At 61.0% G+C, this 56,653-nt stretch carries 52 protein-coding genes (1 of these 52 cut by a window edge); 19 read left to right on the forward strand and 33 right to left on the reverse strand.

Going from position 1 to position 56,653, the window contains the following annotated elements:
* Positions 1–284: 284 nt before the first annotated feature.
* The 9 genes from AC0Z5Z_RS23125 to AC0Z5Z_RS23165 all read right to left on the reverse strand — a co-directional run bounded on the left by AC0Z5Z_RS23125 (position 285) and on the right by AC0Z5Z_RS23165 (position 8,471).
* Positions 285–1,325, reverse strand: coding sequence for an AI-2E family transporter (locus tag AC0Z5Z_RS23125; protein ID WP_041479597.1), 1,041 nt, complete (start codon positions 1,323–1,325; stop codon positions 285–287).
* Between the two features lie 69 nt (positions 1,326–1,394).
* Complete coding sequence (locus AC0Z5Z_RS23130; protein ID WP_056788158.1) at positions 1,395–2,201, reverse strand: DUF4892 domain-containing protein; 807 nt, start codon at positions 2,199–2,201, stop codon at positions 1,395–1,397.
* A 115-nt stretch (positions 2,202–2,316) separates the two neighbouring features.
* Positions 2,317–3,171, reverse strand: coding sequence for an alpha/beta hydrolase (locus tag AC0Z5Z_RS23135; RefSeq protein ID WP_460138321.1), 855 nt, complete (start codon positions 3,169–3,171; stop codon positions 2,317–2,319).
* Positions 3,168–3,974, reverse strand: coding sequence for an alpha/beta fold hydrolase (locus AC0Z5Z_RS23140; RefSeq protein ID WP_056788154.1), 807 nt, complete (start codon positions 3,972–3,974; stop codon positions 3,168–3,170). Before AC0Z5Z_RS23140 ends, AC0Z5Z_RS23135 begins: the two co-directional genes overlap by 4 nt.
* Positions 3,975–4,287: 313 nt before the next feature.
* Complete coding sequence (locus AC0Z5Z_RS23145; protein WP_016773655.1) at positions 4,288–4,731, reverse strand: hotdog fold thioesterase; 444 nt, start codon at positions 4,729–4,731, stop codon at positions 4,288–4,290.
* 31 nt (positions 4,732–4,762) lie between these two features.
* Positions 4,763–6,418, reverse strand: coding sequence for an AMP-binding protein (locus tag AC0Z5Z_RS23150; RefSeq protein WP_252876738.1), 1,656 nt, complete (start codon positions 6,416–6,418; stop codon positions 4,763–4,765).
* A gap of 203 nt (positions 6,419–6,621) precedes the next feature.
* A complete protein-coding gene (gene sixA / locus AC0Z5Z_RS23155; RefSeq protein ID WP_150637596.1) occupies positions 6,622–7,071 on the reverse strand; it encodes a phosphohistidine phosphatase SixA in 450 nt (149 codons plus the stop codon).
* The gene (locus AC0Z5Z_RS23160) at positions 7,068–7,415 is read right to left on the reverse strand and encodes a DUF4389 domain-containing protein (RefSeq protein WP_016773653.1); all 348 of its coding nucleotides are present in this window, start codon (positions 7,413–7,415) and stop codon (positions 7,068–7,070) included. Before AC0Z5Z_RS23160 ends, sixA begins: the two co-directional genes overlap by 4 nt.
* Positions 7,416–7,445: 30 nt before the next feature.
* Positions 7,446–8,471: an NAD(P)H-dependent glycerol-3-phosphate dehydrogenase gene (locus tag AC0Z5Z_RS23165; protein WP_041479589.1), complete on the reverse strand. Its 1,026-nt coding sequence runs from the start codon at positions 8,469–8,471 to the stop codon at positions 7,446–7,448.
* 245 nt (positions 8,472–8,716) lie between these two features.
* On the opposite strand from AC0Z5Z_RS23165, the gene AC0Z5Z_RS23170 reads away from it, so the two are divergent.
* From AC0Z5Z_RS23170 to AC0Z5Z_RS23195, 6 genes are all read left to right on the forward strand, one after another.
* Complete coding sequence (locus AC0Z5Z_RS23170) at positions 8,717–10,792, forward strand: TonB-dependent receptor plug domain-containing protein (RefSeq protein ID WP_150743513.1); 2,076 nt, start codon at positions 8,717–8,719, stop codon at positions 10,790–10,792.
* Between the two features lies 1 nt (position 10,793).
* On the forward strand, positions 10,794–11,726 hold the full coding sequence (locus AC0Z5Z_RS23175; protein WP_150637594.1) for an ABC transporter substrate-binding protein: 933 nt from the start codon (positions 10,794–10,796) through the stop codon (positions 11,724–11,726).
* The gene (locus tag AC0Z5Z_RS23180) at positions 11,723–13,627 is read left to right on the forward strand and encodes an ATP-binding protein (protein WP_056788141.1); all 1,905 of its coding nucleotides are present in this window, start codon (positions 11,723–11,725) and stop codon (positions 13,625–13,627) included. The genes AC0Z5Z_RS23175 and AC0Z5Z_RS23180 overlap by 4 nt, the downstream gene beginning before the upstream one ends.
* A 247-nt stretch (positions 13,628–13,874) precedes the next feature.
* Positions 13,875–14,390 carry a 3-hydroxyacyl-[acyl-carrier-protein] dehydratase FabA gene (fabA, locus tag AC0Z5Z_RS23185; RefSeq protein WP_024013962.1) on the forward strand — a complete coding sequence of 172 codons (516 nt, stop codon included), beginning with the start codon at positions 13,875–13,877 and terminating at the stop codon, positions 14,388–14,390.
* Between the two features lie 11 nt (positions 14,391–14,401).
* Positions 14,402–15,622, forward strand: coding sequence for a beta-ketoacyl-ACP synthase I (gene fabB, locus AC0Z5Z_RS23190; protein WP_016773647.1), 1,221 nt, complete (start codon positions 14,402–14,404; stop codon positions 15,620–15,622).
* Between the two features lie 390 nt (positions 15,623–16,012).
* Positions 16,013–16,201 carry a hypothetical protein gene (locus tag AC0Z5Z_RS23195; RefSeq protein ID WP_042607160.1) on the forward strand — a complete coding sequence of 63 codons (189 nt, stop codon included), beginning with the start codon at positions 16,013–16,015 and terminating at the stop codon, positions 16,199–16,201.
* A gap of 68 nt (positions 16,202–16,269) precedes the next feature.
* On the opposite strand, the gene AC0Z5Z_RS23200 is transcribed toward AC0Z5Z_RS23195, so the two are convergent.
* From AC0Z5Z_RS23200 to AC0Z5Z_RS23230, 7 genes are all read right to left on the reverse strand, one after another.
* A complete protein-coding gene (locus AC0Z5Z_RS23200) occupies positions 16,270–16,812 on the reverse strand; it encodes a DUF2058 domain-containing protein (RefSeq protein ID WP_016773645.1) in 543 nt (180 codons plus the stop codon).
* A 26-nt stretch (positions 16,813–16,838) separates the two neighbouring features.
* Complete coding sequence (mazG, locus tag AC0Z5Z_RS23205) at positions 16,839–17,672, reverse strand: nucleoside triphosphate pyrophosphohydrolase (RefSeq protein ID WP_024013963.1); 834 nt, start codon at positions 17,670–17,672, stop codon at positions 16,839–16,841.
* 133 nt (positions 17,673–17,805) lie between these two features.
* Entirely contained in the window at positions 17,806–20,049 is a 2,244-nt protein-coding gene (relA, locus tag AC0Z5Z_RS23210; protein WP_041479585.1) for a GTP diphosphokinase, read from the reverse strand.
* 101 nt (positions 20,050–20,150) lie between these two features.
* On the reverse strand, positions 20,151–21,527 hold the full coding sequence (gene rlmD, locus AC0Z5Z_RS23215; protein WP_485611692.1) for a 23S rRNA (uracil(1939)-C(5))-methyltransferase RlmD: 1,377 nt from the start codon (positions 21,525–21,527) through the stop codon (positions 20,151–20,153).
* The gene (cysM, locus tag AC0Z5Z_RS23220; RefSeq protein ID WP_041479583.1) at positions 21,527–22,429 is read right to left on the reverse strand and encodes a cysteine synthase CysM; all 903 of its coding nucleotides are present in this window, start codon (positions 22,427–22,429) and stop codon (positions 21,527–21,529) included. Before cysM ends, rlmD begins: the two co-directional genes overlap by 1 nt.
* Before the next feature lie 209 nt (positions 22,430–22,638).
* Positions 22,639–24,063, reverse strand: coding sequence for a histidine kinase sensor domain-containing protein (locus AC0Z5Z_RS23225; protein WP_485611693.1), 1,425 nt, complete (start codon positions 24,061–24,063; stop codon positions 22,639–22,641).
* Entirely contained in the window at positions 24,050–24,772 is a 723-nt protein-coding gene (locus tag AC0Z5Z_RS23230; RefSeq protein ID WP_056788132.1) for a response regulator transcription factor, read from the reverse strand. Before AC0Z5Z_RS23230 ends, AC0Z5Z_RS23225 begins: the two co-directional genes overlap by 14 nt.
* A gap of 206 nt (positions 24,773–24,978) precedes the next feature.
* On the opposite strand from AC0Z5Z_RS23230, the gene AC0Z5Z_RS23235 reads away from it, so the two are divergent.
* Both AC0Z5Z_RS23235 and AC0Z5Z_RS23240 read left to right on the forward strand, forming a co-directional pair.
* Complete coding sequence (locus AC0Z5Z_RS23235) at positions 24,979–27,732, forward strand: response regulator (RefSeq protein WP_071173267.1); 2,754 nt, start codon at positions 24,979–24,981, stop codon at positions 27,730–27,732.
* A gap of 81 nt (positions 27,733–27,813) precedes the next feature.
* A complete protein-coding gene (locus AC0Z5Z_RS23240; protein WP_150637580.1) occupies positions 27,814–28,803 on the forward strand; it encodes a 2-hydroxyacid dehydrogenase in 990 nt (329 codons plus the stop codon).
* 6 nt (positions 28,804–28,809) lie between these two features.
* On the opposite strand, the gene AC0Z5Z_RS23245 is transcribed toward AC0Z5Z_RS23240, so the two are convergent.
* The gene (locus AC0Z5Z_RS23245; protein ID WP_217851845.1) at positions 28,810–29,268 is read right to left on the reverse strand and encodes a hypothetical protein; all 459 of its coding nucleotides are present in this window, start codon (positions 29,266–29,268) and stop codon (positions 28,810–28,812) included.
* 134 nt (positions 29,269–29,402) lie between these two features.
* On the opposite strand from AC0Z5Z_RS23245, the gene AC0Z5Z_RS23250 reads away from it, so the two are divergent.
* Positions 29,403–29,837, forward strand: a complete 435-nt coding sequence (locus AC0Z5Z_RS23250) for a hypothetical protein (RefSeq protein ID WP_039757838.1) — start codon at positions 29,403–29,405, stop codon at positions 29,835–29,837.
* Positions 29,837–30,241 carry an META domain-containing protein gene (locus tag AC0Z5Z_RS23255; protein WP_041479578.1) on the forward strand — a complete coding sequence of 135 codons (405 nt, stop codon included), beginning with the start codon at positions 29,837–29,839 and terminating at the stop codon, positions 30,239–30,241. The genes AC0Z5Z_RS23250 and AC0Z5Z_RS23255 overlap by 1 nt, the downstream gene beginning before the upstream one ends.
* A 238-nt stretch (positions 30,242–30,479) precedes the next feature.
* Here AC0Z5Z_RS23255 and AC0Z5Z_RS23260 read toward each other — a convergent pair whose 3' ends face one another.
* Positions 30,480–30,947, reverse strand: a complete 468-nt coding sequence (locus tag AC0Z5Z_RS23260; protein ID WP_056788124.1) for a TlpA disulfide reductase family protein — start codon at positions 30,945–30,947, stop codon at positions 30,480–30,482.
* A gap of 113 nt (positions 30,948–31,060) precedes the next feature.
* Here AC0Z5Z_RS23260 and arsC point away from each other — a divergent pair, with 113 nt between their 5' ends.
* From arsC to AC0Z5Z_RS23275, 3 genes are read left to right on the forward strand one after another with little or no spacing between them, the layout of a single operon-like run.
* Complete coding sequence (gene arsC, locus AC0Z5Z_RS23265) at positions 31,061–31,414, forward strand: arsenate reductase (glutaredoxin) (RefSeq protein WP_485611694.1); 354 nt, start codon at positions 31,061–31,063, stop codon at positions 31,412–31,414.
* Entirely contained in the window at positions 31,411–32,007 is a 597-nt protein-coding gene (gene wrbA, locus AC0Z5Z_RS23270; RefSeq protein WP_041479575.1) for an NAD(P)H:quinone oxidoreductase, read from the forward strand. Before arsC ends, wrbA begins: the two co-directional genes overlap by 4 nt.
* Complete coding sequence (locus tag AC0Z5Z_RS23275; protein ID WP_073472188.1) at positions 32,007–32,432, forward strand: DUF2069 domain-containing protein; 426 nt, start codon at positions 32,007–32,009, stop codon at positions 32,430–32,432. Before wrbA ends, AC0Z5Z_RS23275 begins: the two co-directional genes overlap by 1 nt.
* An 88-nt stretch (positions 32,433–32,520) precedes the next feature.
* On the opposite strand, the gene AC0Z5Z_RS23280 is transcribed toward AC0Z5Z_RS23275, so the two are convergent.
* Together AC0Z5Z_RS23280 and ttcA are read right to left on the reverse strand one after the other, a co-directional pair.
* The gene (locus tag AC0Z5Z_RS23280) at positions 32,521–33,195 is read right to left on the reverse strand and encodes a DNA-3-methyladenine glycosylase I (protein WP_016773632.1); all 675 of its coding nucleotides are present in this window, start codon (positions 33,193–33,195) and stop codon (positions 32,521–32,523) included.
* Between the two features lie 81 nt (positions 33,196–33,276).
* Entirely contained in the window at positions 33,277–34,101 is an 825-nt protein-coding gene (gene ttcA / locus AC0Z5Z_RS23285; RefSeq protein WP_024013975.1) for a tRNA 2-thiocytidine(32) synthetase TtcA, read from the reverse strand.
* A gap of 425 nt (positions 34,102–34,526) precedes the next feature.
* On the opposite strand from ttcA, the gene AC0Z5Z_RS23290 reads away from it, so the two are divergent.
* The gene (locus AC0Z5Z_RS23290) at positions 34,527–35,129 is read left to right on the forward strand and encodes a Yip1 family protein (RefSeq protein WP_016773629.1); all 603 of its coding nucleotides are present in this window, start codon (positions 34,527–34,529) and stop codon (positions 35,127–35,129) included.
* Positions 35,130–35,277: 148 nt separating this feature from the next.
* Positions 35,278–35,772, forward strand: a complete 495-nt coding sequence (locus AC0Z5Z_RS23295; RefSeq protein ID WP_024013976.1) for a SprT family zinc-dependent metalloprotease — start codon at positions 35,278–35,280, stop codon at positions 35,770–35,772.
* 107 nt (positions 35,773–35,879) lie between these two features.
* Here the strand turns inward: AC0Z5Z_RS23295 and AC0Z5Z_RS23300 are convergent, their stop codons facing one another.
* Entirely contained in the window at positions 35,880–37,061 is a 1,182-nt protein-coding gene (locus tag AC0Z5Z_RS23300; protein WP_485611695.1) for a CaiB/BaiF CoA transferase family protein, read from the reverse strand.
* Positions 37,062–37,206: 145 nt separating this feature from the next.
* A complete protein-coding gene (locus AC0Z5Z_RS23305; RefSeq protein WP_122707473.1) occupies positions 37,207–38,541 on the reverse strand; it encodes a dicarboxylate/amino acid:cation symporter in 1,335 nt (444 codons plus the stop codon).
* Positions 38,542–38,887: 346 nt separating this feature from the next.
* Here AC0Z5Z_RS23305 and AC0Z5Z_RS23310 point away from each other — a divergent pair, with 346 nt between their 5' ends.
* Complete coding sequence (locus AC0Z5Z_RS23310) at positions 38,888–39,886, forward strand: AraC family transcriptional regulator (protein ID WP_252878727.1); 999 nt, start codon at positions 38,888–38,890, stop codon at positions 39,884–39,886.
* Positions 39,887–40,090: 204 nt separating this feature from the next.
* On the opposite strand, the gene AC0Z5Z_RS23315 is transcribed toward AC0Z5Z_RS23310, so the two are convergent.
* From AC0Z5Z_RS23315 to AC0Z5Z_RS23325, 3 genes are all read right to left on the reverse strand, one after another.
* Positions 40,091–41,437 (reverse strand): ATP-binding protein, encoded by a 1,347-nt coding sequence (locus AC0Z5Z_RS23315; protein WP_252876744.1) that lies wholly within the window; start codon positions 41,435–41,437, stop codon positions 40,091–40,093.
* A complete protein-coding gene (locus AC0Z5Z_RS23320) occupies positions 41,434–42,111 on the reverse strand; it encodes a response regulator transcription factor (RefSeq protein WP_016773623.1) in 678 nt (225 codons plus the stop codon). Before AC0Z5Z_RS23320 ends, AC0Z5Z_RS23315 begins: the two co-directional genes overlap by 4 nt.
* Positions 42,112–42,259: 148 nt before the next feature.
* Positions 42,260–42,865 carry a hypothetical protein gene (locus AC0Z5Z_RS23325; RefSeq protein WP_485611696.1) on the reverse strand — a complete coding sequence of 202 codons (606 nt, stop codon included), beginning with the start codon at positions 42,863–42,865 and terminating at the stop codon, positions 42,260–42,262.
* 143 nt (positions 42,866–43,008) lie between these two features.
* Between AC0Z5Z_RS23325 and AC0Z5Z_RS23330 the strand changes: the two genes are divergently transcribed.
* Positions 43,009–43,800 carry a dienelactone hydrolase family protein gene (locus tag AC0Z5Z_RS23330; protein ID WP_485611697.1) on the forward strand — a complete coding sequence of 264 codons (792 nt, stop codon included), beginning with the start codon at positions 43,009–43,011 and terminating at the stop codon, positions 43,798–43,800.
* A gap of 151 nt (positions 43,801–43,951) precedes the next feature.
* A complete protein-coding gene (locus AC0Z5Z_RS23335; protein ID WP_485611698.1) occupies positions 43,952–44,677 on the forward strand; it encodes a 4'-phosphopantetheinyl transferase family protein in 726 nt (241 codons plus the stop codon).
* 107 nt (positions 44,678–44,784) lie between these two features.
* Here AC0Z5Z_RS23335 and AC0Z5Z_RS23340 read toward each other — a convergent pair whose 3' ends face one another.
* Together AC0Z5Z_RS23340 and AC0Z5Z_RS23345 are read right to left on the reverse strand one after the other, a co-directional pair.
* Positions 44,785–46,395 carry an ATP-binding protein gene (locus AC0Z5Z_RS23340; protein ID WP_041479566.1) on the reverse strand — a complete coding sequence of 537 codons (1,611 nt, stop codon included), beginning with the start codon at positions 46,393–46,395 and terminating at the stop codon, positions 44,785–44,787.
* Positions 46,392–47,114 carry a response regulator gene (locus tag AC0Z5Z_RS23345; protein ID WP_056788095.1) on the reverse strand — a complete coding sequence of 241 codons (723 nt, stop codon included), beginning with the start codon at positions 47,112–47,114 and terminating at the stop codon, positions 46,392–46,394. The genes AC0Z5Z_RS23340 and AC0Z5Z_RS23345 overlap by 4 nt, the downstream gene beginning before the upstream one ends.
* A gap of 859 nt (positions 47,115–47,973) precedes the next feature.
* Here AC0Z5Z_RS23345 and AC0Z5Z_RS23350 point away from each other — a divergent pair.
* Positions 47,974–50,868: a ribonucleoside-diphosphate reductase subunit alpha gene (locus AC0Z5Z_RS23350; RefSeq protein ID WP_150637564.1), complete on the forward strand. Its 2,895-nt coding sequence runs from the start codon at positions 47,974–47,976 to the stop codon at positions 50,866–50,868.
* A 1,029-nt stretch (positions 50,869–51,897) separates the two neighbouring features.
* Here the strand turns inward: AC0Z5Z_RS23350 and flgE are convergent.
* The 6 genes from flgE to AC0Z5Z_RS23380 all read right to left on the reverse strand — a co-directional run.
* The gene (flgE, locus tag AC0Z5Z_RS23355) at positions 51,898–53,232 is read right to left on the reverse strand and encodes a flagellar hook protein FlgE (RefSeq protein WP_041479563.1); all 1,335 of its coding nucleotides are present in this window, start codon (positions 53,230–53,232) and stop codon (positions 51,898–51,900) included.
* Positions 53,233–53,263: 31 nt separating this feature from the next.
* The gene (flgD, locus tag AC0Z5Z_RS23360) at positions 53,264–53,992 is read right to left on the reverse strand and encodes a flagellar hook assembly protein FlgD (protein WP_016773615.1); all 729 of its coding nucleotides are present in this window, start codon (positions 53,990–53,992) and stop codon (positions 53,264–53,266) included.
* 15 nt (positions 53,993–54,007) lie between these two features.
* Complete coding sequence (flgC, locus tag AC0Z5Z_RS23365) at positions 54,008–54,451, reverse strand: flagellar basal body rod protein FlgC (RefSeq protein ID WP_016773614.1); 444 nt, start codon at positions 54,449–54,451, stop codon at positions 54,008–54,010.
* Positions 54,452–54,454: 3 nt separating this feature from the next.
* A complete protein-coding gene (gene flgB, locus AC0Z5Z_RS23370) occupies positions 54,455–54,865 on the reverse strand; it encodes a flagellar basal body rod protein FlgB (protein WP_485611699.1) in 411 nt (136 codons plus the stop codon).
* 359 nt (positions 54,866–55,224) lie between these two features.
* Positions 55,225–56,052: a protein-glutamate O-methyltransferase CheR gene (cheR, locus tag AC0Z5Z_RS23375; protein WP_485611700.1), complete on the reverse strand. Its 828-nt coding sequence runs from the start codon at positions 56,050–56,052 to the stop codon at positions 55,225–55,227.
* Positions 56,053–56,098: 46 nt separating this feature from the next.
* Positions 56,099–56,653, reverse strand: partial view of a chemotaxis protein CheV gene (locus AC0Z5Z_RS23380; RefSeq protein ID WP_016773611.1) — the 3' portion only. It continues 378 nt past the right edge of the window; the window shows 555 of its 933 coding nt (coding positions 379–933); the start codon falls outside the window, past its right edge; it ends in the stop codon at positions 56,099–56,101.

Below are 56,653 nucleotides of genomic sequence, written 5' to 3' on the forward strand. Positions count from 1 at the left end.
TTGATCCGGGCGTGGGAGCGCAGCGACCGTACGACGCAGTCGTACACAGCGAGTGTAGGTGCAGCGAAGCAAACCGGAGCCGCTGCGCCCGGATCGATCCCGCAGCGAAGGAAGCCGAGCCTGCGAGGGCCGAACGCAGGAGCAAGCCTTTTGGGTTACCTTTTTGGCGTTTGAAAAAGGTGACCCGCCGTAAGGGCGGAACCGCCAGCCGCCGCAGCGAAACATTCGGATATTCACACCAAACAAACCCAAGCATGGTCGGCCCAAAGGCCGCCAAGCCCCCCCTAGACCCGAGCCTGACTCTTACTCCAATCCGTCAAAAGACTATAAGCCACAGCCAACAACGTAGGCCCAATAAACAACCCGATAAAGCCAAACGCAATCAACCCGCCAAACACCCCGAGCAACACAATCACCAACGGCAGATTACCGCCACGGCTGATCAGATACGGCTTGAGCACGTTGTCCACGCCACTGATGATGAACGTCCCCCAGATCCCGAGAAACACCGCCATCCCGTACTCGCCCTTCCACGCCAACCAAGCCGTGGCCGGCACCCACACCAGCGGTGGCCCCATCGGAATCAGACTCAGCAGAAACGTGACGATTCCCAGCACCAGCGCCCCGGGAACCCCGGCAATGAAAAAGCCGATCAACGCCAGCACTGCCTGCGCCGCCGCTGTACCAATCACACCGTTGACCACCCGCTGCACCGTACCGGCGACAAGTTCGATGTAATAGCCAGCACGATCACCAATCAAGCGCTGCAGCAGACTGTGCACAAACGCCGCCAGTCGCGGCCCGTCACGGTAGAAAAAGAACACGAACACCAGACTCAGCGTCAGCTCGAGAATCCCCCCGCCGATCTGCGCGCTGCGTGCCAGCAACCAGTTGCCGACCTGCCCCAGATACGGCTTGATCGAGACCATCAACGCCGCGCCCTGTTGATCGATGCTATCCCACATCGACACCAGCCGCTCACCAACCAAAGGCACGCTGCCAAGCCAGGTCGGTGCTTCCGGCAAACCGTCGACCTGCACATCCTTGATGAATGCCGTGGCATCGCGCACATGATCGGCGAGGTTGAAACCCAGCCACACCAGTGGCGCCGCCACCAGCAACATCCAGCCCAGTGTCAGGATCAACGCGGCCAGCGATTCGCGGCCATTGAGCCAGCGCGTGAGCAAACGCATCAGCGGCCAACTGGCAAACGCCAGCACCGCGCCCCAGAACAGCGCCGACCAGAACGGCGCCATCACCCAAAGGCTGGCACCAAACAACACCAGCAGCAGAATCTGCACCAGCAGGCGATCGTTATTGAGCATGGGAAGTCCCGGCAAAGTCAGTCAGCGAAAGAGTAGGCGAACACTGTGTGCGTGCTCGCCCGGCACAGCTTATCGCAACAAGTCGATGCGCAGGCCCGAGCCTTCGAGATTGCCGGCTTCCAGACGTGCCGCCCGTACGCCCTGATTGATCAGCGCCTGGCGCCAGGCTTCGGCCTTGGGCCCGGAAACCGTGACCCGCAAGGTCGTGTCGAGATTCAGACCACGGGAAATCAGGCGCAACCAGGTGGCATCCGGTTCATCGACCAGTTTCGGAAAATCCAGCTCGCCGGTGCTTTTCAACTGACGCAGCAGGGTCGCCGAGGTCGGCAGCAATTCGCCCAACGGCGCCGCAGCCTCGAATTGCTCGACATGCAGATAGGCTTTGCGATTGCCGCGAGTGATGCTGTAAAGCGCCACCAGCGTGTTGTCCTTTGGCGCCGCCAGCCTCAACAACAGATAAGCCTGTTGCTCGTCAGAGCCATACAGCTTGGCGTTGCCGAACACCTCGTTGGCCCACAGGCTGCTTTCGCCGCAATCGCGGGCCTGGCACCAGAACAGCAATTCGGCATCCTGCTGTTGCAGGGCTTCGCGGGCGGCAGTAAAGGCTTCGGTGGCGGAATGTTCCGGCGGCAACTCGTAGGTCACCGAGGTAGTCTGGCCGCGGGCGGTGACCTGACCGTCGAACCGCAACTGGCCGCTGATCTTGCGGATCGAGCCCAGCGGGTAGATGCGCTCCAGCTCGGCCGCCGGGCGATAGTCGACGATCTGAGCATCGGCCAGACGCGGCACGATTTGCAGATCCTGGCTGCCCGGCACATCGGCAGCGAAGGACAAGGAGCTGAAGCAGCACAGCGCGAAGAGACTGAGTGACCGCATAGTCAGCCTCACCGGACGGTCATGGCTGGGCGGGTCGGGGTCGCAGCGGTATAGAAATCCATCGAGTTTGTCTCCCATTTCAACCCGCCCAGCCTCGACAGTTGCCCGCTGCAAGTCAAGGCATGGCGAAGAAGCGATTGAAACAGTCTGCTACAAGACCTGCGCCAGCCTCGTCATTCAGGTGCAAATGATGCCCGCCCGGCAACTCTTCGTGGCTGAAGGGTAGACGCTCCAGCAACTCAGGATGCCTGGCCAGCATGCCATCCGCCGCGACCACCAGACGCGCCGGGCAACTGACGCGCGAGGCAAACGCCATCGCCTGTTCTTCAGTAAGGCGCAGCGGCGATGGCAGAGTCAGGCGATTGTCGGTGCGCCAGGTGTAACCGCCGGGCACCGGCATCAACCCGCGCTGGGCCAACAGTTCAGCGGCTTCGCGACTGACCGCCACCAGGCCTTTCATCCGCGCCTCGATGGCACGCTCGAGGGTGGTGTAGACCGGTTTGCGCTTTTCCCGCAGATCAAGTTGCGCCTGCAGGGCCATGCCCATGCGTTCGGCAGCGTTTTCGCCCTTGTCTGTCGGAGGAATCACGCCGTCGATCAGCGCGAGATGGCTGATGCGCTCGGGCAGCGAACCGGCCAGCACCATCGAGACAATCGCGCCCATCGAATGCCCGAGCAGGCCGAAACGCTTCCAGCCCAGCTGCTCGGCGACTTGCAGTACATCATGGGCGTAGTCCCACAGCGCATAACCGGCGCCGCTTGGTCGATGAGCGGAATGACCGTGGCCGGCCATGTCCAGCGCGACGATGCGCAAGCCATCAAGCTTGGGCGCCAGCCGGGCGAAGCTATTGGCGTTGTCGAGCCAGCCGTGCAACGCGATCACCGGCAGGCCGTCCTCGGGGCCGAACATATGCGCGGCCAATTCGATGTGCGGCAGGTTCAGGCGCACTTCTTCGCAGGTCGGGCTCATGCGCAATCCTTGTTCTGCCGCTGTTCCCAACGCATGAACAGGCTCTTGAGCAATCGCGCCGTGTCCTGCGGGCGCTCCAGCGGAAACATGTGCCCGCCGGGCATGCTCAGCGCCTCGCCCTGGGGCAGGCGCGAGACGAAACGTGTGTGATGGCGCATGACCACCCGGCTCTTGTGCCCGCGCACGATGGCCAGCGGCACCTGCAACTGGCGGGTGCGCCCGGGACTGGTGTGCGGCACGCCGCGATAAATGCTGATTTCGGTGGCCGGGTCAAAACGCAGACGCAGCTTGTCGTCGACCTGATGCAAACCGTGTTGCAGGTAGGCATCGAAGCATTCCGGATCGAAGCCGCGAAACAGGGTTTTGCCGGAAAAGTAACTGCGTGCACTGTCGAGATCGGCGAATTCTTCACGCCGCCCGAGGGTGCGCCCGGCGGGTGTCAGCCGGTCGATGAAACCAAAGCGCTTGGCCGCGCGAATCACCCACTGATCAGTGCGGGTCAGTACTGGCGAGTCGAGCATGACCACGCCGCGATACAGCTCGGGACAACGCAACGCCGCGTGCAAATGCAGCAGACCGCCAAAAGAATGGCCGACGCCCCACACCGGCTGCTCCTGCTGCTCGAGGTGATGGATCAGTTCATCGACCAGGTTGTACCAGTTGTCGTCCGCCGGAAAACGCGGGTCATGGGCATGCTGCTCCAGATGCGCGACCCGATACTCCGGCGCCAGCGCCGCGAACAACTTGCCATAGGTCCCCGAGGGGAAACCGTTGGCGTGGGCGAAAAAGATCGGTTGCGACATGCGGGCAAATCCATGAGCGGGAATCGTGGCGTTGATTGTCCGCAAGAGCCGGCGTCGCAGCAATGACTGTAAGTGCCAGGAATGATGACAGTCCGGTCAGGGTGATGTGCATCAGCGAGACCGCTGCCCCCTCACCCCAGCCCTCTCCCCCAAGGGGGCGAGGGGGAAAGGGAGCAGATCGGGGGAGTGTCCGGGACCTGAGCTCGACTCGAATTATCAGGTCGACGAGGATCGCGAAAACCACACGGTAGGCTCCCTCTCCCTCTGGGAGAGGGCTGGGGTGAGGGCTCGACCTGACGGAACCCGATAGATGTCAACGCAGCGGCGGCTGTTCCCCCAGCGGCACCACCGCCATGGTCAGGCGCGACACGCAACTGGCCTTGCCTTCGTCGCTGGTCAAACGGATGTCCCAGACATGCGTGGTGCGGCCGATATGAATTGGCGTGGCCACCGCCGTCACCCTTCCGCTACGCAAGCCGCGCAAGTGGTTGGCGTTGATCTCCAGGCCGACGCAATAGAACTTGCTGGCATCGATGCACAGATAACTGGCCATCGAACCCACGGTTTCCGCCAGCACCACCGATGCACCGCCATGCAGCAGACCGTAAGGCTGGTGGGTGCGATGGTCGATGACCATGCTCGCGGTCAGCGACTGTTCGTCGAAGGCTTCGAAGCGAATATCCAGCACTTCGCCAATGGTGTTCTTCTGGATCGCATTCAGCTGTTCGATGTCGGGAGTAGTACGCCACAAGCTCATCGCAGACTTCCTTTGTTGTTGTAATCGACGCTCAATCCTGCCACAGCACTGCCTCGCTGCGCGCGCTCCATTCTTCGAAACGCGCGCCGTAGCGGTCTTCGATGACGTTGCGTTTGATTTTCAGGGTCGGCGTGAGGAAGCCGTTGTCCACCGCCCAGTTGTCCTTGACCACTACCAGTCGGTGCAGGCGTTCGTGCTTGTCGAGGGCGGCGTTGACCTCCTCCAGCAGCTTTTCCAGGCTGGCGTGCAGACTGGCACGAGGCTCTTGCTGATTGACCGTCGACAGCACGCACAACCCCAGCGGTGCACTCAGGCCATCGCCCACCACGCATACTTGCTCGATGCGTGAATGCACGGCCAGACGGTTTTCGATCGGCGCCGGCGCGACGTATTTGCCCTTGCTGGTCTTGAAGATTTCCTTGAGCCGGCCGGTCAGGCGCAGGCGCCCTTCGCTGTCCTGCTCGCCCTTGTCGCCGGTGCGCAGAAAGCCGTCGGCGGTCAGCGTCTCGGCAGTTTTCTGCGGTTCCTTGAAATAGCCGAGCATGTTGGCCTGGCTGCGCACCTGCACCTCGCCGGACTCATCAATGCGCACCTCGACTTCCGGGCACGGCTGGCCGATCCAGCCCTGTTTGTATCGCCCCGGCAGACAGATATGCGAATAGCCGCAGCCCTCGGTCATGCCGTACACCTCGAGCACATCGAGGCCGAGTTTCTGATACCAGGCGAGCAAGGTCTGCGGTACCGGCGCGGCACCGGACAACGCCACGCGCAAGGCATCCAGGCCGAGCCCGGCCAGCACTTTGTGCCCGACCCGCTTGCCGATGAAGGGCAACCCGAGAAGGAAATCCAGACGCTGCGCCGGGATCTTGCTGTACACACCCATCTGGAATTTGGTCCAGATACGCGGCACGCCGAACATTGCCGTCGGCCGCGCGCGCTGCAGATCGGTGATGAAAGTCTCGAGACTTTCGGCGAAGAAAACGGTCTGGCCGGTATAGATCGAGGCCAATTCGACAAACATGCGCTCGGCGACGTGGCACAGCGGCAGATACGACAGCAGCCGATCGTTCTCGTTGAGCCCGAACAACTGCGTGCCGCGACTGGTAGCGAAACCGAGATTGGCGAAACTGTGCATCACGCCTTTGGGCAGGCCGGTGGTGCCGGAGGTGTAAATGATCGTCGCCAATTGCTCGGCGGCGGGACGTGGATCGTCCTGGATTGGCGCACAGCTCTGCAGATCCGCCCAGCTGTAATCGAACTCGCCCGGCGGATGCAGTGGCAGGCTGATGGTCGGTAAACCCGTCGGCACGCCTTGCGCCATGCCTGCCCAGTCATCGAGCTTACCGATGAACGCCAGCGCACTTTCCGAGTGAGTCAGCACCTGCGCAACGGATTCAGCGGTGAGATTGGGGTACAGCGGCACCGACACATGCCCGGCCATCCAGATCGCCAGGTCGGCGATGATCCAGTGCGCGCAATTTTTCGAGATCAGGGCGATATGGCTGCCGGGCGGCAACTCCCGCGCCCGCAACCAGTGCGCGGCGCAGCGGGCCTGATGGCCGACATCGGCCCACGTCAGCGTCTCGACCTGACCGCCGCCGATGGGCTGCACAAGAAAGCGCTGGCGCGGGTGCCGGGCTTCCCGTTCGTAGAACACGTCCAGCGGCAAACGGAAGGCGGCAGACATGCGACTCGCTCCTGTTTTTTTGGTCTGGAGCAAGCGTAGTCAACCAAGCAAGTGCTTGGTTGGAATTTTCAAACAAATAATTTCATGGGTTGGCAGAAATCAATGTGGGAGCGAGCCTGCTCGCGAATGCAGTATGTCAGCCCCAAAAAGGGTGAATGACACGCCGCCTTCGCGAGCAGGCTCGCTCCCACAGGGATATGGCGTTAAGGGTGCTTGAGGCTGTTGAGCTTCATCGAGCCAATCAGCAGCTCGCTGTGCTCAAGCTCCGCCAGCCCCGCCGTACTCACCCGCTCCGGCGGATGTCCGGCGCCGTGCTGCAGATAGCTGAGCAGGTTGCCCACCAACGGGTTGTGGCTGACCAGCAAAACATTACTGACGGACACCAATTGCTCGGCGACCTTGTCCGGATCGCTATCCGGCGTCAGCCACTCGACCGTGCGAATCTCCGGCTCGAAACCCAATGCGTCGCGCACGATCTGCGCGGTTTGCTGCGCGCGCAGATAAGGGCTGGCGTAAATCGCCGTCAGCGGCTGGCCCATGAGATGCGCGGCGCTGCTCAGGACTTCTTTACGACCATGCTCGGTCAACTCGCGCTCGGAATCGATCTTCGAGTGAGGCACCGCCTCACCATGACGCAATACCCACAGTTTCATAGTTTGGGCTCCTCATCGCGCACCGGATGCGCGGCCGGGGCGACAGTGTGCGGCGCTTCACCTTCCGGGGTGCGCGGCGCCGGCCAGTCGGCGAACGGCCAGGGCTTCTGGTCACTGTGAAACGTGCCGAAGCGGCCAATCTGCGCGAGGAACTGGCTGAGGCTGTCGCCGAAATTCATCAGGCTGGCGCTCGGTGCGCCGTAGATCAGGCGGTAGATCAGTTGCACCAATACCACCGCGCCGAGGATGAACTGCGCGACTTGCCAGACCAGCAGATAAACGATCATCCACAACACCCGCAGGAGGATGGATTCGTACTGGGTTTCGCTTTTCGGATCGTTCATGGCTTGCTTCCTGTCCGTGTAACAGCTGAATCAGTTGAAACCGCTGGTGGAAATAAAGTCGACGTCGGTTTTCGGCTCGGCACGCATCAGTAGACCGATCACCTGCTCCAGCGTGCGTCCTTCGAACAGGATCGCGTGCAGCCCGGCGACCAGCGGCATGTACACGCCGACTTCCTGGGACTTGGCCTTGAGCACCTTGAGGGTGTTGACCCCTTCGGCGACCTCGCCAAGACGCGACACGGCTTCGTCAAGGCTCAAGCCCTGACCGAGGGCGAAGCCGACCTGGTAGTTGCGGCTCTTGGGTGACGAACAGGTGACGATCAGATCGCCAACCCCGGCCAGACCAAGGAAGGTCATCGGGTTGGCGCCCTGATTCACCGCAAAGCGGGTCATCTCCGCCAAGGCGCGAGTGATCAGCATGCTCTTGGTGTTCTCGCCCATCTCCAGCGCCACCGCCATGCCGGCGATGATCGCGTAAACGTTTTTCAACGCACCGCCCAGCTCGACACCGAAACGGTCGGCGCTGGCGTAAACGCGGAAGGTACGACCGTGCAGGGCGGCTTGCACCGCTTTGCACAGTTCTTCGTCTTCGCTGGCGACCACCGTGGCGGTCAGCGCGTGCTCGGCGATTTCCCGCGCCAGGTTCGGCCCGGACAACACGCCGATCCGCGCCTGCGGGGCGATCTCTTCGAGAATCTGGCTCATCAGCTTGAAGGTCTGCGCTTCGATGCCTTTGGTCAGGCTGACCAGCATCTTGCCGCTCAGGCGCTCGGCGTGGGCGGCGAGTACGCTGCGCAAGGCGCTGGACGGCAGCGCGACAAAGCACAGATCACAAGCGTCGAGAGTGGCTTGCAGGTCGGTGACAGCGGTCACCCCTGGCAAAATCTTGATGCCTTTGAGGTAACGCGGGTTTTCGCGGTTGACCCGGATGGCCTCGGCCTGCTCGGGGTCACGCATCCACTGAAGGACTTGATGGCCGTTCTCGGCCAGCAGATTGGCCACGGCGGTACCAAAACTTCCGCCTCCCAGGACCGCAATCGGGCGCTGTTCAGTCATATGCAATCCGTTAATCCATACCAGTGGCGATGCCGGGCATTATACGGGGCGACCCGGTGGCGGCCAGCCCCAGCAACAATTACCGACATTTGTAGGAAGAAGACCAATAAAACCTAGGAAAATGCCTGCAACGTCACTGGAAAAGTCGCAGCCCTCGGTTAACATGCGCGCCAATTCTTCTCTCTGCAGGCTGTGTCGTGTTTTCTGGCCCTCCTTCCCCGCGCTCGCCCCTGTTACTCGCGCTGATGTTCAGCCCGCTGGTGCTGGCGGACGATCTGTTCGTCGACAGCCAGACGCTGCCGCCGGTGCTTACGGCCACGCGCCTGAAGCAGACCCCGGCCGAAGTACCGGGGAGCATGACCGTTCTCGACAGCGAATTGATCAGCGCCAGCGGCGCCCGCGACATCAGCGAACTGCTGCGACTGGTACCGGGGATGATGGTTGGCAGCATCAACGGCAATCAGCCAGCGGTGAACTACCACGGCACCAACGCCAGCGAAGCACGGCGCATGCAGGTGTTGATCGATGGCCGTTCGGTGTATCGCGCCGGGCTGGCGACGGTGGACTGGAGCGATATTCCGGTCGCGATGGAAGATATCGAGCGGATCGAGGTGTTTCGCGGTCCGAACACTGTCAGCTATGGCGCCAACGCGTTGATGGCGGTGATCAACATCATCACCCGCCACCCGGCCGACAGCCATGGCACGCGTTTGAAGATCACTCGCGGCCAGCGTGGCATCAACGACTTTTATGCCAGTCAGGGCACCGGTTGGGATGGCGGCGATCTGCGCTTGTCGCTGTCCGGCCAGGAAGACGACGGTTTCGACAGCGACCGCAACGGCGCCGATTATCGCGACAGTCGGCGCTTGAACCGTCTGAGCTTGGCGGTCAGCCATGATCTCAATGAAGATCAAAGCCTCGACTGGCAGCTCAACGCCAAAGACGGCAGCAATCAGCGGCCTTATACCTACCGCCCGGTGTTCTCGGGGATTACCGACGCCGGGAACAATTCCGACGTGGTGGCCAAGGATTACGCCGGTTCGGTGCGCTGGAACCTCGACATCAATCCCGAACACAGCCTTTATGTGCAAGGTTCGGCGCAGCACTGGGATCGCCAGCAGGTCTGGCGCGCCTGCGATGCCGAAGTGTCGTTCAGCCCTGAACTGACGCAGCTGTGGCAGCTCAACCCGAATTACACCGAACGGCTGGCGCGCAACATCACCCGGTTCACCGGCCCCGGCGCGGCGCCCGGCACGCCGCAGGAAATGGCGCTGGCCAATCAAGTGCTCGAGCAATGGCGCAACGGCGCCAGCCAGACCTTGTGCGGCGATATCGACCAGAGTGCCCGCGAGTCGCGTTACGACCTCGAACTGCAGGACACCCTCAGCCTGGCCGACAGCCTGCGTCTGGTCAGCGGCCTGAATTACCGCTACGACCGCGCCGATTCCGAAACCTACTTCAACGGCACCCTCGACGACACCACCTGGCGCGCCTTCGGCCAACTGGAATGGCGCGCTACCGAGCACTGGCTGGTGCAGGGCGGTGCGATGTTCGAAGACACGCAACTGATCGGCAGTTCGCTGACCCCGCGCTTCGCGGTCAACTACCTGATCAACCCGCGTCACGGCCTGCGCGCGGTGTACTCGGAGGCAATCCGTTCGCCGGACATGTTCGAAAACAACGTCAACTGGAGCTATCAGGTCAGCAACCTGCGACCCTCGGCCTATGGCCAGTCGTCGGCGCGTTATTTCGTCAAGACCCGCGGCCCCGGCGATCTCGATCAGGAACACATGCGCTCGCGGGAATTGGGCTACAACGGCTACTTCGCCGAGCTCGGACTGGCCGTCGACGTGAAGCTGTTCTACGACGAAATCACTGGGATGATCAGCGAGCCGCTGCGCAACAATCAGTACATCGCCAGCAATGCCAACAGCTCGCGCTTTCGCGGCACCGAAACGCAACTCGACTGGCGCCTCAATAGCGCCGACCGTTTGCGTTTGACCTACGCCTTCGTCGACGCCGAGGCGAGCAATCCGCTGGATCAGCAGTTGACCTCGCGCAACAGCGGTTCCGCCGGTTGGCTGCGCAACTGGGGGCATGGCTGGAACAGCGCCCTCTTCTATTACGGTGACAACGCGCTCAACGGCTATCGCTTCGAACGCGTCGACACGCGCATCGCCAAACGCATCGCCATTGGCAAAGCTCAGCTGCAATTGGCCGGCGTGCTGCAACAGCGCCTCGATCATCAGCCGAATACCTTCGTCGACAATAATTACGATGAACGCCGGGTAATGTATTTCAGTGCCGAGCTGGAGTTCTAGGATGCGCAACGGCCCGTCACGGAAGACGCCAACCCTTGGCCACTGGCTGGCGGGGCTCTGCCTGTTCTTGACCGCGTGGCTGCACGGGGTCGCGGTGCAAGCGGCGGATATTTTGTTGACCGGCGCCGAGGAAAGCCCCGGCGTGCAGGCTTTCGTACAAGCACTGAGTGAACTGCGCCCGACCGACAATGTGCGGTTCCAGCCGCTGGCCAGTTTGCCGGCACCGGGCAAATTACCGGCCAGTCTGCGCTTGATTCTGCTCGACCTGCCCAGCCTCGACTGGCGTCTGCAAGACTCACAAGGCCCATCGACGCTGGTGTTGCGCATCAGCCGCTTGCAGGCGCGCCAGCGTTTCGCCGATGCCCAACCGGCGCGCCTGAGTCTGCTCTGGAGCGACCCGCCGCTGAGCCGGCAATTGCAACTGATCCGGCGAATCTTGCCGCAGGCCCGGCGGGTCGGTGTGCTGTTCGATGAGCACGGCGAGTTCCTGCTCGACGAACTGCGCGTGGCTGCGCGGCCATTGAACCTGGAGATTGTCAGTCAGCGCTGGGACAACATTCACGACAGCCGTCCGCTGCAAGCGGTGCTGAAAAGCAGCGACGTCTTGCTCGGCCTCGATGACCCCGATCTGTACAACTCGCAAACGGCGAAAAACCTCCTGCTCAGCAGCTACTCGCGGCAGGTTGCGCTGATCGGCCCCAACATTGCATTCGTTCGCGCTGGCAGCCTCGCCAGTACCTACAGCGACCAGAGCGACTGGCTGGCGGTCCTCGACCATTTGCTCGATCAGCCCACCAGCGCCTGGCCGCGAGCGCTTTACCCCGCTCGTTTCAAAGTCTCAAGTAATGCGCAGGTGGCTCGTTCCTTAGGCATCGAACCGTTGAATGAAGCATCTGTCGCCAGTGCCTTGGCCGAAGGAGAGCGCCGCCCATGAATTTTCGCCGCCGTTGGGACATCAACACCCGCACGCAGCTGATCAGCCTCGGCCCGGCGCTGCTGCTGACGCTGCTGTTGATCAGTTTCTTTACCTTCGTCCGCATCCAGGATTTGCGTCAGGAGCTGAATCACACCGGCCAACTGATCGCCAACCAACTCGCCCCGGCCACGGAATACGGAGTGATCTCCGGCAACAACGAAGTGCTGGAAAGCCTGCTCAAGGCGACACTCGCCACGCCCAACGTGCGCTTTCTCGAAGTGCAGGACAGCGCCAACCGGATTCTGGTGTATGTCGAACAACCGGCCGACAGCCACAGTCGCCCGCACCAGGTCGAAGTGTTCCAGGCCCCGGTGCGTCTGCAACGGATCGCCTTGCACAACGACTTCTTCCAGGACGGCAAGGTCAGCAACAGCGCCGCCGGCGAGGATTATCTGGGGCGAGTGATCGTCGGCCTGTCCAATGACGCTTTCAGTCAGCGCCAGCAGGAGATCCTGTTCAAGGCCGGGATTCTCGCGCTGTTCGCCCTGCTCTTCACCTTCGTCGTCGCCCGTCGTTTGGCCGGCAGTCTGTCGCAGCCGATCCGTGACATTGGCGATGCGGTCAAGGCGATTCAGGAAGGCGATTACAAAACCCCGCTGCCGATTGTCGACGACACCGAACTGGGTGCGCTGTCGCAGCACATCAATAACCTCGCCCAGGCGCTGGAGCAGGCCAGTCGCGAACAGCAGCAAGCGATGGCGCAACTGATCCAGACCCGCGAAGAAGCGGAAAAGGCCAACAACGCCAAATCCGACTTTCTGGCAATGATGAGCCATGAATTGCGCACGCCCATGAACGGCGTGCTGGGCATGTTGCAGTTGCTCGAAACCACCGAGATGACCGAGGAGCAGGTCGAATACGCCGCGCTTGCTTCGGAGTCGACCGAGCACTTGCTCAAGGTCATCAATGACATTCTCGACTTCTCGCGAATCGAGCGTTCGGAGCTGGAGCTGGAGCACATCCCGTTCAATCTCGCCGAGCTGATCGGCGCCTGCGCGCAATCGTTCCAGCACAGCGCGGTGCAGCGAGGCCTGGCACTGAATCTGCGCATTCCCGACGACATGCGCGGCTTGCAGGTGCAGGGCGATCCGACGCGGATCCGGCAGATTCTGGTCAACCTGGTTGGCAATGCCTTGAAGTTCACCGAGCAGGGCCGGGTCAGCATAGAGGCGCAATGGCAATCGCTGGATCACGAACTGCTGTGGTTCACCTGCTCGGTGCGTGACAGCGGCATCGGCATTTCTTCGGAAAGTCTGGAGCTGATGTTCAATGCCTTCCAGCAGGCCGACAGTTCGATCTCCCGTCGTTACGGTGGCACCGGTCTTGGTCTGCCGATCGCACGGACTCTGGCCGAACGCATGGGCGGTACGTTGCGCGCGCAGAGTGAGGAAGGACGCGGTTCGGTATTCACTCTGGAAATTCCATTGGCGCTATATAAGCAGGCAATGCCAGCGCTGGCCGCGCCGCGAGCGCCGAACGGTAGTGGTCAGGGTGAAGGACGCCATGTGTTGCTGGTCGAAGACAACCCGGTCAACCAGACCGTGATCGAAGCGATGCTGCGCAGTCTGGGTTTTGCCGTCAGTGTGGCGACCGATGGCGCGCAGGCGGTGCGCAGTGCCGAGGGCAGCGAGTTCGAAGTGATTTTGATGGACTGCCGGCTGCCGATCATCGACGGCTACGAGGCCACACGGCAGATCCGCGACCTGCCCGGACGCCGCGATGTGCCGATCATCGCGCTGACCGCCAACGCCTTGCAGGGCGATCGCGAAACCTGTCTGGCAGCGGGGATGAACGATTACCTGGCCAAGCCGTTCAAACGCAATGACCTGCAGCAGATTTTGCAGCGCTGGGTGTCGTAGTGTGGGCCTTTCGACCATCTGCGACTGGCGTGAAAAGCGAAAGTGCGGCAGTCTTAGGCACCCGAACGAGCCCCAAAAGGGGCTTGATTAAAAATTTCAGTGCACAAGTGTACATTCATGTCCTTGGTGCTGTGACTTTCACCACAACGCAATAGTCTATGAGTAGGCTGCCGGTTCGAGGCATGAACGCTTTGAACGGTCGGGAAGATCTGCCCCACCTGCCGCATGGGATTATTGAGGAGCTCGCATGACCAAACAAAACGCCTTTACTCGGGAAGACCTGCTGCGCTGCAGTCGCGGTGAGCTGTTCGGCCCGGGTAACGCGCAACTGCCCGCCCCGAACATGCTGATGGTGGATCGCATCACCCATATCAGCGAAGAAGGCGGCAAGTACGGCAAAGGTGAATTGGTCGCCGAGCTGGATATCAACCCTGACCTGTGGTTCTTCGCCTGCCATTTCGAAGGCGATCCGGTAATGCCGGGCTGCCTGGGTCTGGATGCCATGTGGCAACTGGTCGGCTTCTTCCTGGGCTGGCAAGGCCTGCCGGGCCGCGGCCGTGCGCTGGGTTCGGGCGAGGTGAAATTCTTCGGTCAGGTGCTGCCGACCGCCAAGAAAGTCACTTACAACATTCATATCAAACGCGTCCTCAAGGGCAAGCTGAACATGGCCATCGCCGATGGTTCGGTCAGTGTCGACGGACGCGAAATCTACACCGCCGAAGGCCTGCGCGTCGGCGTGTTCACCTCCACTGACAACTTCTAAGGGTTATTCGCATGCGCCGCGTCGTTATCACTGGTCTGGGCATCGTTTCGTGCCTGGGCAATGACAAAGAGACCGTCTCCGCTAACCTGCGTGCAAGCCGCCCTGGCATCCGGTTCAACCCGGAATATGCTGAAATGGGTCTGCGTAGCCAGGTTTCCGGCTCCATCGACCTCAACCTTGAAGAGCTGATCGATCGCAAGATCTATCGCTTCGTCGGTCATGCAGCGGCTTACGCCTACCTGGCCATGAAAGACGCCATCACTGACTCCGGCCTGACCGAAGAGCAAGTGTCCAACCCGCGTACCGGCCTGATCGCTGGTTCCGGTGGTGCTTCCACGCTGAACCAGATGGAAGCGCTGGACATCCTGCGCGAGAAAGGCGTGAAACGCGTTGGCCCGTACCGTGTAACGCGGACCATGAGCAGCACCGTTTCCGCTTGCCTGGCCACGCCTTTCAAGATCAAGGGCCTGAACTACTCCATCGCTTCTGCCTGCGCCACCAGTGCTCACTGCATCGGTACCGCCATGGAACAGATCCAGATGGGCAAGCAGGACATCGTCTTCGCCGGTGGCGGTGAAGAAGAGCACTGGAGCCAGTCGTTCCTGTTCGACGCGATGGGCGCCCTGTCCAGCAAGCGCAACGACACCCCGGAACAAGCTTCCCGCGCCTACGACAAGGACCGCGACGGTTTCGTCATCGCTGGCGGCGGCGGCATGGTTGTCGTCGAAGAGCTGGAACACGCTCTGGCCCGTGGCGCGAAGATCTACGCCGAGATCGTTGGCTACGGCGCAACGTCCGACGGCTACGACATGGTTGCCCCGAGCGGCGAAGGCGCGATCCGCTGCATGCAGCAGGCGCTGTCCACCGTCGACACCCCGATCGACTACCTGAACACCCACGGCACTTCGACTCCGGTCGGCGACGTTGCGGAAATGAAAGGTGTGCGTGAAGTGTTCGGCGACAAGGCTCCAGCGATCAGCTCGACCAAGAGCCTGTCCGGTCACTCCCTGGGCGCCGCCGGCGTACACGAAGCGATCTACTGCATGCTGATGATGGAAGGCAACTTCATCGCCGGCTCCGCCAACATCGACGAGCTCGACCCGGAAGTGGCCGATCTGCCGGTGCTGACCAAGACCCGCGAGAACGCCACCATCAACACCGTGATGAGCAACAGCTTCGGCTTCGGCGGCACCAACGCCACGCTGGTACTGAAGCGCTGGGAAGGCAAATAATTCCCCGCTGCTGAGCCACACAAAAAACGCCCCGACTGGTTCGGGGCGTTTTTTTTTCGTCTGCAGAATATAGCAGGTACACCGCAAAACCCTGTGGGAGCGAGCCTGCTCGCGAATGCGATATTCCAGTCACCCTATCGTCGTCTGACCCACCGAATTCGCGAGCAGGCTCGCTCCCACAGTGGGTTTCCGGGTGTCGGGAGATGAAACTTCTGTCATGAAACTTACCGCCCTGCGACCGAATGTCGCGGTTTACGCGGCCTGCAGCTTTGTTGCGAAATTCGCAACAACACCTTGCGCCAATTGGCGGTTTACTTAGCTGGCTACCAAATCCTATAACAGAGTCCTGCACATGCCTTGGTGCAGTAACTTGAGATCTGGAGCTAGCAGATGACTGTAAAAGTAACTGAACGCGACGATTCACACATGTCCCACGAAGGCCTGGCCGCCGGCATCCGTATCTGGGATGTGCATCAACAAGACTTGCTGGTCGGCATGTTCCACAACGAGATCGATGCGCATAACTACAAGGCCGAGTTGGAAATGCAAGAACAGCAACGAGAGCTGAAGTCTGCCTGAGGCAACCACAGCATTGAAAACGACAAACCCCGCCATGAGCGGGGTTCGTCGTTGTTACAGCCGAGGCTTTACCACATCAGATCATCAGGGATCTGGTACGCCGCATACGGATCGTCCTCAGCGTTGACCTCTTCGGTCTGCACGTTGAGCTGGACAATGCGCTGCGGGTCGCGCTCCTGGATCTTCAGCGCCGCTTCACGGGGAATCACTTCATAGCCGCCATTGTGGTGCACGATCGCCAGCGAACCGCTGCTGAGCTTGTTGCGCATAAGCGTGTTGACCGAGATGCGCTTGACCTTCTTGTCGTCGACGAAGTTGTAGTAGTCCTCGGTGGTCAGCTTGGGCAGACGCGAGACTTCGATCAACTGCTTGACCTGCGCAGCGCGGGCCTTGGCCTCGGCCTTCTCCTGCTGCTGACGGTTAAGCTCCTGGTCGCGCTTGACCTTCTCGGCCATGGCTTCCTGGGCGGCGCGCTGCTGCGAATCGTCCAGCTCGGCCTGGCCTTTGTGAGCCAGGCGCTGTTGCTTCTGCTTGTCTTTGCTGACCTGCTTGGCCTGCTTTTGGTTGACCAGGCCTGCTTTGAGCAACTGGTCGCGAAGGGAAAGGCTCATCAATGCTTACTCACTTGGGCAACGGCTCAGCCGCAGCTGGGCTCATTCTTTTCCTGGCGTTTGGCTTCGCCCCACAGGGCGTCCAACTCTTCGAGGGTGCAATCTTCCATGGGACGGTGGGTGTCGCGCAATGCCTGTTCGATAAAACGGAAACGTCTTTCAAACTTGCCGTTGGCGCCGCGCAAGGCGGTTTCCGGATCGACCTTCAGATGCCGGGCCAGATTGACCACGGAAAACAGCAGATCGCCGATCTCGTCGGCCACCGCCACCGGATCGTTTTCGGACATGGCTTCGAGCACTTCATCGAGCTCTTCGCGAACCTTGTCGAGCACCGGCAAAGCGTCCGGCCAGTCGAAACCGACCTGCCCGGCGCGTTTTTGCAACTTGGCCGAGCGCGACAGTGCCGGCAAGGTGGCCGGCACGTCGTCGAGCAAGGACAACTGCTCGGGCGCCGAGGCTTTCTCGGCACGCTCTTCGGCCTTGATCTCTTCCCAGCGCTGCTTGACCTGCTCTTCGCTCAAGCGCGGCACGTCGAGCGGCGCGTACAGGTCGCCCGTCGGGAACACATGCGGATGACGGCGGATCAGTTTACGCGTGATGCTGTCGATCACCCCGGCAAATTCGAACCGCCCTTCTTCCTTGGCCAACTGGCTGTAATACACCACCTGAAACAACAGATCGCCCAACTCGCCTTGCAAATGGTCGAGATCGCCACGCTCGATGGCATCGGCCACTTCATAGGCTTCTTCGAGGGTGTGCGGGACGATGGTCGCGTAGGTTTGCTTGATGTCCCACGGACAACCGAACTGCGGATCGCGCAGACGGCTCATCAAGTGGAGCAGGTCTTCGAGGCTGTACATCATTTTTCTGTCTCACCACAAAACCATTGTGGGAGCGAGCCTGCTCGCGAAAGCGCTGTGTCTGCAACAAAGATGTCGACTGACACGCCCTCTTCGCGAGCAGGCTCGCTCCCACAGGGAACAATCAATTGCATCACGGGGTACGGTTACGCCGCGTTTCGATGATGTTCGGCAATTGCGAAATCCGCCCCAGCAACCGCCCCAGCGCATCCAGACCGGGGATCTCGATGGTCAGCGACATCAGCGCAGTGTTGTCTTCCTTGTTCGAGCGGGTGTTGACCGCCAGCACGTTGATGCGCTCGTTGAGCAGCACCTGCGAGACGTCACGCAGCAGCCCGGAACGGTCGTAGGCGCGAATGATGATGTCCACCGGATAGGTGAGCACCGGCACCGGGCCCCAGCTGACCTGGATGATCCGCTCCGGCTCGCGCCCGCCCAGTTGCAGCACCGAGGCGCAGTCCTGGCGGTGAATGCTCACACCACGGCCCTGGGTGATGTAACCGACAATCGCATCGCCCGGCAGTGGCTGGCAGCAACCGGCCATTTGCGTCATCAGGTTGCCGACGCCCTGGATCTGGATATCGCCGCGCTTGCCCGGCTTGTAACCGGTCGCCTTGCGCGGGATCAGTTCCAGTTGCTCGTTGCCGCGCTCAGGCTCGACCAGTTGCTGCGCAAGGTTGACCAGATGCGCCTGACGCAGGTCACCGGCACCGAGGGCGGCGAACATGTCTTCGGCGGTTTTCATGTTGGCCTTTTCGGCCAGCTTGTCGAAATCCACCGCCGGCAGGCCGAGGCGATTGAGTTCGCGCTCGATCAGGGTTTTACCGGCCGCAACGTTCTGATCGCGAGCCTGCAATTTGAACCAGTGAACGATCTTCGCCCGCGCGCGCGAGGTGGTGACGTAACCGAGGTTCGGGTTCAGCCAGTCGCGGCTCGGCGTGCCGTGCTTGCTGGTGATGATCTCGACCTGCTCGCCGGTCTGCAGGCTGTAGTTCAACGGCACGATACGCCCGTTGATCTTCGCGCCCCGGCAGTTGTGGCCGATTTCGGTGTGCACCCGATAGGCGAAATCCAGCGGCGTCGCGCCTTTCGGCAAGTCGATGGCGTGTCCGTCGGGAGTGAAGATGTAAACCCGATCGGGCTCGATGTCGACGCGCAACTGTTCGGCCAGACCGCCGATATCACCCAGCTCTTCATGCCATTCGAGCACCTGACGCAGCCAGGAAATTTTCTCTTCGTAATGGTTCGAGCCGGATTTGACGTCGGTGCCCTTGTAGCGCCAGTGCGCGCAGACGCCGAGTTCGGCTTCTTCGTGCATGGAGTGGGTGCGGATCTGCACCTCGAGGACCTTGCCTTCCGGGCCGATCACCGCCGTGTGCAGCGAGCGGTAGCCGTTCTCTTTCGGGTTGGCGATGTAGTCGTCGAATTCTTTCGGGATGTGCCGCCACAGGGTGTGGACGATACCGAGCGCGGTGTAGCAGTCGCGCATTTCCGGCACCAGCACGCGCACGGCGCGAACGTCATAGATCTGGCTGAATTCCAGACCCTTGCGCTGCATTTTGCGCCAGATCGAGTAGATGTGTTTCGCCCGGCCGCTGATGTCGGCATCGACACCAGTGGCCTGCAGTTCGTCCTTGAGCTGGGTCATCACGTCGCTGATGAAGCGCTCGCGATCCAGCCGCCGCTCGTGGAGCAACTTGGCGATCTGTTTGTATTGATCGGGTTCCAGATAACGGAAGGACAAGTCCTCCAGTTCCCATTTGATGTGACCGATGCCGAGGCGATGCGCCAGTGGCGCATAGATGTCGAAGACTTCGCGAGCGACGCGGTTGCGCTTTTCATCGTCAGCGGTTTTCACCGCACGGATGGCGCAGGTGCGTTCGGCCAGTTTGATCAGCGCAACGCGCACGTCATCGACCATGGCCACGAGCATCTTGCGCAGGTTCTCGACCTGCCCTTGGGTGCCCATGACCATCGATTGCCGTGGGCTGAGACTGGCGCTGATGGCCGCCATGCGCTGCACGCCGTCGATCAGCTTGGCCACTACCGGACCGAAGCGCTGGCCGATGGCCGCCAGCTCGATCTGGCCTTCGCGCACGCCGCGATACAAAACGGCTGCGACCAGCGAATCCTGATCGAGCTTGAGGTCGGCGAGGATCTCGGCGATCTCAAGGCCAGTGCTGAAACTGCCGGAGCCTTCGGCCCACAGATTCTTCTTCGCATTGGACTGCTGTTCGGCCTCGCGAGCGAACTCGCAGGCTTCTTTCAAGGCCTCGCGATCCAGTGCCAGATCGACACTGACCGCGTGATCGAGCCAGGCCTCGAGATTGATACTGCCGTCGGTGTTGATCGGCTGGTGTGCTCTCACCTGTACCATGCTGCTTTACCTTCCCTACGACGCAGATTCAATGCGTCAAATCGCTGATCCTCAGTGTCCGTTCGCGCTCGCGGGGCTCCGGCGAGCGCTGCGCGGACAGATCAGACGGATTCAGACGAGCCGTCCTGGCTCGCTTCAAATAACGCCATGGCCTCGACATGTGCCGTCTGAGGAAACATATCGAGAATCCCGGCACGTTTTAACCGGTAGCCCTGCTTGATCAATTCCTGCGTGTCGCGCGCCAGCGTGGCCGGGTTGCACGACACATATACCAACCGCTTGGCACCCAGGGTCGCGAGCTTGCGCACCACCTCGAAAGCACCGTCACGCGGTGGGTCCAAGAGTACCGCAGAAAAGCCGTTTCCGATCCACTGGGCATCGCTCAAAGGCTGGGATAAATCGGCTTGAAAAAACTTTGTGTTATGCAAATTGTTACTGACAGCGTTGGCAGCGGCTCGCTCGACCATGGTCTGCACACCCTCCACCGCCACCACTTCACGGACGCTTTTGGCCAGCGGTAGCGCAAAATTTCCCAACCCGCAAAACAGGTCGAGCACGCGTTCTTCAGCCGTCGGTTTAAGCCAGTCCAGCGCCTGGGCGATCATCGCTTCGTTGACCCCGGCGTTGACCTGAACGAAGTCACCCGGCCGGTACGCCAGCTCGAGATCCCACTGTTCCAGGCGATAGCCGAGGCTCTGACCGGCTTCGACCGGTTGCGGTTCACCTTCGCCATGCAGCCACAACTGCGCTTCATGGAACTGGCAGAAATCCTTGAGAATGGTCAGATCCGCTTCGGACAACGGCGCCATGTGCCGCAGCAATAGCGCCAGAGATGAGCCGCTGAACAACTCGACATGGCCCAGCGCCTGCGGTTTGCTCAAGCGCCGCAACATCTCTGGCAAGCGGGTCATGATCGGTTGCAAAGGCTGTACCAGCACCGGGCATTCGCTGATCGCGACGATGTCCTGACTGCCGGCAGCGCGGAAACCCACTTCGAGTTTTTTTGCCTTCATGTCCCAGCGCACGGCGATGCGCGCGCGCCGACGGTAACCGAATTCCGGGCCGCTCAGCGGCGCCGCCCACTCTTCAGGTTCGAGACCGGCCACCCGCGACAATTGCTCGGCGAGCATGCGCTGTTTCAGGGCGAGCTGTTCGTCGTGGGGCAAGTGCTGAACGCTGCAACCGCCACAGCGGCCAAAGTGCGGGCATGCTGCCGGGCGCCGCAACTCGCTGGCCTTGAACACGCGTTCGGTGCGCGCCTCGACCACTTTGCCGTGGGCGCCGAGCACCCGCGCTTCGACCTCTTCACCGGCAAGGGCGCCGAGGACGAACCAGGTTTTGCCTTCGAAAAACGCGATACCGCGACCGTCATTGGCCAGGCGCTCGATGTTCAAGCGCTGCTTTTTGCCGGTCGGGATCTGTGGCGCCTTGCTGCCGCCGGTGGGCTGGAAGCGCAGGCCTCTCTCGTGTTTGGCCATCAGTTCGGCGCGTCGAAAATGCCGGTCGACAGGTAACGGTCGCCACGGTCGCAGATGATCGCGACGATCACCGCGTTTTCAACTTCTCTGGACAGGCGCAGCATCGCTGCCACCGCGCCGCCCGAGGACACGCCGCAGAAGATGCCTTCTTCGCGGGCCAGACGCCGGGTAACGTCTTCGGCTTCGCTTTGCGCCATATCGACGATGCGATCGACGCGGTCAGCCTGGTAAATCTTCGGCAGGTATTCCTGCGGCCAGCGGCGGATGCCGGGAATGGCCGAGCCTTCCATCGGTTGCAGGCCGACGATCTGTACGCTGTCGCTCTGTTCTTTGAGGTAGCGCGACACGCCCATGATGGTCCCGGTGGTGCCCATCGAACTGACGAAATGGGTGATGCTGCCCTGGGTCTGACGCCAGATTTCCGGACCGGTGGTGGTGTAGTGCGCTTCCGGGTTGTCGCCATTGGCGAACTGGTCGAGCACCTTGCCACGGCCTTCGGCTTCCATACGCTGGGCCAGATCACGGGCGCCTTCCATGCCCTCTTCCTGAGTCACCAGAATCAGCTCGGCACCGTAAGCGGTCATCGCCGCTTTACGCTCGGCGCTGGAGTTGTCCGGCATGATCAGGATCATCTTGTAACCCTTGATCGCAGCGGCCATCGCCAGCGCGATGCCGGTGTTGCCGGAGGTCGCCTCGATCAGCGTATCGCCGGGATTGATCTGCCCGCGCAACTCGGCGCGAGTGATCATCGACAACGCCGGGCGGTCCTTGACCGAACCCGCCGGGTTGTTCCCTTCGAGCTTGAGCAAAAGGGTGTTGCTGGTGGCGCCGGGCAGGCGCTGCAAACGCACCAGCGGCGTGTTGCCGACGCAATCGGCGATGGTTGGGTACTGCAAGGTCATGGCGTATTCGCAATCCAGACGTGCGGGGGCGCCTATCATACCGGCAAACCCGCGCAGGCCATATCACGCAAAGTGCGGTGCTTATGGTTTATGGGAATAAGCAAATAAAAGTCGCGCCAGTGGTGCGACTTTTATTTGAGTAACACTCAGTTCTTGTGGTGATGCTTGAATTCGCGAGCAGGCTCGCTCCCACAGGGGATGAATTTTGCTTATGCGATCTGCGGTGAATGCACAGCCATTGTGGGAGCAAGCCTGCTCGCGAAGGCGTCCGCATGGGCGACGCCATCATCCGCCAGCAAGCGCAAATTCAACCGCAGCCCCGCCCCGGTGTTTTGCGCCCAGAGCAACCCGCCCTGGCGCTGCACCGCATTGCGCGCAATGCTCAAACCCAAGCCAAAGCCACCATCCCCGGGTCTCGATCCGTCCAATCGAATGAACGGCGAAAAGATCCGCTGCAGATCTTCGTCAGCCACGCCGCCGCCCTGATCCTCCAGCCACAAATGCCAATACTCGCCATCACGCCGTGCATCGAGACGCACGATGCCGCCCTCGGGCGAGTGACGAATGGCATTGCGCAGGATGTTTTCCAGCGCTTGCGCGAGGGTATTGAGGTTGCCGCGCACCCAACACGAAGCTTCGACCGAGCATTGCAATTGCAGGCTCGGCCAGCCGCTTTCATAACAGGCGTTGTCGGTGAGCATTTCCCACAGTGCCTGAATCTGGATCGCTTCATTTGGTAACGGCGAGCGGTCGGTGTCGAGCCAGGCCAGTTGCAGGGTGTCTTCGACCAGCCGCTGCATGCCGTCGACCTCGCGGCCGATGCGCTCGCGAAGCTGCGGCAGACCTTGTTCGCTTTCGCTGGCCACACGCAGACGGCTCAGCGGCGTGCGCAGTTCGTGGGACAAGTCGCGCAATAACTGCTGCTGCAAGGCGACCGTGCTTTGCAAGCGCTCGGACATGGAATCGAAGGCCCGCGCCAGCTCACCGAGTTCATCCGGGCGCTGGGTGATGCCGCTCGACAGGCGCACGTTCAACTGATCGGCGCGCCAGGCGTTGGCCTGTTCGCGCAGGTTGTTCAGCGGCACCACCAGCAGGCGATACAGGCCGACACAGAGCAACAGGGTGAACAGCCCGGGAATCACGCCGTTGGTGATCACCCGCCAGAACACCCGGTACTTGCCCGGAACAAAGCGCTCGGGCAACTCGATGACCAGAATGCCGGCGGCCGGATCCTGCGGGAACGGTACCCGCAGCCAAGGTCGGCCCTTCTTGTGGATCGGCCAGTCGAGGCCGCGCAAAAAGGTAAGGTGCTGCACCTCCGCGGCGTTCAACGGCTGGCTGCTCAGCGACTGCAAATCAGCGCCGATCACCCCGACCCAACTGGCCTCGCGCAATTCCATGCTCTGCAACCAGTCATCGACGCCATTGCGCCCGCCGCGCTGCCACGCCTGTTCGGCTTGCGCGGCATAACGGCCGAGGGTGTTGCGCGCGTCACTGGAGAGGAACTGATTGCGCTCCTCCATGTAGCGGCCCCACGACCAGCTCAGCCAGATCATCAGCAGACAGAACGCCACCAGCAGGCACGCCAGTTTCCAGAACAGCGAATGCCGCCCCGGCAGCTCAGACAGTTTCATCGGCGCCACTCAAGACATAGCCCTTGCCCCACACCGTGCGCACTTCACGCTCGGTGTAACCGATGGCTTTGAGTTTGCGACGGATCTGGCTGATGTGCATGTCGAGGCTGCGGTCATGCGCCGCAAAGCCGCGTTGCAGGACATGCTGATAAAGGAAGGCTTTGCTCAGCACCTCCTCGTTGTTGCGGTGCAGGGTTTCCAGCAGACGGAATTCGCTGCGGGTCAACCCGGCCGCTTGCTCGCCGAAGAACACGTCGCAGTGTTCGTCATCGAAACGCAGGGTGCCGCTGACCACCGCAGCGGTAACCGCAGGCGGGCGCCGATCCAATGCCACCCGGCGCAGGATCGCTTCGATGCGCACATGCAACTCGGCCATGCTGAACGGTTTGGGCAAATAGTCATCGGCACCGAGGCGGAAACCGCTGATGCGGTCGGCCTCGGCACCCAGCGCCGACATCAGCAGCACCGGCGTCGAATGGCTCTGCCGCAATTGCGTCAACAACTGCAGACCATCGAGCCCCGGCAGCAGAATATCCATCAGCACCACGTCGAAAGGCTGGCGCTGGGCGATGTTCAGACCTTCCTGGCCGTTCTGGCACCAAGTCACCTGAAAACCGCTGCGGCCCAGATGCTCGTGCACATACGCGCCGAGGACCGGGTCGTCTTCAATGGAAAGGATGCGTGGCTGGCCAACGGAAACAGGAGTCATGAGTATCTGCAAGTAATTCTCAGTTGGCGGATTATTCAAGATTGTCCGACAGCGGGCAACACAAGCTTGGCCTGTCGGACGAACGAGTGCGTCGGCGGCGCTGCATTTTCCGCAAGATTGCCCGCCTGCAAATCGCTACACTGCGCCCATGTCGCGTGCCGGATGCACGCATGTGTCAACAGATCAGCGGGATGCGGGAGATAGGCGTGCTCAAGAAACTGGGAATCAAAGGTCGCGTGCTGTTGCTGACCTTGTTGCCGACCAGCCTGATGGCGCTGGTGCTGGGTGGCTATTTCACCTGGACGCAGCAGACCGACCTGCACAGCCAATTGATGCAGCGCGGCGAAATGATCGCCGAGCAACTGGCGCCGCTGGTGGCGCCGGCGATGGGTCACGGCGACGCCGATCTGCTCGAACGCATCGCCACCCAGTCCCTTGAACAACCCGACGTGCGCGCGGTGACCTTCCTCGCGGCGGACCGCTCGCCACTGGCCCACGCCGGCCCGACCATGCTCAATCAGGCACCAAGCGGCGACAGCGCGCTGTTGCAACGACGCAGCGGCAATGACGCGACGCGCTACCTGATGCCGGTGTTCGGCAAGCACCGCAACCTCGCCGGTGAAATCATTCCCGAAGAATCCGAACGCCTGCTCGGCTGGGTCGAGCTGGAGCTGTCGCACAACGGCATGCTGTTGCGCGGTTATCGCAGCCTGTTCGCCAGCCTGCTGCTGATCGCCGCCGGACTTGCCGGCGCCGCCCTCCTCGCGTTGCGCATGGGCCGCACCATCAACCGTCCGCTGAGCCAGATCAAACAGGCGGTCGCCCAACTCAAGGACGGTCATCTGGAAACCCGCTTGCCGCCCCTCGGCAGTCAGGAACTGGACGAATTGGCCTCGGGTATCAACCGCATGGCCGGCACCCTGCAGAACGCCCGCGAAGAGTTGCAGCACAGCGTCGATCAGGCCACCGAAGACGTGCGGCAGAATCTGGAAACCATCGAGATCCAGAACATCGAACTGGACCTGGCGCGCAAAGAGGCGCTGGAAGCCAGCCGGATCAAATCCGAATTCCTTGCCAACATGAGCCACGAGATCCGCACCCCGCTCAACGGCATTCTGGGCTTCACTCACTTGTTGCAGAAAAGCGAACTGACCCCGCGCCAGCTCGACTATCTCGGCACCATCGAAAAGTCTGCCGACAGTCTGCTGGGGATCATCAACGAGATTCTCGATTTCTCGAAGATCGAGGCCGGCAAACTGGTGCTCGATCACATTCCGTTCAACCTGCGCGACCTGCTGCAAGACACCCTGACCATTCTCGCCCCGGCCGCGCACGCCAAGCAGCTTGAGCTGGTCAGTCTGGTCTATCGCGACACGCCGCTGTCGCTGGTCGGCGATCCGCTGCGCCTGAAGCAGATCCTCACCAATCTGGTCAGCAACGCGATCAAATTCACCCGCGAAGGCACCATCGTCGCCCGGGCGATGCTCGAAGACGAACACGAAGACAGCGTGCAACTGCGCATCAGCATTCAGGACACCGGCATCGGCCTGTCGAATCAGGATGTGCGCGCGCTGTTTCAGGCTTTCAGTCAGGCCGACAATTCGCTGTCGCGCCAACCCGGCGGCACCGGCCTGGGGCTGGTGATTTCCAAGCGCCTGATCGAGCAGATGGGCGGCGAGATCGGCGTCGACAGCACGCCGGGCGAAGGTTCGGAATTCTGGATCAGCCTGAGCCTGCCCAAGACTCGCGACGACGCCGAAGACCTGCCCGCTGCGCCATTACTCGGACGCCGCGTGGCGGTACTGGAAAATCACGAACTGGCGCGTCAGGCCTTGCAACATCAGCTGGAAGACTGCGGACTGCAAGTTACGCCGTTCAATACTTTGGAGAGCCTGAGCAATGGCGTTACCGGCGCGCATCAGACCGATCAGGCGATCGATCTGGCGGTGATCGGCATCACCAGCAACGACATGCTCCCGGAACGCTTGAACCAGCACATCTGGGACCTCGAACACCTGGGCTGCAAAGTTTTGGTGCTGTGCCCGACCACCGAACAGACGCTGTTTCATCTGTCGGTGCCCAACCCGCACAGCCAGCTGCAAGCCAAACCGGCGTGTACGCGCAAGCTGCGCCGGGCGTTGTCCGATCTGGTCAATCCGCGCCAGACCCGCAGCGAACCGGGCGAGCCGCTGTCCAGCCGTGCGCCGCGCGTCCTGTGTGTCGACGACAACCCGGCCAATCTGTTGCTGGTGCAGACCCTGCTCGAAGACATGGGCGCCCGGGTGCTCGCGGTCGAAAGCGGTTACGCGGCCGTCAAAGCCGTGCAGAGCGAATCTTTCGATCTGGTGCTGATGGACGTGCAGATGCCGGGCATGGACGGTCGCCAGACCACCGAAACCATTCGCCAGTGGGAAAGCGAGCGGCATTGCACGCCGCTGCCGATCGTCGCCCTCACTGCCCACGCCATGGCCAATGAAAAACGCGCGCTGCTGCAAAGCGGCATGGACGACTACCTGACCAAACCGATCAGCGAGCGGCAACTGGCGCAGGTGGTGTTGAAGTGGACCGGACTGGCCCTGCGCAATCAGGCACCGGATCGCAGCGGCGACAGCACGGCGAGTCAGCAGGAACTGCCAGTGCTCGATCACGAAGAAGGCTTGCGTCTGGCGGCCGGCAAGGCGGATCTGGCGGCGGACATGCTCGCCATGCTGCTGGCCTCGCTGGAAGCCGACCGCGAAGCGATACGCGCCGCGCGTGACAGCCACGACCAGAATGCCCTGCTCGAACGCGTGCACCGCTTGCATGGCGCCACCCGTTATTGCGGCGTGCCACAACTGCGCGCCGCCTGCCAGCGCAGCGAAACCCTGCTCAAGCAGGACGATCCGAAAGCCGCCGCCGCGCTGGATGAACTGGAGCGCTCGATCAATCGACTCGCCGCGCAGGCGCGCATCAGCGCCTGATCCACGGCAAGGCGCTGCACGCGCAAAGCGCTACAGTTGTCGCGGGCCATTGCGGCCCGCGTCGATGTTCCAGGAGGATTCATGCGCACAATCTTTTTCAGCAGTCAGACCTACGATCGCGACAGCTTTCTCGGCGCCGACTGCCCGGCCGGGCTCGAATTGCATTTTCAAGCGGCGCGACTGAGCCTCGATACGGCGGCGTTGGCCGAGCAGCACGAGGTGGTCTGCGCGTTCATCAATGACGACCTCAGCGCCCCGGTGCTCGAACGCCTCGCTGCTGGCGGTACGCGGCTGATTGCCCTGCGTTCGGCCGGTTACAACCATGTCGACCTGCCGGCGGCGAAACGCCTTGGCCTGGCCGTCGTGCGTGTGCCGGCCTACTCGCCGCACGCCGTGGCCGAACATGCGGTGGCGCTGATCCTCGCCCTCAATCGTCGCTTGCATCGTGCCTACAACCGCACCCGCGAAGGCGATTTCAGCCTGCATGGCCTGACCGGTTTCGATCTGGTCGGCAAAACCGTCGGCATCGTCGGCACCGGGCAAATTGGTGCGACCTTCGCGAAAATCATGCACGGCTTCGGCTGTGAATTGCTGGCCTACGATCCGTATCCCAATCCCGAGGTGCTGGCCTTGGGCGCACGTTATCTGAGCCTGCCGGAGTTGCTCGCGCAATCACGGATCATCAGCCTGCATTGCCCGCTCAACGAACAGAGCAAGCATCTGATCAATCGCGATTCACTGGCGCACATGCAGGCGGGGGCGATGCTGATCAACACCGGGCGTGGCGGGCTGGTGGACACGCCAGCGCTGATTGACGCGCTGAAGGACGGCCAACTCGGGTATCTGGGGCTGGATGTTTACGAGGAAGAGGCGCAGCTGTTTTTCGAGGATCGCTCCGACCTGCCGTTGCAGGACGATGTGCTGGCGCGTCTGCTGACGTTTCCCAACGTGATCATCACCGCGCATCAGGCGTTTCTGACCCGCGAAGCATTGGGCGCGATTGCCGCGACCACCCTGCACAACATCGCGACCTGGGCGGCAGGTGCGCCGCAGAACCAGGTCGAGGGTTGAACGGTTTTACTTGGACAGCGAAGACGCCAGGATCAGCAAGCCCAGCCAGCCGAACCCGAGCAGGCGCTGCTTGCTCGAATGGCCGTTGCGCAGCAGGAACCAGACGAAAAACGCCGGTAGCAGAAACACCATGATTTTCAGCCAGCCCTCCACCGGGCGGCTGCCATCGGCGTTGAGCGGTTGCTGCTCCTCGCGGGCCTGTTCTGCGGCCTGCTGACGACGGCGACGCCCTGCTGCTGCCGGCATCACTTTGGGTAAAGGCTCGGACACTGGCGGCGCAACCGCCTCGGGCACTGCGTTGTTGCGTGGCAGGCTGCCGAAGGAAATCGTCGCGGCCTGCACCGGTGCCGCCGTCGATTGCGCCTGCATGGCGGCATGTTCGGCCATCGGCGCGCCGCAGTGAATGCACACCAGCGCTTCGGAACTGATGCTCCGCTTGCATTCATAACATTCGATCAGCGCCATGTTCCGTTCCTTCAGATTCGGGGGCCGGCAGTTTGCCATGACTGTCGCTGCATTTGAACCGGATCGAAGGTCGCACGCGTGCATCATTCTGCAATCGAGCCCGTGCTAGCATGTCGCGCATATTTGGAGGACCCATGGTCGAACACGATTTCCGCTACACCCTGATGAACCCGCAACACACCCTCACCGAATGCCGCGCCCTCGTTCCGGGCCGCTATCAGGTGACCGGTAACGGTGGCTCGATCCGCATCGGCGATGCCCTGTTGGTCACCCTCAAAGGCAGCAAGGATTTGTCCATGCGCCTGACCGTCGACACGGTCCGCCACTTGATCAATCCGCCAGGCCAATGGACCGCAATGACCACAGGCCCGGTGTTCGGCGAACTGGCCATTCACACCTGGCAGGTCAACTGCGACAGCTGCGCGAAAGAGCTGAGTTTCGAATTCGCTGTGGATGCCAAACTCGGCAAGACCGCCGAGAAACCCGCCGCCACCGCGCGCATCGCCGAGCTCGGCTGGAAAGCCGTCGGCGACAAGCACCTGTGCCCGAAATGCCAGGAGCCTGCATGATGAAACGCCTCGCCCTGACCGCACTGATCGGTGTCGGCCTGGCTGGTTGCGCCGCAGAGCCGGTACAACTGCAGCACAACCGCAGCTACATTCTGGAATGGATCGGCGAGCGGCCACTGATGGATTACAGCCATTTGACCGTGACCCTCGGCGATGACGGCCGCGCCTACGGCAACGGCGGCTGTAATCATTGGTTCGCGCCGTACACGCAGGACGGCGACAAGCTGAGCTTCGGCAAGATCGGCAAGACCCGCAAGCTCTGCGCCCCGGCGCTGATGGAGCAGGAACAACGCTTCTTGCAGGCGCTGGAAAAAGTCGAGCGCTGGGACATTTCGCCAATCGAGCAGATACGCTTCTGGCCGGCTGAAGGCAAACCGTTGCGCTGGTGGCTGGAAGAGGGTTGATCCGCCCTGGATCGCCAAGGCCCTCACCCTAGCCCTCTCCCAGAGGGAGAGGGGACTGATTGGGGGATATTGAAGAGTTATGTCGACGTGGTAATTCTTCGCCGAATCCATAATCGACTGGATTCTGTCTGACGGGACCATAATCAACTCGGTGTCTCAGGTCGATGTACGACGAAAGACACCTCGGTCGGCCCCCTCTCCCCCCGGGAGAGGGCTGGGGTGAGGGGCTTCTGGCGGTTTACTTCGTAGCCTGCAACGCCTCCAGCTTCGCCATCACCCCCGCCGCCGTCTGCTCACCCAGCAACTGCTCACGCACCTTGCCCTTGTCATCAATAATGAACGTCACCGGCAGCGCCTCACTGCGCGGCAGGTCGAACAGCTCGGCCGGATCCTGCGCCAGCACGGTGAACTTGATGCCGAGTTTCTCGCTCGCCTCTTTCAGCTCCGCGCCCTGCACGTTGTCGAAATTGACCCCGAACACCCCGACATTCTTGCTCTTGAGCTCATCAGCCAAATGATTCAGCTCGGGAATTTCCGTGCGGCACGGGCCACACCATTCGGCCCAGTAATTGAGCACCACCCACTGCTTGTCCAGACGTTCGGACGCTACCTTCTGGCCGTTCTGGTCGATGCCGTAATCATTACCGCAGCCCCCCAGCATCAACGCCCCGATTATCGTCAATGCCGCTGCCAATCGCCGTGTCATGTCGTGTTCCTTGTGAAAATTCGAAAGCGCCTGCGACCCATCGCCTCTGACGGTTCTGGATTGCGCGCCGCACAGTTAGAATAGCCGCCACTTTACGCCAGAAGCGACCCGCCATGACCGATCTGACGCTTTATCACAATCCGCGCTGCTCGAAATCCCGCGGCGCGCTGGCACTGCTCGAAGCCCGCGGCTTGCATCCGAATGTCGTGCGCTACCTGGAAACGCCGCTCAGCGCCGCGCAGATCAAGGCCCTGCTCGGCAAGCTCGGGATCAGCGCGCGACAGCTGCTGCGCAGCGGTGAAGACGAATACAAAACCCTGAACCTGGCCGACGCCAGCCTCAGCGAGCAGCAGCTGATCGACGCCATCGCCACGCACCCGAAACTCATGGAGCGGCCGATTCTTGAAGCAGGCGACAAAGCCGTCATCGGTCGCCCACCGGAAAACGTGCTGGAGTTGTTGCCATGAGCACGCCGTACATTCTGGTTCTCTATTACAGCCGCAACGGTTCGACCAACGAGATGGCCCGGCAAATCGCCCGTGGCATCGAGCAGGCCGGAATGGAAGCGCGTCTGCGCACAGTGCCGGCGATTTCCACCGAATGCGAAGCGGTAGCGGCGGAGATTCCCGCTGAAGGCGCGCTCTACGCCAGCCTCGATGATCTGAAGAACTGCGCCGGCCTCGCCTTGGGCAGTCCGACGCGTTTCGGCAACATGGCCGCGCCGCTCAAGTACTTCCTCGACGGCACCAGCAACCTCTGGCTGACCGGCGCGCTGGTCGGCAAACCGGCCGGCGTGTTCACCTCCACCGCCAGCCTGCACGGCGGTCAGGAAACCACGCTGCTGTCGATGATGTTGCCGCTGTTGCATCACGGCATGTTGATCACCGGCCTGCCCTACAGCGAATCGGCCCTGCTCGAAACCGAAGGTGGCGGCACGCCTTACGGGGCCAGCCATCACGCCGGTGCCGACGGCAAGAACGGTCTTGATCAGCACGAAGTGGCGCTGTGTCGCGCACTTGGTCTGCGCCTGGCGAAAACCGCACAGAAGCTGGTGGGCTGATGGCGAAGAAGCCGAAAGTCCTGCCCTCGATAGAGTGGCTTGAGCCACGGGTGAAGGCGATGCGCGTGCTCAGCCTGCTGAGCTTTTTCGCCCTCGCCGGCTTGCTGGCGGCTTATTACCTGCTGTTCGCCGACCTGCATGGCGCGCGGCCTTGGGTGATTCTGCTGGTCGAGCTGATCCCGTGGCTGGTCCTCGCCCCGGCGATGATCATGGGCAGCGCCCGTGGCCATTCGTGGATGTGCTTTGTGGTGAACCTGTACTTCATCAAAGGCGCCCTGGCGGCGTACGACCCCAACCGGCAGTTGTTCGGCCTGCTGGAAATGGCCGCAAGCCTGGCGGTGTTCTGCTCGGCGCTGCTGTATGTGCGCTGGCGCTATCAGTTGAATCGCAAATTGGCTGGCGAAGGCGAGATCAGCGTCGCCTGACCAACCGCTTTCGCGAGCAGGCTCGCTCCCACAGGGAATGCATTCCAGAGGTGGGAGCGAGCCTGCTCGCGAATGCAGCGACGCGGTTTTAATGGTTGACGGTATAGGCGAGCATCATCGAAATCTGGCTCATCGGCCGTCCGCCGCTCTGTTCGTGCCATTGGTTGAACGCGTTCTGCACCGTCGCCAGATCGCGCTGGCTGGTCGGCACTTTGTCGACGATCTTCTGCGCATTCAGCGCCGCGACCACGTCGTAGCTCGGCACGAACGTGTCCTTGCCGACCATGCGCAAAAAGCGTGGCGCCGACAGCCCGCCGAGTTGGTGGCCGTGCTTTTTCAGGTACGTCCACAGGCCGACGATATCGGTCACCGGCCAGTCGGCGATCAATGCGCCGAAGCTGCCCTTGTCCTTTTCCACATCGAGAATGAACTGCGCATTGCGCGGCACACTTTTCAGCTTGCCCAGATGGCGGATGATCCGCGCATCCTGCATCAGCCGCTCAAGGTGCTCGGCGCTCATCAGCACGACTTTTTCCGGATCGAACTTGAAGAACACCTCTTCGAACGCCGGCCACTTGGCGTCGACCAGGCTGTGCTTGAGCCCGGCGCGAAAAACCCGCAGGGCCATGGTCGAGAGGTAGCGGTCGTCGCGGATCTTGCGCAGTTGTGCGGGGGTCTTGGGAACGGGCAGATGGGCTTCCAGTTCAGCCGCCGAACCGAAACGGTTCAGACAGTATTCGTGCAGCCACTTGTAATCGCGCATGCCCTCTCCTGAGGTTTGGAAATGAATAACCCATGCAGAAGCTGTCCCCTCAACCACAGGGCCTGCTTCTACAGGTTGTGTTTACAGATTGACGACATTGACGAAACGCGAAGCCGCGGTTTCGTCGATCTTCAGGCTGGTGAAGTCGAACAGGTTGCGGTCGGCCAGTTGCGACGGCACCACGTTCTGCAGGCTGCGGAAAATCGATTCGGTACGGCCCGGGGTCTTGCGATCCCAGTCCTGAAGCATTTCCTTGACCACCTGGCGCTGCAGGTTTTCCTGCGAGCCGCAAAGGTTGCACGGGATGATCGGGAATTGCTTCAAGTCCGAGTAGGCCTGAATGTCCTTCTCGTTGCAGTAAGCCAGCGGGCGAATCACCACGTTGCGGCCATCGTCGGCGCGCAGCTTCGGCGGCATCGCTTTGAGGGTGCCGTTGAAGAACATGTTGAGGAAGAACGTTTCGACGATGTCGTCGCGGTGATGACCGAGGGCCATTTTCGTCGCGCCGATTTCGTCAGCAAAGGTGTACAGGGTGCCGCGACGCAAACGCGAGCACAGCGAGCAGGTGGTCTTGCCTTCCGGCACCAGTTCCTTGACCACCGAGTAAGTGTCCTTCTCGACGATGTGGTACTCGATGCCCAGTTCTTTCAGGTAGGCCGGCAGCACGTGCTCGGGAAAGCCCGGCTGTTTCTGGTCCATGTTCACCGCGACGATGTCGAACTTGATCGGTGCAACCTTCTGCAGGTGCATCAGCACGTCGAGCATGGTGTAGCTGTCCTTGCCCCCGGACAGGCAGACCATGACCTTGTCGCCGTCCTCGATCATGTTGAAATCGGCGACCGCTTCGCCGGCCAGGCGGCGCAGGCGCTTTTGCAGTTTGTTCTGGTTGACCGTAAGAGTGCCCATGACGCGAAATCCGTGAGGTGTGACGAAAGGCCGGCATTTTACGCAAAAACCCCGGTAGCGCGAAGCATCTGTGGCGAGGGGAATTATCCCCGCTGGGTTGCGAAGCAGCCCCTAAACCTGAGAACTCGTATTGCCTGACACTGCGCGGTGTATGGCTTGGCGACTGCTGCGCAGCCGAACGGGGATAAATCCCCTCGCCACAAAAGTGTTTCAACCCCAAAAATGCCTTCCCCTCAAGACCCCGAGGCGATTACCTGCAATGTTTACAGCGCGATTTGCTCTAAGCCCGGCATACCGGTGCGCTGGACTCCTTTCTATACTGCGACATAAGGTCGCACACATCTGAAGACCTGTATTTGCTCGGCCATCTTGGCCCGTAGGCGCTCCGTTGGGGGGCGATGGCAATGACAAGAGGAGTGAATGGCATGATCCATCACGTAGTGGGACTGTTTACCCACCCCGATCAGGAATGGAAGGAGATCCGTGGCGACCAAGAGGAAAGCATCAGCCACATGTACCTGACGCATACGCTGATTCTAGCGGCGATCCCCGCTGTTTCGGCGTTCATCGGCACGACCCAGGTCGGCTGGGTGATCGGCAACCGCGCGCCGGTAATGCTCACGTTTGAAAGCGCTCTGTGGATGACCATCATGTCCTACCTGGCGATGCTCGGCGGGGTCGCGGTAATGGGCGCCTTCGTGCACTGGATGGCGCGCACCTATGACGCCAATCCAAGCCTGGCCCGCTGCGTGGCATTCGCCACTTACACGGCGACACCGTTGTTCGTCGGCGGTCTGGCGGCGCTGTATCCGCACATGTGGCTGGGGATGATCGTCGGTACGGCGGCCATCTGCTACACGGTCTATCTTTTGTATGTCGGCTTGCCGACGTTCATGAACATCCCTTCGGATGAAGGCTTTCTGTTTTCCAGCTCGGTGCTCGCGGTTGGGCTGGTGGTGCTGGTGGCGATCATGGCGTTCACTGTGATTGTCTGGGGCCTGGGTGTCGGGCCGGTCTATACCAACTGACCTGTTTCCTCCCTGAGAAAAACAACATCTGCCAATACAGGCCGCCGCAAGGCGGCCTTCTCGTTGGGGCGACGACCATTCGGCAGGTCGGCGATTCGCAAGTCGCCGGGGTTGCGGCATACTCGGCGTCTCTGGAGATCCATCAAGCATGCCCGAGCAACTCAATACCCGCGTCGAAGATTGTTACCAACTCGCTGAATCCTTTTTCAAACGTTCCTTCAAACGCCCCGTGGTCAGTCTCAAGCTGCGCGGGCAGAAAGCCGGTGTCGCGCATCTGCACGAGAACCTGCTGCGCTTCAACCCGCAGCTGTACCGGGAAAACACCGAACACTTCCTCAAGCAGACCGTGGCCCACGAAGTCGCCCACCTGATCGCTCATCAACTGTTCGGCGACCGCATCCAGCCCCATGGCGAGGAGTGGCAACTGATCATGCGCGGCGTCTACGAACTGCCGCCGGATCGCTGCCACACCTATGAAATCAAGCGGCGCAGCGTGACCCGCTATATCTACAAATGCCCGTGCCCCGACAGTGATTTCCCGTTTACCGCCCAGCGCCATGGCCTGGTGCGGCAAGGGCGGCGGTATTTATGCCGGCGCTGCCGCAGTACGCTGGTGTTCAGTGGTGAAATGCGGGTGGAATGACAGTTTTGTAGAGTATCGGCGGGCCCCTTCGCGAGCAGGCTCGCTCCCACAGGGGAATGCATTTCAATGTGGGAGCGAGCCTGCTCGCGAAGGCGGCGGCATGAGCGCTACAGAATCACCCTGGCCGAACGCAACTCGGCGATCCGCTCAGCACTCAACCCTAACTCCCCCAACACCTCGTCCGTATGCTGCCCCAACCCCGCGCCAACATGCCTTGGCTCCGGCAACGCCTCAGAAAATTTCAACGGACAGGCCATCTGCGCCTGCGTCGTACCATCGCCGCGCGGCACCTGGGTCACCAGCTCCCGCGCCTGTAACTGCGGATGGCGCAACGCCTCGCCCAAACTCAACACCGGCTCGACACAGGCATCGACCCCGGCGAACAATTCACACAGTTCTGCAAAATCATGCCGTTCGAATTCGATCTGCAATGCCTCTTTCAGCGCCTGTTGTTGCTCAGGCTTGGGCGACAACCCTTGCGCCGCCAGCTCCGGCCGGCCCAGCGCCGTGCACAATTGCTGCATGAACGCTGGCTCCAGACTGCCCACCGACATCCAGCGCCCATCCCGGGTGCGGTAATAGTCATAGAAACTGCCGCCGTTGAGCATCTGATCTTCGCGGCCCGGTTCCGCGCCGCAGGCCAGATAGCCAGCGCCGGCCATGGCGTTCAGGCTGAACGCGCAGTCGGTCATGCTCACATCCAGATGGGTGCCCTGCCCGGTTTGCTGACGGGCAATCACCGCTGCCAGCAAGCCGATCACGCCGTGTAGCGAGCCGCCCGCCACGTCCGCCACCTGCATGCCCAACGGCAACGGCCCGCTGTCGACGCGTCCGGTGTAACTGGCAAGTCCCGCCAGCGCCAGATAGTTGATGTCATGCCCGGCGCGCTCCTTGTACGGCCCGGTCTGGCCGTAACCGCTGATCGACACATAAATCAGCTTTGGATTGATCGCTTTCAACGCTTCATAACCCAGGCCCAGGCGCTCCATCACCCCGGGGCGAAACTGCTCGAGGACGATGTCGTATTCGCCCAGCAGTTGCTTGATGATCTGCAGCGCTTCGGGCTGTTTCAGGTCCAGCGCCAGACTGCGCTTGTTGCGGTTCAGATAGGCGTGGCTGGCTGAGACCCCGCCATCATGCGGCGGCAGCACCCGCAGCAGATCCATACGCGTCGGCGATTCGATGCGCAGCACCTCGGCGCCCATGTCCGCCAGCAGCAACGAGGCGAACGGCCCCGGCAGCAAGGTGGAGAAATCGAGAATCTTCAGTGAGGCCAGCGGTGCAGACATGGGTGAACTCCTTGGGCGATGTACTCAGCCTAGGCAGCCATTGCCGATGCGGCAATCACCGCAAATGTCAGCAGGTGTGACCGTTGCGCTCAAATTCCGGGCAAGAAAAAACCCGCCGAAGCGGGTTTTTCTGTGCAAGCGATGCTTACTTCACATTGCTCGGGGTTGGGCCTTCAGCCACACCCAGGTCGTCTTCTTCACGCTCATCGGAGATACCGCGACCGCCGGAAGCCAGCTCGGTCTGCAGTTGATCGGTGTCCAGCTCCTTGACCCACTTGGCCACTACGATGGTCGCTACAGCGTTACCGACCAGGTTGGTCAGTGCGCGGGCTTCGGACATGAAACGGTCGATACCGAGGATCAGCGCCAGACCGGCAACCGGCAGGTGACCTACTGCCGACAGTGTCGCGGCCAGGACGATGAAGCCCGAACCGGTCACACCCGCCGCGCCTTTGGAGGACAGCAGCAGCACCAGCAGCAGGGTGATCTGGTGGGTGATGTCCATGTGCGTGTCGGTCGCCTGGGCGATGAACACGGCGGCCATGGTCAGGTAGATCGAAGTACCGTCAAGGTTGAACGAGTAACCGGTCGGGATCACCAGACCCACGACGGATTTCTTCGCGCCCAGACGCTCCATCTTGATCAGCATGCGTGGCAGTGCCGATTCCGACGAGGACGTACCCAGTACGATCAACAGCTCTTCACGGATGTAACGCACCAGTTTGAACACGCTGAAACCGTGAGCCCGGCAGATCGCACCCAGCACCAGCACGACGAACAGGACGCAGGTGATGTAGAAGCAGATCATCAACTGGCCCAGTTGCACCAGCGAGCCGACACCGTAGGCACCGATGGTGAACGCCATGGCACCGAACGCACCCAGTGGCGCCAGTTTCATGATCATGTTGATGATGTTGAACATCACGTGGGCGAAGCGATCGATCATGTCCAGCAGCGGACGACCGTACGAGCCGAGGCGATGCAGGGCGTAGCCGAAGATCACCGAGAACATCAGCACTTGCAGGATGTCACCGGTGGCGAACGCGCCGACGATGGTGTTCGGGATCACATTGAGGAGGAAACCGACAATGCTCTGGTCTTTACTGGCCGTCACGTAGGTGGCGATTTTCGAGGCGTCCAGGGTGGTGACGTCGATGTGCATGCCGGCGCCCGGTTGCACAACGTTGACCACGATCAGACCGATCAGCAGGGCAATGGTGGAAACGATTTCGAAGTACAGCAGCGCGTAACCGCCGGTCTTGCCTACCGATTTCATGTTCTGCATGCCGGCGATGCCGCTGACAACAGTACAGAAGATGATCGGGGCGATGACCATTTTGATCAGCTTGATGAAGCCGTCACCCAGTGGCTTGAGGGCCACACCGGTCTGCGGATAGAAGTGACCAAGCAGGATGCCGATGGCGATGGCAACGATCACCTGGAAATACAGGGATTTGTACAGTGGCTGACGAGTCGTCATTGCAGGTTTCCTCAAGCGTCCAGCGGCAACATCCATCTGTCGAGCGCCGAACCTTAATTGCGAACCCTCCTGCACTGGAGGGATTTGTTGTTGGAACGGCATTTTTCCCGGTCGGAGAATGCACGCTTCTGTGGCTTGTATCGCAAACGTCGTGCCAGATTGGTGCGAATGGCAGCAAGCCTTTTGATATCAGGGCCTGCGGGAGTTCCCTGTCACCAATCAGCGACTTGAGGCATGGCGGATTTCCGCCAACTGAGCGTTCAGCGTCCTGCAATTTGGCGGAAATCCGCCTTGTGGCGTTGCCGGCCCGCCATTACGATCGGTGCCTGAACAAGGATTGCCGCTTATGCGCGAACGCACCATCGCCAGCCATTTCGCCCGCGCCGCCCTTGGCGGTGCACGCCGGCGTGGCCTGGATTATTCAGGCTTGTTGCAGCAACTGGGAATCAGCCCGGAGTTGCTCGACGAGCCCCGCGCGCGGATTGCCCCGGAGCAGTTCACCCGGCTGATTCAAGGGCTGTGGCTGGCGCTGGACGACGAATACCTGGGTTTCGGCAATGCGCCGAGCAAGCCCGGCAGCTTCGCCATGATGTGCCACGCCTCGATTCACTGCCGTAACTTGGAGAAGGCTCTGCAACGTGGCTTGTTGTTTTACAGCCTGTTCCCCGACGCCCCACGCCTGACCCTGCGTCGCGAAGACGAATGGGTGCGTTTGAGCCTGGACGACGCGCAGTCGTGGGACCCGGATCATTTTCTCAGCGAGAGTTTGTTGGTGATCTGGCACCGCCTCGGCAGTTGGCTGATCGGCCAGCGGATACGCCTGGAGCAGGCAACCTTCAGCTATCCGCGCCCCGAGCACGGCAGCGAATACGACCTGCTGTTCCCCTGCCCGCTGACCTTTGATGCCGAGCAAAGCAGCCTGCTGTTTCACAGTCGCTATCTGGCCATGCCGCTGTTGCAGGACGAACGCACGCTCAAACATTTTCTCGAACGCTCCCCCGCCGACCTGCTCTCACGCCCGGACGACGGCGACAGCCTGAGCAGCCGCCTGCGCCGCTTGCTCAGTCGCGACGCTGCGAGTTGGCCGGATCTGGAAGCCGTCGCCGCGCATCTGCATATCAGCCCGCAAACCTTGCGCCGGCATTTGCGCGAGGAAGGCACCAGTTTTCAGGAACTCAAGGATCAGCTGCGGCGGGATATCGCCATCTACCATCTGGGCCGGGCGGAGCTGTCGTTGCAACAGATTGCCGAGCAGCTCGGGTTCTCTGAGCCTTCGGCGTTTCATCGGGCGTTCAAGAAATGGACGGGGCTGACACCGGGGGCTTATCGGTCGCAGGAGCAATGAGGCGCTAAATCAAAAGCCCCTCACCCTAACCCTCTCCCGGAGGGAGAGGGGACTGATTGGGGGATGCTTGAGAAATACGCCGACCTGCAAGCTCTCTATTGAATCCATATTCGCTGCAAATCGCTCAGGTCGATAATTTTCCAAAGACACTTCGGTCAGTCCCCTCTACCTCTGGGAGAGGGTTAGGGTGAGGGCAGCTCGCAATCACACCGCAGGAAAATCAATCCTGAACGCCGCCCCACCCATCGGTGAATCACCCAAGGCCAAACGCGCGTTGTAGCTTTCGATGATGTCCTTGACCACCGCCAGCCCGATGCCCTGCCCGGGATGCTGGGCATCCAGGCGTTCGCCGCGTTCGAGAATCCGCGCACGCTGATCGAGTGGAACACCCGGCCCATCGTCCTCGACGCACAATTCGATCCCGGCCAAGGACTCGCGCACGCTGACCCGCACTTCGCCGAGGCACAGGCGATAGGCGTTTTCCAGCAGGTTGCCGAGCATTTCCAGCAAGGCGCCCTGCTCGATCGGCACGTAACAGTGCTCGGGCAGATCAAAGGTCACGCGCACGTGTTTGTCGCGGTAGACCTTGTCCAGCGTATCGCACAGGCTTTTGAGCACCGGTCGCAGGCGCACCTGATGGCGCACCAGGCCGCTTTTGCGCAGGCTGGCCCGTTGCAGTTGGTAGCTGATCTGCTGGCTCATGCGTTCGATCTGGCTTTGCAGAACCCAGGCCTGGTCGCGGTCTGCGGGACGCTGGGCCATGTCTTCGCTGACGCCTTGCAGCACCGCCAACGGGGTTTTCAGGCTGTGGGCGAGGTCGTCGAGGGAGTCGCGGTAGCGGCTGCGTTGCTGGCGTTCGCTGAGCAGCAAGCGGTTGAGCGAGCCGGTCAGGCGCAGCAGTTCACGCGGGTGTTTTTCCGTCAGGCTTTCGCGGGTGCCGCCTTCGATTTCGTCGAGTTCCTGGCTCAAGCGGCGCAAGGCCTTGAGGCCCCAGGTCAGGCCGATCCATAGCAGCGCCAGCAATACCAGCAACGCCGCACCGAAGCCCAGATAGAGATTTTCCCGCAGGCCTTCGAGGGTGGTTTCGTATTCACGTACCGGTTGCAGAGCGACGATGCTGAACGCTGCGCTTTTGCCGCCGAGCAATTTGACTTCGACGTCGTAGACAAAAAATTCCTGACCGCTGGCTTCACGGATCCGCGCGAACTCATTGCCGAGGCCGTCGTAGCGCGGTTTGTAGTTGATCTGTTCTTCCTGGGTGGCTTTCGAACGCCACACCAACTTGCCGTCGCGGTCGTAGATATAGCCGAGCAAACGGAAATCGGTGAGGTTGAAGCGTTCGTCGGGCAATTGCGACGGCATCACCAGCCGACCGTTTTCCACCCGTGCGGCGGAAATCAATGTGGTGACGTCGGAGGCCAGACGTTGCTCGATCGAGTCCTGCAAGGCAAGGCTGAAGGCACCCTGCATCGCCGGCAGCAAGGCAAGCATGAACAACACCGCCAACGTGGTGGCGGCGAGCATCAAGCGAACGCGAAGGGAACGGATCAAGTGCAGCGCTCATTGAACAGGTAACCGAGGCCGCGCACGGTGTCGATCGGTTTGAACCCGGCCGGGCCTTCGAGCTTGCGGCGCAGACGGCCGACCAGCACTTCGATGACATTCGGATCGCGCTCGTCATCGTCCGGATAGAGCTGCTCCATCAAGCGATCCTTGGGCACCACTTGCTGATGATGGCGCATGAGGTATTCGAGGATGCGGTATTCGTAAGCAGTCAGCGCGAGCGGTTGCTCATCGAGGCTGGCCTGTTTGCGATTGAGGTCGAGCAGCAACGGCCCGGCGACGATGGTCGACTGGGTGAAACCGCTGGAGCGGCGCAGCAATGCGTTCAGGCGTGCGTCGAGTTCTTCGAACTGGAACGGCTTGACCACGTAATCGTCGGCACCGGCGGCGAGGCCTTCGACCTTGTCCTGCCAGTTGCCGCGCGCGGTGAGGATCAGGATCGGGAAGGTCTTGCCGCCCGAGCGCAACTGGCGGATCAGGTCGAGCCCGCCCATGCCCGGCAGGCCGAGATCGATCACCGCCAGATCGAAGTTGTACTGGCCGGTCTGGTACAGCGCCTCCTCGGCATTGGCCACGGACTCGACCACATGACCGCTCTCCGTCAGACGGGTTTGCAGGTGATGACGCAACAGCGCCTCGTCTTCGACGACCAACAGTTTCATGCTTTTCTCCCTATCTCTTGAACTCTCCAGGCAACTACCTGTGGGAGCGAGCCTGCTCGCGAATACGGTGGATCAGCCAAGCAAGTGTCGGCCGATACACCCATTTCGCGAGCAGGCTCGCTCCCACACTTCAAACTGCGACAACCGCTTAGAAATAGTAGTTGGCCGACAGGTAGGTCTGCGCGCTGCTGGTCAAGTCCAGCGAGCCCTGTTTGCTGCCGCCGCTTTCTTTCATTTCGGTGCTGGCGTTGCTGCGCAGGTAACGGTAACCGAGTTCTACCGAGGTGCTCTGCGAAACTTGCTGCAACACACCGACCTGGCCACCAATGGCGTAACCGATGTCGCTGTCACGGCTGAAACCTGGCGAATCCTGCGTCAGCTTGGTCAGACCGGCCGTGGCGCCGCCGAACAATTTGGTGCTGCCGCCCACCGGATAGAACAGGTCATAGCTGCCGAGCAGATTTTCCTGGCGCAGTTTAACGCCATTGTGCGAGCCGGAAACGTTGTCGTAGGTGGCGTAGTAGCGGCCCTGGCTGTTTTGCTGACCGAGGCGCATGCCGTAGGTGTTGTTGCCGTCGATGGCCCCAGTGACGTTGGGGTTGCCGAGGTTGTTGTTGAGCGCGTGGGACTTGTCGATCTTGTCGCTGGTCTGGCCGAATGTCAGGCCGGCGAAGTTGCTGGTGTCGTCGGCATTCGCCGCGATGCTGGAGCCTAACAGGGTAAAAGCCAGCAGCAATTTGGTTAAACGAGTCATGGGTATTTCCTCTTTCACAGTGCTGTTTGGGTATGGCGCAAGGTTACTGAGCCGCCCCTGTACGGCCCCTGAACCGTCTCTGAACCTGACCTGAACCGGATCGACTAGGCTGTTCTGACCACTTTCAATAAGGAGATCCGTCCATGCGCCTGTTCCTCGCCCTCACTTTGCTGGCGGTCAGCAGCCTCACCCAGGCTGCGATCAAGACTGAAGAAATCCCCTACCAAAGCGCCGACGGCAGCCAGCTGATCGGTTACTACGCCTATGACGACGCGATCAAAGGCCCACGCCCCGGCGTTGTCGTGGTCCACGAATGGTGGGGGCTGAACGATTACGCCAAGCGCCGCGCGCGGGATCTCGCCGAACTCGGCTACAGTGCGCTGGCCATCGACATGTATGGCGAAGGCAAGAACACCGAGCATCCGAAAGACGCCATGGCCTTCATGCAGGCAGCGACCAAGGACGCCGATGCCGCCAGTAAACGCTTCGCCGCCGGGCTCGATCTGTTGAAGAAGCAAAAGCAGACCGACCCGAACAAAATCGCCGCCGTCGGCTATTGCTTCGGTGGCGCCGTGGTGCTGAATGCGGCGCGTCAGGGTGTGCCCCTGGCCGGTGTGGTGAGTTTCCACGGAGCGCTGGCGACCAAAACTCCGGCGACTCCGGGCAGTGTGAAGGCGAAAATCCTCGTCGAGCATGGGGCGCTGGACAGCATGGTCACTCAGGACAATGTCACCGCGTTCAAGGCAGAAATGGACAAGGCCGGGGCGGACTTCCAGTTCGTCAGTCTGGATGGCGCCATGCATGGTTTCAGCAATCCGGATGCCGATCGTTTGAGCCATGGCGAGCATGGCGGGCCGGACATTGGTTACAACAAGGCGGCGGATGAGAAGTCGTGGGCGGATATGCAGGCGTTCTTCAAGAAGATTTTCGGTTGAGTCAGTAACGCCGAGGCGCGGCTTTCGCGAGCAGGCTCGCTCCCACACTGGATATCTGTCGCGCAGAAGATCCCCTGTGGGAGCGAGCCTGCTCGCGAAGGCTTCACCGCCGATCTCGACCTCGCCCCGACTAACCGGCAAAATGCCCGCCATGAACTTCACCCCCGCCCTGCCCGCCTGCTGCACTGCGCTCGACAGCCACTGGCCGTTGCCGACGGTCCTGGCCGATACCGTGCTGCTCAGTACTCACTTCGACCCGGCCCGACTGCTTGGCGATGACTTCCAGCGCAGCGCTGTGCTGGCGCCGCCGAGCATTCAGCGCTCGGTGGCCAAGCGCCAGGCCGAGTTTCTCGCTGGACGCATCTGCGCCCGGGCCGCGCTGCAACAACTCGAAGGTCTGTATATCGTCCCGCCGATCGGCGAAGACCGCGCCCCGGTGTGGCCGGCGCATATCTGCGGTTCGATCACTCACAGCACCGGCCGTGCGGCGGCGATTGTTGCCAACAAGCAGCACTGGCGCGGCCTGGGCATGGATCTGGAAAACCTGTTGAGCCATGAGCGCGCCGAACGCTTGGCCGGGGAAATCCTCACGCCAGCGGAACTGCAACGCATGGCGGCGGGTTCTCAGGAGCAACTGGCGCTGCGGGTGACCCTGACGTTTTCGGTCAAAGAGAGTTTGTTCAAGGCGCTCTACCCGATCGTGCAGCAGCGCTTTTATTTCGAGCATGCCGAAGTGCTGGAATGGACTGAGGCGGGACAGGTCAGGCTGCGGTTGTTGACGGATCTGTCGAGCGAATGGCGCAACGGATCGGAGCTGGAGGCGCAGTTTGCAGTGCAGGATGGGCAGTTGTTGAGTCTGGTCAGTATTCAAGCCTGAGGATTTGCATTGTCTGTTATGGCGCCTTCGCGAGCAGGCTCGCTCCCACAGGGGATTGCATTTCAAATGTGGGAGCGAGCCTGCTCGCGAAGGCGGTATCCCGAATCTCAGCGGCGCTCCTGATTCCTCGGCCAACTCAGACTGAAACACGCCCCACCCAGGCTCTTGCTCTTGCCAATGATCGCGCGGCCGTCGTGCCAGTGAATGATCCGCCGCACAATCGACAGTCCCAGACCATGCCCGCCCGACGCCCGCGTGCGGCTATCGTCAAGGCGCAGAAACGGCGTGAAGATCCGCTCCCAAGCCACTTCCGGCACGCCCGGCCCGTCGTCCTCGACGTCGATGCGGCAGCGCAACTGGCCGACCTGATAACTCACCGTCACCTGCGAATGCGCATGGCGCATCGCGTTGCCCACCAGATTCTGCAGCGCTCGGTGCAGATAACGCGGTTCAGCCTCGACCCAGGCGCCGTCGTTGTCGGCCGATGACAGACACAAACCGCGCTGTACCGTGACCTCGGCGCGCAGCGGCGCCAATTCTGCGATCACCTGATTGACCAGCGCATCCAGATCGATGCGCTGGAAGGTCAGCGCCGGCGAGCCTTGCTCCAGTCGTGCATAGGTGAGCATTTCGTCGACCAGCTTATCGAGGTCTTCAATGTCGTGATCCATGCCTTCGCGGTATTTTTCCAGCGCCTGCGGGGTGGTCGCCGTACCGATCATCTCCAGACCGAAACGCAGCCGCGCCACTGGGGTACGCAGTTCATGAGACACCGCGCGCACCAGTTCACGCTGGATCGCCAGCAACTGTTGCAAGTGCTCAGCCATGCCATTGAACGCCGACGCAAGCCGCCCGACAGAGTCAGCGCCGCGCGCCGGCACACGGGTTTCCAGGCTGCCCTTGGCAATGCGCGTGGCCGCTGCTTCGAGACCGCGCAAACGCCGCTCAAGCTGACGCACCAGCAGATAAACGATGAGACCGATCAGCGTCAGACCGAGCGCGGCAATCAATACCAGCCATTCCGGCGGGTACGGATTCATCTGATACAGCGGGCCGATTTCCAGCACCCACGGCGTGCCGACCATGCCGGCAAACACGCGGATCGAATCGCCGCCCTTGCCCAGCGCCATCACCGTATCGCCCTCGGCCACGCGACGACTCTGGTCTTCGTCCATGTCGGCGTCATTTACCGTGACCAGACGCAGATCGAAGCCGAAGCCCTTTTCCTGCTTTATCTGCGCCAGACGCTTGGGCTGTTCGCCGACCGGTACCCGCACCAGCTCATCAGCCAGCAAATAGATGGTCGCCCGGGCCAGTTGCTCGCTGATCTGCTGCACCTCTCCTACCAATACAAGCTGCTCTTTTTCGCTGATCAGCCGATAGACCTTGGCCGCATGCGGCCCGGTCTGCTCGACCAGCGCCTGACCGCGCAACACACGGGTGCGCTGGGCCAGATCAAGGTCGGTTTCAGAGAATTTCTTCAGCGTCAGCGGTATACCGAGCAGCCGCTCCCACACCAGCAACGCGCGATGGCGTTCGGTCTGGTTCATCGGCTGCAGGTTGTCGGCCATCAGCGAGAAGGTGCCGTGGGCCAGGCGTTCGCGATATTGCTCGCTGCGCACCTGATTGAGCAGGTTCAGCGCCAGCACGCCGAGCACCGCCACCAGAATCAGCGCGGCGCACATGCCGCCGTAGATGCGCAGGAAGATCGAATTCACAGCGCCAGGTCTGCGCAGGCCTCAGGGACGAACAGATAGCCTTTGCTGCGAATGGTCTTGATCAGGCGCGGATGATCGGGGTCGTCGCCGATTTTCGGGCGGATGCGCGAGATGCGCACGTCGATCGAGCGGTCCTGGCCGTCGTAGCCGATGCCGCGCAATGCAGTGAAGATTTCTTCCCGGGAAAGTATCCGCCCGGCGTTGGACACCAGCAGCCACAGCAGGTCGAACTCGGCGCTGGTCAGCTCGATGCCGTTGTCGCTCAGCCAGGCTTCGCGTAAAGCGTTGTCGACCACCAGTGGACCGAATTGCAACCGCCGGGATTTTTCCGCGACCGGCTCCGGTGTGTCACTGCGTCGCAGCAACGCCTGGATGCGCGCCAGCAACAAGCGCGGGCGCACCGGTTTGCACACATAGTCGTCGGCACCGAGGTCGAGGCCGTGGATCTGATCAGCGTCATCGGTGCGCGCGGTGAGCATCAGGATCGGCCCGTCGTACTGGCTGCGCACCTTGCGGCAGATGCTCAGGCCATCTTCGCCGGGCAGCATCAGATCGAGGATCACCAGATCCGGCTGCTCCTTGATGATCCGCGCCGCCGCCAGCGCACCGTTGCCTTCGATCTCCACGCGCAGGCCATTGGCTTGCAGGTAATCGCGGGTGAGCTCGGCCAGTCGCTGGTCATCCTCGACGATCAATACCTGCCAGGTTTGTTGCTCCACCGGTGACCTCTGCTTGCTGTTTTTATTAAAAGAAGAAAGACAATCGCCTGACACGGACAAAACCTGTGGGAGCGAGCCTGCTCGCGAAAGCGTCTGTTGCTTCAACCTGAATGCTCAGTGGTCAACCGATTCGCGAGCAGGCTCGCTCCCACAATCCTGCGTGTATCTCCCGATCATCTGTCATGTTTCAGGAGGATAAAAATGCCCATGCGCCCAGCGATTGTATAAACGCCGATCACCCGGAAAACAAGTCGGTAAATGCGTTCGGACAAGGCGGAATTCTGTGATAGGGTTCGCGCCCTTAAAAAACCGCTGAAGCGTTTTTCCAGGCAAAAAAACAGTGACAAACGGTCTGGCTCAGCAGGTTCGCGGCCTACACGCGTTTTCCCTGTTTCTTACACAAATTACGCACAGGCTTATCCACAGGTAGTACGTTGCAATCCCCCCCTGAAACGCATTATCTTGTAGCACGGCGAAAACGGAGACCCTACATATAGGGTTTTCACCTAAAACGCCCAACCACATTTCAGACCTGAAACTCAAGTGCTTTATGGCCGGTTTCCGGTAGAACAAGCGAGTTTTTTCAAGCCCAAACCGCACTGGCGGATGGCACCGTTTTATTTGGTCCGAAACGGACAAAACGGTATGGGTGTTGCAGTCATGACTGCCACCCGCGAAGGAATCCGGTGGCGAGCTTCGGCTCGTAACCAAAACTTCGGCAAGGATGCGGCGTTGCAGCCTTTTTCCTACTGTTCCGAAGTTTGTAATGCCGACGCCCGTCGGTTGCAGTGCTTCGGTACAGAACGGTGAGCACCATGACGGTGCCAAACAAACATAGAGAATGTGGAGACCACCCCCCATGCAAACCGACACAACTCGCGAGAACCCGCAGGGCACCTTGCCGCAGGCCGCCGATTCGACTTCGGATCTGGCAGCCACCGCGCCTGGCCAGCTGCGCGTGATCAAGCGTAATGGCACTGTCGTTCCTTACACCGATGACAAGATCACCGTCGCTATCACCAAAGCGTTCCTCGCAGTTGAGGGCGGCACCGCTGCCGCTTCGTCGCGAATCCACGACACCGTTGCGCGCCTGACCGAACAGGTCACCGCGACCTTCAAGCGTCGCATGCCATCGGGCGGCACCATCCACATCGAAGAAATCCAGGACCAGGTCGAACTGGCCCTGATGCGTGCCGGCGAGCAGAAAGTCGCTCGCGACTACGTGATCTACCGTGACGGCCGTTCGAAAGAGCGCGCAGCTCACGCTCCTGCCGAAGCAGCAGTCAACGCTCACCCGTCGATCCGCATCACCCGCGCCGACGGCAGCCTCGCGCCGCTGGACATGGGCCGCCTGAACACCATCGTTACCGAAGCCTGCGAAGGCCTGGAAGAAGTCGACGGCGACCTGATCCAGCGCGAAACCCTGAAGAACCTGTACGACGGCGTGGCCCTGACCGACGTCAACACCGCCCTGGTGATGACCGCCCGTACCCTGGTTGAGCGCGAGCCGAACTACTCGTTCGTCACCGCCCGCCTGCTGATGGACACCCTGCGTGCCGAAGGCCTGAACTTCCTCGAAGTCGCCGAAAGCGCCACCCATCACGAAATGGCCGACCTGTACTCCAAGGCCCTGCCGGCCTACATCGCCAAAGGTATCGAGTTCGAACTGCTGAACCCTGTGCTGGCCACCTTCGACCTGGAAAAACTGGGCAAGGCGATCAACCACGAGCGCGATCAGCAATTCACTTACCTGGGCCTGCAGACCCTGTACGACCGCTACTTCATCCACAAGGATGGCGTGCGTTTCGAACTGCCGCAGATCTTCTTCATGCGCGTGGCCATGGGTCTTGCGATCGAAGAGAAGCAGAAAGAAGACCGTGCGATCGAGTTCTACAACCTGCTGTCCTCGTTCGACTACATGGCTTCGACCCCGACCCTGTTCAACGCCGGTACCCTGCGTCCACAGCTGTCGAGCTGCTACCTGACCACCGTGCCGGATGACCTGTCGGGCATCTATCACGCGATCCACGACAACGCCATGCTGTCGAAATTTGCCGGCGGTCTGGGCAACGACTGGACGCCTGTTCGTGCGCTGGGTTCGTACATCAAGGGCACCAACGGCAAGTCGCAAGGCGTTGTGCCGTTCCTCAAAGTAGTGAACGACACCGCTGTCGCCGTGAACCAGGGTGGCAAGCGCAAAGGCGCTGTGTGTGCCTACCTGGAAACCTGGCACATGGACATCGAAGAGTTCATCGAGCTGCGCAAGAACACCGGTGACGATCGTCGTCGTACCCACGACATGAACACCGCCAACTGGATCCCTGACCTGTTCATGAAGCGTGTCTTCGATGACGGCAAGTGGACCCTGTTCTCGCCATCCGAAGTACCGGACCTGCACGACCTGACCGGTAAAGCCTTCGAAGAGCGCTACGAGTATTACGAAGCGCTGACCGAGTACCCGGGCAAGGTCAAGCTGTTCAAGACCATCCAGGCCAAAGACCTGTGGCGCAAGATGCTGTCCATGCTGTTCGAAACCGGCCACCCATGGCTGACTTTCAAGGACCCGTGCAACCTGCGCAGCCCGCAGCAGCATGTCGGCGTGGTCCACAGCTCGAACCTGTGCACCGAGATCACCTTGAACACCAACAAGGACGAGATCGCCGTTTGCAACCTGGGCTCGATCAACCTGCCGAACCACATCGTCGACGGCAAGCTCGATACCGCCAAGCTGCAACGCACCGTGAACACCGCCGTGCGCATGCTCGATAACGTGATCGACATCAACTACTACTCGGTGCCACAAGCGAAGAACTCCAACTTCCGCCACCGTCCGGTCGGTCTGGGCATCATGGGCTTCCAGGACGCTCTGTACCTGCAGCACATCGCTTACGGCTCCGACGCTGCCGTCGAGTTCGCCGACAAGTCGATGGAAGCGGTCAGCTACTACGCGATCCAGGCTTCCTGCGACCTGGCCGACGAGCGCGGCGCCTACGAGACGTTCAACGGCTCGCTGTGGTCCAAGGGCATCCTGCCGCTGGATTCGCAACAGATCCTGATCGAACAGCGTGGCGAGAAGTACATCGATGTCGACCTGAAGGAAACCCTTGACTGGGCACCGGTTCGCGCCCGTGTACAGAAAGGCATCCGTAACTCGAACATCATGGCCATCGCACCGACCGCGACCATCGCCAACATCACTGGCGTTTCGCAGTCGATCGAACCGACCTACCAGAACCTGTACGTGAAATCGAACCTGTCGGGCGAATTCACCGTGATCAACCCGTACCTGGTTCGCGACCTGAAGGCTCGCGGTCTGTGGGACTCGGTGATGATCAACGACCTGAAGTACTACGACGGTTCGGTGCAGCAGATCGAGCGCATTCCGCAAGAACTCAAAGAGCTCTATGCGACCGCGTTCGAAGTGGACACCAAGTGGATCGTTGACGCCGCCAGCCGTCGTCAGAAGTGGATCGACCAGGCCCAGTCGCTGAACCTGTACATCGCCGGCGCATCGGGCAAGAAGCTCGACGTGACCTACCGCATGGCCTGGTACCGCGGTCTGAAAACCACTTACTACCTCCGTGCCCTGGCCGCGACCAGCACCGAGAAGTCGACCATCAACACCGGCAAGCTGAACGCTGTTTCCAGCGGCGGCAACCACGGCGACGATTCGGTTCTGGCCGCTCCGGCAGGTCCGGCGCCAGTGCCAAAGGCCTGCGCGATCGACGAGCCGGATTGCGAAGCTTGCCAATAAGCTGAGCTGAGATCAGGCGTTGCGAGACGCCTGGGATCTCGAGACAAAAGAAAACCCCCGACAGACTTCTGGTTTGTCGGGGGTTTTGTTTTTTGGCGGCCTTGGCGGCCTCTGGGCCGACCAGGCTCTTGGGGTTTTGGGTGAATATCCGTTGCTGCGGTAACGGCTTCTTATGGTTTCGCTCTTACAGCGAGTCACCTTTTTCAGACGCCAAAAAGGTAACCCAAAAGGCTTTGCCCCGGCGTACGGCCCGCTCGCTGGGGCTCGGGGTACCTTCGTTACGGGACCGATCCGGGCGCAGCGGCTCCGGTTGGCTTCGCTGCACCTACACTCGCTGTGTACGACTGCGTCGTACGGTCGCTGCGCTCCCACCCCCGGATCGATCCCGTAACGAAGCCTGCCGAAGGGGCAAAAGATCAAAAGCCGGATCAAAAGCCAGAGCAAAAGCAAAAGCAAAAGCAAAAGCAAAAGCCAGATCAAAAGATCGCAGCCTTCGGCAGCTCCTACAGTTGGATTGGGTACCACTTCAAGAACAGGTCGGCTGACATGCCGCCTTCGCGAGCAAGCTCGCTCCCACAAAAAGGCAAAAGCAGCGCAGCTGCCCGCGGCGAAGCCGCCCCACTCAACAATGAGCGCAAGCTCGAGTGCTCTTGATCTTGATCCACCGGCGACGTCGGAAGGCTGAGCGGAGGGATTGATCCGGGCGTGGGAGCGCAGCGACCGTCTGGCGCAGCCAGACACAGCGGAAGGAGGTGCAGCGAAGCAAACCGGAGCCGCTGCGACCGGATCGATCCCGCAGCGAAGGAACCCGAGCCTGCGAGGGCGGAACGCAGGAGCTAGCGTTTTTTGCTTACTTTTTTAGGCGCTTGTAAAAAAGTAAGTCGCCGTCAGGCGAAACCGCCAGCAGCCGCTACCGAAGCAACGGATATTCACCCAAAACCCAACAGCCTGGTCGGCCCAAAGGCCGCCACGACCAAAAAAAAAGCCCCTCAAAACCGAGGGGCCCAAAAAACCAGTCAGAAACCCGAATCAGGTCATCTGAATAATGGTCTGCATAATCGTGCTCTGAGTCGAAATAGTCTTGGCGTTCGCCTGATAGTTGCTCTGACCCTTGATCAGATCAACCAGCTCATTGGTCAGGTTAACGTTCGACTCTTCCAGCGAGTTGGACACCACCTCACCCAACGTACCGGTCTTCGGCGCGTCATAGCCCGGAATACCCGAAGCGAAAGTCTCTTTCCAGCTGGTGCCACCGACAGCCTGCAAGCCCTGTTCGTTGGTGAAGCTGGCCAGTGCAACCTGACCAATCGCCTTGCTCTGGTTGTTGCTGAAGTTGGCAAACAGCGTACCGGTGCCGTCGATGGTCAGGTTGGTGATCTGGCCAGTGGCGTAACCATCCTGAGTCGGGATCGTACGCGAGGTATCAGCGTTGTACTGAGTGGTGTTGGCCATCGAGATGGTCACGCCATTCGGGTTCGCTGCCGCGCCGTTAGGCGTAAACACGCCATTGGTCACAGTGCCCGGCACCCAGCCGGTCATCTTCAGATCGCTGCTGATGATCGGGTTGGCCGGATCCGCCGGGTTAGGCGTGCTCACCTGAACCAGCTTGCCGGAGCTGTCGAACGACAATGTCGAAGCAACCGGCGCAGTGGTCACAGGGTTGCTGCCGGTAGCGTCCGGGTTACGGCCATCGACCAGGGTGTAAACCTTCCAGGTGTTCCCGCCAGTCTTGACCATGTACTGGTCCATGACGTGGGCGTTGCCCTGGGTGTCATAGATCGGTGTGCTGAAGGACTTGGTGTAAGTCTCAGGCTTCGACGGATCAAACTTGACGGCGCTGGCGCCGGTATCAACGATCACTGGCGAAGACGAATTGAGGTTGATGCTCGAGGTCACCGCAGAAGACGACTTCGGCGCCAGGTTCGAAGTGTCGATCTTCAGATCGGTCAACACGCCGTTGATGATCTTGCCGTTGGCATCCACACCGTAACCCTGCAGACGCGAGGTGTAGTCGGTGTTGGTGATGTAACCGGCGTTGTCGACCTTGAACGTACCGGCACGGGTGTACGAGATCGAGCCGTTGTTGCTCATGGTGAAGAAGCCGGAACCGTTGATGCCCATGTCCAGCACGTTGCCAGTGTTGTTGATGTCACCCTGGGTGAACTGCTGGGAAACGTTGGCCAGGCGCACGCCGTTGCCGATCACTTTGCTGCCGCTGCCCAGACGAGTCGACGAATAGACGTCTTCGAATTCTGCGCGCGAGGATTTGAAACCGGCGGTGGCGACGTTGGCGATGTTGTTGCCGGTGACGTCGAGTTGTTTGTTGGCGGCATAGAGACCGCTAAGGCCGATGTTAAAAGACATGTTCCACTCCTTCGTGCCGGGTTAGTCGGCTCTATATACCAATGGTTTGTACTTTGGACAGGGCAACGGTGCCCTTGCCGGCCAGGTTGAGCATCAGCTCGCCACCGGTCTGGCTGATCGTCACGCTGTTGACGGTCGCCGGCAGGTAGGTCGCCAGGTCGGTCGCGGTGCCGTTGATCGGTGCGTTGGCCTTGAACGTGTAAGTGCCGACCGGAACCACGGTGCCGGCGGTGTCCTTGCCGTCCCAAGTGAAACTGGCATCGCCGGCAGCGCGGCTGCCTAGGTCGATGGTGCGCACGGTCTTGCCGTCCTTGTCGGTGATGGTCACGGTGCCGCCGGCAATCGACGAAGGCACGGTGACCGAACCGGTCAGGCCTTTGCTCGGGTCATCGAGCTGGGCGGTGTTGGTCTGCACGATCACGTTGCGACCGACCAGCGACGACGCTTGCAGCGCCTGCGACGAGTTGTAGTTGCCGGCAAGGCCACTGACAGTGGAGTTCAGCGTGGTGATGCCTTCAAGGCTGCTGAACTGCGCCAACTGCGCGACGAAGGCGCTGTTGTCCTGCGGGTCGAGCGGGTTCTGGTTTTTCAGCTGGGTGACCAGCAATTGCAGGAAAGCATCCTTGCCCAGCGCCTGGCCGCCGGTGGCACTGTTGGTCGCCGAAGCGATGCCGCCCGACGTCGTGCTGCTGGCCTTCTTCGACGAGTTGGCCAGGATGTCGTTCATGCTCAGGCTGCTGGTGGTATCCGTAACGCTCATGGCAGTCGCCCCTTATTACTGACCGAGGGTCAGTACCTTCTGCATCATGGTTTTGGCGGTGTTCATCATTTCCGCGTTGGTCTGGAACGAGCGGCTCGCGGAAATCATGTCAGCCATTTCTTCCACCACGTTGACGTTCGGGTAGTAGACGTAGCCCTTGGCGTCGGCAGCCGGATGGTTCGGCTCGTAGCGCGCTTCGAGGTTGCTCTGGTCTTCGACAACGCCAAGCACCTGCACGCCCTGCCCGGCCGCGTCCTGGTTCTGGAAGAGCGAATTGCTGCCGCCGGCCTGGCCGCCCTGGAACATGGTGGCGAACACCGGATGACGGGCGCGGTAGGTCTGGTCGATGCTCGACGAAACGGTTTCGGCGTTGGCGATGTTCGACGCCACGGTGTTCAGACGCGTGGTCTGCGCGCTCATGCCGCTGCCGGCAATGTTGAAAACGCTGGACAGGGACATGGATTATTCTCCGCGCAGGGCTGACACCAGCCCTTTGAATTTGCTGTTGAGCAAGGTGAAGCTGGCCTGGAAGCCGACGGCGTTTTCCGCGTAGTTCGACTGTTCCAGTTGAGCGTCGACGGTGTTCTGGTCGATCGAAGGCTGCATCGGCGTGCGATACATCAGCGACTCGTCGCCATTGCCCAGCCCTTCAGCCTCGATGTGCCGGCTGTTGGTCATGTTCAGGGCAAAGTGGCCGCCGGTCTTGGTCTTCTCGGTGTGTGCTTCGAGCACTTTGGAGAAATCCAGATCCCGCGCTTTGTAGTTCGGGGTGTCGGCGTTGGCGATGTTGTTGGCCAGCACTTCGGCACGCTGGGCGCGGAAGCCCAATGCCTTTTCGTGAATGCCCAGCGCTTTGTCGAAGCTGATGCTCATGTCGGGAACCTTCAGGTGACCGGTTTTTCGTACTTGAGCTTTAGCAAGCGCCGTGCCAAATGATCAAAGCCCCGTATTCCGGGGCTTTGTGCCGAACAGGCTAAGCGGCAATGCCAGAAAAGCGGCAACCGGTTACCGCCGGATGCCGCTTTTCTGCCGCTTGCCGTCGTTGCCAGGTCAGCGCAGATCCCTGTGGGAGCGAGCCTGCTCGCGAAGGCGGCGTGTCAGGCGCCAACTGTCTTATGGACAGACCGCTTTCGCGAGCAGGCTCGCTCCCACAGGGGATTCGTGGAAAATAATTCGGGCATAAAAAAAGGAGGCCTTTGCGGGCCTCCCGTTTTTGTATCAGCGCAAACCGCTTATTTCGCCTTGTAAATAATCCCCGGGCTGCACTGAACCATCTGGTAATGATCCGGCAATCCGTTCAGCGCTTCCGAAGCGCCAAGGAACAGATACCCGCCCGGCTTCAACGTGCTGTGAATGCGCAACAGGATGTCCTTCTTCACTTCGGCAGAGAAGTAGATCAGTACGTTGCGGCAGAACACGATGTCGAACTTGCCCAGCGCCGCGTAGCTGTCGAGCAGGTTGAACGAGCGGAATTCCACCCGGCTCTTGATCGGCGCCTTGACCACCCAGCGCCCCGACCCTTTCGGGTCGAAGTAGCGTTGCAGGCGTTCCGGCGACAGACCGCGACCGATCGCCAGGCTGTCGTACTCGCCGGTCTTGCAGTTGTTGAGCATCAGGCCCGACAGATCGGTGGCAACGATCTGCACACCCATCTTCAACTGACCCAGGTTGCTGCGCTCGAACTCGTCGATCGACATCGACAGCGAGTACGGTTCCTGTCCCGACGAGCAGGCCGCCGACCAGATCCGCAGACGCTGGTTGGGGCTGGCCTTGATCGCTTCCGGCAGTACCTTGTTCTTCAAGACTTCAAACGGATAGGTGTCGCGAAACCACAGGGTTTCGTTGGTCGTCATGGCATCGACCACCTGCTCGCGCAAACCGCTGCGCGGCTGGGTCTGGATGCGCTGTACCAGCTCACCCAGGGACTTGATGCCTTGCTGCTCCATCAGTTTGTTGAGACGGCTCGAGACCAGATACTGCTTGTTTTCACCGAGCAGAATGCCACAGGCTTTTTCCAGGAAGACCCGGAACTGTTCGAAATCCAAATTACCCGTAGACAATGATGCCGCCTCTTAAATCGTGTTGACCGCCAGGGGCAGAAGGCCCCTAGCTGATATCTGCTGCTTTGATCCGGTCGACTACCCGGGATGCGAGGTCATCAGGACGGAATTTGGCCAGAAAGTCATCAGCACCGACTTTCTTCACCATCGCCTGATTGAATACCCCCGACAACGAAGTATGCAGGATGATATGGAGCTTTTGCATGCGTGCGTCGCCGCGGATTTCCGCCGTCAGGGTGTACCCGTCCATCTCCGGCATCTCGATGTCGGAAATCATCATCAGGAACTCTTCTTCCGGCTTCTTGCCCTCGTCGACCAGCTTGCGCAGGTAATCCAGCGCCTGCTTGCCGTCGTTCAGCGCCACCACTTCGACACCGATGGTCTGCAGACAACGCGTGACCTGCTTGCGCGCCACCGACGAGTCATCGACCGTCAGCACCCGCAGCGACAATGCCTTGGTCTGCGTCTCGACATCGACCACGCCCACCGAAATCGCTTCCGGCGTCGGCGCCACTTCGGCCAGCACCTTCTCGACGTCGATGATTTCGACCAACTGGTTGTCGACCCGCGTCACAGCGGTCAGGTAGTGATCGCGACCGGT

The sequence above is a fragment of the Pseudomonas sp. 1L-E-NC-VB-C3 genome (genome assembly GCF_057291535.1).

Coding starts and splice junctions, on each gene's coding strand:
- AC0Z5Z_RS23125 (WP_041479597.1), bottom strand. CDS start 1,325: ATGCTCAATAACGATCGCCTGCTGGTGCAGATTCTGCTGCTGGTGTTG.
- AC0Z5Z_RS23130 (WP_056788158.1), bottom strand. CDS start 2,201: ATGCGGTCACTCAGTCTCTTCGCGCTGTGCTGCTTCAGCTCCTTGTCC.
- AC0Z5Z_RS23135 (WP_460138321.1), bottom strand. CDS start 3,171: ATGAGCCCGACCTGCGAAGAAGTGCGCCTGAACCTGCCGCACATCGAA.
- AC0Z5Z_RS23140 (WP_056788154.1), bottom strand. CDS start 3,974: ATGTCGCAACCGATCTTTTTCGCCCACGCCAACGGTTTCCCCTCGGGG.
- AC0Z5Z_RS23145 (WP_016773655.1), bottom strand. CDS start 4,731: ATGAGCTTGTGGCGTACTACTCCCGACATCGAACAGCTGAATGCGATC.
- AC0Z5Z_RS23150 (WP_252876738.1), bottom strand. CDS start 6,418: ATGTCTGCCGCCTTCCGTTTGCCGCTGGACGTGTTCTACGAACGGGAA.
- sixA (WP_150637596.1), bottom strand. CDS start 7,071: ATGAAACTGTGGGTATTGCGTCATGGTGAGGCGGTGCCTCACTCGAAG.
- AC0Z5Z_RS23160 (WP_016773653.1), bottom strand. CDS start 7,415: ATGAACGATCCGAAAAGCGAAACCCAGTACGAATCCATCCTCCTGCGG.
- AC0Z5Z_RS23165 (WP_041479589.1), bottom strand. CDS start 8,471: ATGACTGAACAGCGCCCGATTGCGGTCCTGGGAGGCGGAAGTTTTGGT.
- AC0Z5Z_RS23170 (WP_150743513.1), top strand. CDS start 8,717: ATGTTCAGCCCGCTGGTGCTGGCGGACGATCTGTTCGTCGACAGCCAG.
- AC0Z5Z_RS23175 (WP_150637594.1), top strand. CDS start 10,794: ATGCGCAACGGCCCGTCACGGAAGACGCCAACCCTTGGCCACTGGCTG.
- AC0Z5Z_RS23180 (WP_056788141.1), top strand. CDS start 11,723: ATGAATTTTCGCCGCCGTTGGGACATCAACACCCGCACGCAGCTGATC.
- fabA (WP_024013962.1), top strand. CDS start 13,875: ATGACCAAACAAAACGCCTTTACTCGGGAAGACCTGCTGCGCTGCAGT.
- fabB (WP_016773647.1), top strand. CDS start 14,402: ATGCGCCGCGTCGTTATCACTGGTCTGGGCATCGTTTCGTGCCTGGGC.
- AC0Z5Z_RS23195 (WP_042607160.1), top strand. CDS start 16,013: ATGACTGTAAAAGTAACTGAACGCGACGATTCACACATGTCCCACGAA.
- AC0Z5Z_RS23200 (WP_016773645.1), bottom strand. CDS start 16,812: ATGAGCCTTTCCCTTCGCGACCAGTTGCTCAAAGCAGGCCTGGTCAAC.
- mazG (WP_024013963.1), bottom strand. CDS start 17,672: ATGTACAGCCTCGAAGACCTGCTCCACTTGATGAGCCGTCTGCGCGAT.
- relA (WP_041479585.1), bottom strand. CDS start 20,049: ATGGTACAGGTGAGAGCACACCAGCCGATCAACACCGACGGCAGTATC.
- rlmD (WP_485611692.1), bottom strand. CDS start 21,527: ATGGCCAAACACGAGAGAGGCCTGCGCTTCCAGCCCACCGGCGGCAGC.
- cysM (WP_041479583.1), bottom strand. CDS start 22,429: ATGACCTTGCAGTACCCAACCATCGCCGATTGCGTCGGCAACACGCCG.
- AC0Z5Z_RS23225 (WP_485611693.1), bottom strand. CDS start 24,063: ATGAAACTGTCTGAGCTGCCGGGGCGGCATTCGCTGTTCTGGAAACTG.
- AC0Z5Z_RS23230 (WP_056788132.1), bottom strand. CDS start 24,772: ATGACTCCTGTTTCCGTTGGCCAGCCACGCATCCTTTCCATTGAAGAC.
- AC0Z5Z_RS23240 (WP_150637580.1), top strand. CDS start 27,814: ATGCGCACAATCTTTTTCAGCAGTCAGACCTACGATCGCGACAGCTTT.
- AC0Z5Z_RS23245 (WP_217851845.1), bottom strand. CDS start 29,268: ATGGCGCTGATCGAATGTTATGAATGCAAGCGGAGCATCAGTTCCGAA.
- AC0Z5Z_RS23250 (WP_039757838.1), top strand. CDS start 29,403: ATGGTCGAACACGATTTCCGCTACACCCTGATGAACCCGCAACACACC.
- AC0Z5Z_RS23255 (WP_041479578.1), top strand. CDS start 29,837: ATGAAACGCCTCGCCCTGACCGCACTGATCGGTGTCGGCCTGGCTGGT.
- AC0Z5Z_RS23260 (WP_056788124.1), bottom strand. CDS start 30,947: ATGACACGGCGATTGGCAGCGGCATTGACGATAATCGGGGCGTTGATG.
- arsC (WP_485611694.1), top strand. CDS start 31,061: ATGACCGATCTGACGCTTTATCACAATCCGCGCTGCTCGAAATCCCGC.
- wrbA (WP_041479575.1), top strand. CDS start 31,411: ATGAGCACGCCGTACATTCTGGTTCTCTATTACAGCCGCAACGGTTCG.
- AC0Z5Z_RS23275 (WP_073472188.1), top strand. CDS start 32,007: ATGGCGAAGAAGCCGAAAGTCCTGCCCTCGATAGAGTGGCTTGAGCCA.
- AC0Z5Z_RS23280 (WP_016773632.1), bottom strand. CDS start 33,195: ATGCGCGATTACAAGTGGCTGCACGAATACTGTCTGAACCGTTTCGGT.
- ttcA (WP_024013975.1), bottom strand. CDS start 34,101: ATGGGCACTCTTACGGTCAACCAGAACAAACTGCAAAAGCGCCTGCGC.
- AC0Z5Z_RS23290 (WP_016773629.1), top strand. CDS start 34,527: ATGATCCATCACGTAGTGGGACTGTTTACCCACCCCGATCAGGAATGG.
- AC0Z5Z_RS23295 (WP_024013976.1), top strand. CDS start 35,278: ATGCCCGAGCAACTCAATACCCGCGTCGAAGATTGTTACCAACTCGCT.
- AC0Z5Z_RS23300 (WP_485611695.1), bottom strand. CDS start 37,061: ATGTCTGCACCGCTGGCCTCACTGAAGATTCTCGATTTCTCCACCTTG.
- AC0Z5Z_RS23305 (WP_122707473.1), bottom strand. CDS start 38,541: ATGACGACTCGTCAGCCACTGTACAAATCCCTGTATTTCCAGGTGATC.
- AC0Z5Z_RS23310 (WP_252878727.1), top strand. CDS start 38,888: ATGCGCGAACGCACCATCGCCAGCCATTTCGCCCGCGCCGCCCTTGGC.
- AC0Z5Z_RS23320 (WP_016773623.1), bottom strand. CDS start 42,111: ATGAAACTGTTGGTCGTCGAAGACGAGGCGCTGTTGCGTCATCACCTG.
- AC0Z5Z_RS23325 (WP_485611696.1), bottom strand. CDS start 42,865: ATGACTCGTTTAACCAAATTGCTGCTGGCTTTTACCCTGTTAGGCTCC.
- AC0Z5Z_RS23330 (WP_485611697.1), top strand. CDS start 43,009: ATGCGCCTGTTCCTCGCCCTCACTTTGCTGGCGGTCAGCAGCCTCACC.
- AC0Z5Z_RS23335 (WP_485611698.1), top strand. CDS start 43,952: ATGAACTTCACCCCCGCCCTGCCCGCCTGCTGCACTGCGCTCGACAGC.
- AC0Z5Z_RS23350 (WP_150637564.1), top strand. CDS start 47,974: ATGCAAACCGACACAACTCGCGAGAACCCGCAGGGCACCTTGCCGCAG.
- flgE (WP_041479563.1), bottom strand. CDS start 53,232: ATGTCTTTTAACATCGGCCTTAGCGGTCTCTATGCCGCCAACAAACAA.
- flgD (WP_016773615.1), bottom strand. CDS start 53,992: ATGAGCGTTACGGATACCACCAGCAGCCTGAGCATGAACGACATCCTG.
- flgC (WP_016773614.1), bottom strand. CDS start 54,451: ATGTCCCTGTCCAGCGTTTTCAACATTGCCGGCAGCGGCATGAGCGCG.
- flgB (WP_485611699.1), bottom strand. CDS start 54,865: ATGAGCATCAGCTTCGACAAAGCGCTGGGCATTCACGAAAAGGCATTG.